The following is a 57,671-nucleotide window of genomic DNA, read 5'->3' as shown; positions in this document are numbered from 1 at the left end:
GTCGACCGGCAGACCATTGCCGGTGCCACGTCCACCGGAACACACGGAACCGGAGCTGGTTTCGGAGGCATCGCCACACAGATCCGCGGCGTGACACTGGTCGACGGCACCGGTACCGAGGTGCGCGTCACCGACGACGAGCCCGAACTGCTCGCCGCGGCCGCGCTGGGTCTCGGTGCGCTGGGAGTGCTCACCGAGATCACCCTGCAATGCGTTCCGACATTCCGTATCCGTGCCGACGAGGGCACCGGCCATGTCGACGAGGTCCTCGATTCATTCCTCGACAACGTTGCCGCACATGATCATTACGAGTTCTACTGGTTCCCGCACACCACCGCTACGATGACCAAGACCAACACCCGTCTGCCTGCCGATGCGCAGATCGAGGGACCGTCGCGGCTGCGGCGGTTTCTCGACGACGAGGTGCTGAGCAATCGCGTCCTCGGTGTGGTGTGCGCACTCGACGCCAGGATCCCTGCGCTCACGCCGACGATGAACACGGTGGTGGGCAATGCCCTGTCGCCACGGACGTTCGTCGCCGATTCACACGATGTGTTCATCTCGGCGCGCAGGGTGCACTTCCGGGAGATGGAGTACTCGATCCCGCTCGAGGAAGTACCGGACGCGGTGCGGGAGGTGCGGTCGATGATCGACCGCCGTGGTTATCGTGTCAGCTTCCCGATCGAGGTACGTGCCGCGGCCGCCGACTCGCTCATGCTCTCGACGGCGACCGGTCGCGCATCGGGGTATGTGGCAGTTCACCGGTACGTGGGCGACGCCCCCGATGGGTACTTCGACGATGTCGAGCACATCATGATGGGTCACGGTGGCCGCCCGCACTGGGGAAAGCTCCACACTCGTGGTTCGGACTATCTGCGCGCACAGTATCCGCGCTTCGACGAATTCGTCTCCATCCGAGACAAATTCGATCCGCAGCGGGTGTTCGCCAACCGCTATCTCGAACGCGTTCTCGGCGCCTGAGCACGCTGCGTCCCGCGCGCGGCACGCCCCGGCGAAACGACTCGCCGCAACGACCCTGCACAACGACCCTGCACAACGACCCGGTCGCCCGGAGATCACATCTCCGGGCGACCGAGTCACAGGTGATTCAGGCGGATCTCAGGTGGTCAGCACCTCGCGGGGAGCAGTGCTCGAACCGTCACCCCCGTCGATGTCACGCCCGTCGATCTCGCCCCCGCGATGGATCTCGTCCCCACCGGATGCCTCCGCACCGGGGCCCTTTCCACCGCCGTGGCTCTTGCCCCCGCCATGACCCTTGCCGTAATACGCCTCGGTCCGCAGTCGCTCGACCATATGCGGGTAGTGCAACTCGAAAGCCGGCCGTTCCGAACGAATCCTCGGCAGTTCGGTGAAGTTGTGCCGCGGCGGCGGGCAGCTGGTCGCCCACTCCAGCGAGTTGCCGAATCCCCACGGGTCGTCGACGGTCACCACCTCGCCATAGCGGTAGCTGGAGAAGATGTTCCAGAAGAACGGCAGCACCGAGATACCCAGGATGAGCGCGCCGAGACTGGAGATCTCGTTGAGTGTGGTGAAACCGTCCGACGGCAGATAGTCGGCGTAGCGGCGAGGCATACCCATCGTGCCGAGCCAATGCTGCACGAGGAAGGTCATGTTGAAGCCGACGAACGTCAGCCAGAAATGCCATCGGCCGAGCTTCTCGTTCATCATGCGCCCGGTCATCTTCGGGAACCAGTAGTACATGCCGCCGTATGCGGCGAACACGATCGCGCCGAACAGTGTGTAGTGGAAGTGTGCGACCACGAAGTAGGTGTCCGACAGCTGGAAGTCCAACGGTGGTGCGGCGAGCAGGATCCCGCTGAAACCGCCGAACAGGAAGGTCACGAGGAAGCCGGTGGCCCACAGCATCGGGGTCTCGAAGGTGATGTGTCCCTTCCACATCGTGCCGATCCAGTTGAAGAACTTCACCCCGGTGGGGACGGCGATCAGGAAGGTCATGAAGGAGAAGAACGGCAACAGCACCGCTCCGGTGGCATACATGTGGTGCGCCCACACGGCCACCGAGAGAGCGGCCAGGCCCAGGGTCGCGAACACCAGCCCCGAATAGCCGAACAGCGGCTTGCGGCTGAACACCGGGATGATCTCGGAGATGATCCCGAAGAACGGCAGTACCAGCACGTAGACCTCAGGATGCCCGAAGAACCAGAACATGTGCTGCCACAACAGCGCTCCGCCGTTGGCCGGGTCGAACAGGTGGGCACCGAACTGCCGGTCGACCTCGATACCCAGGACCGCCGCGGCAAGCAGCGGGAAGATCAGCAGCACGAGCAGCGACGTGACGAACATGTTCCAGGTGAAGATCGGCATCCGGAACATCGTCATACCCGGAGCCCGCAGACAGACCACCGTGGTGATGATGTTGACTGACGTGAGGATGGTGCCCACACCGCCGACAGCCACCCCGAGGAACCACAGATCGGCACCCACGCCGGGTGAGTGCACCGAGTCCGACAGCGGTGTGTAGGCGGTCCAGCCGAAGTCGGCCGCACCACCGGGGCTGAGGAAGCCGGCTGCCACCACGAGGCCGCCGAAGACGAACAACCAGTAGCCCAGCGCGTTCAGACGGGGAAAGGCCATGTCGGGAGCGCCGATCTGGATCGGCAGCATGTAGTTGGCGAAGCCGAAGGCCAGCGGCATCGCGTAGAGCAGCAGCATGATGCTGCCGTGGATGGTGAACAGCTGGTTGAACTGCTCGGTGGACAGGAACTGCATACCGGGATAGGCCAATTCGGCCCGCATCAGCAACGCCATGAGACCACCGATGGCGAAGAAGACGAAGGCCGCGACGATGTACATCACGCCGAGGTCTTTGTGGTCGGTGGTGGACAACGCGCGGTACAGCAACGTTCCGTGCACACCGCGCCGTCGCGGATACGGCCGGACCGGCGACGGAACACGTGCTCTCGGAACGGCTATCGGTTCGGCAACCATGGTTCACAAGCTTGTCTCCGATCAGCCCCCACCTCCCAGCGGCCTAGGTCCCCCGCGCGGGGGCGAAGGTCCCGAAATGTCGGATTCGCGCGTGAGCTGTCGGGCGGCGACTGACCGCCGGCCGGATCACTCCAGCTGCGTGAGGAAGGTGCCGGTGACCGACGCGGGGTCAGCGGCGACCTGCGCGGGAGTGCCCGTCGCGACGACCCGCCCGCCCTGTTCACCACCGCCGGGACCCATGTCGATCACATAGTCGGCGTTGGCGATCACGTCGAGATCGTGTTCGATGACGATGACCGTCGCACCACGATCGGTCAGCCGGGTGAGCACCCCGACCAGCGTCCGCACATCGAGCGGATGCAATCCGACGCTCGGCTCGTCGAGCACGAAGACGGCCCCGGTCTGGTTGCGGTGCAATTGGTTGACGAGTTTGAGGCGTTGGGCCTCACCCCCCGACAGTGCGGGTGTCGCCTCCCCGAGCGTGAGGTAGCCCAGGCCCACCTCGTCGAGTGCGCGCAGGCGTCTGCGGACTCGTGCGAGCCCCGACACCGCGCCGAGCGCATCGGTGACCGGCATCCGCAACAGTTCCGGCAGCGAATGCCCCTCATAGCGAAAGTCGTCGGCCCGCGGCGCATAGCGACTGCCCTCGCAATCGGGGCAGACGATGTCGACATCCGGGAGGAACTGCACATCCAGCGAGATCTGCCCGGTCCCCTCGCAGCGCGGGCAGGCCAGCGAGCCGGTGTTGTAGGAGAAATCCGAGGCGGTCAGCCCCGCCTCGCGAGCCGCCTCGGTGTCGGCGAAGGCCGTGCGAAGATCGTCCATCACCCCGGAATACGTTGCGACAGTGGAGCGAACGTTGACACCGATCGGAGTCGCATCCACGAAGTACACCCGCAGTTTGGCGGCCTCGACATCGGAGGGCAACTCGATCGAGCGCACATGGGCGGGCATGTAGGCGCCGCGGGCGCCGGCGGTGGCACGCAACGCGGGGACCAGTGATTCCAGTACGAGGGTTGTCTTTCCCGACCCCGACACCCCGGTCACCGCGACCAGTCGCCGGTTGGGGAAGTCGACCTCGAGCGGGGCGACTGTATGGATCGCCGATGTCACCAGTGCGAACGCGCCGAACTCGAAGACCTCCTCGGCCGGCGCCCGGTCGCGCACCACCACCGTCTCGGTGCCGTCGAGGAATCCTGCCAGCAGCGATGCCGGCTCATCATGCAGTGCAGCCGGGGTGCCGGCGGCGATCACCTTGCCGCCCTGACTCCCCGATCCGGGGCCGATCTCGACCAGCCAGTCGGCCTGTCGCAGGATCTGTACGTCGTGGTCGACGAAGACCACCGAATTTCCATCGGCCAGAAGATCGTTCATCACGCCGATCAGACCGTCGACGTTCACCGGATGCAGACCGATCGACGGCTCGTCGAGCACGTAGAGCACCCCGGTCGTGGCATTGCGCACGGCTCGTGCGAGCTGCACCCGCTGGCGCTCACCGGTCGACAGGGTCGCCCCGGCCCGGTCGAGGGCCAGATATCCCAGGCCCAGTTCGACCAGTCGACGCGCCATCTCGCCCAGGGTGGACACCAGGGCGGCCGCCATCGGCAGCATGTCGTCGGGCAGCGTCGACTCCACGCTCGGCGCCCAGACCAGCACCTCATCGAGGGTCATCGCGGTCACCTGCGCCAGGTTGAGCTCACCGATCGTGGGACGCCGGGCCGCAGCACTGAGACGGGTGCCGTCACACGTCGGACAGGTGCCCTCGATGAGGAATCGGCTCACCCGCGCGAGCCGCTTCTCGTTGTCGGCGCGTTTGAGTTCCTCGGTGACGGTCAGGCGCGCGTTGCGGAAGGTGAAGTCCAGATCGTGGACACCCTTCTTCGACGTGACCGTGATGTGCTTCTTCTCCTGGGGTCCGTCGAGCACGATCTGTCGTTCGTCGTCGGTGAGGTCACGCCACGGCACGTCGGTACGGACCCCGAACTCGGCGGCGATCGTCGGCTGGACGTTGAACCCGAACATGTTCCACGGTGCCACTGCACCCTCGTCGAGTGATTTGCCCGGATCGGGGACCAGCGCCGCGTCGTTCACCGTGCGCACCACCCCGGTACCCGAGCAGGTGGGACACGCGCCACGGGAGTTGAACGCGAGGTCCTCGGCCCCCGGCGCGTGGACCGCCGCACCGCACACCGGGCAGTCGAAGGGGACCTCGGCGGCGACGTCGATCGTCGGCGGCACATGGTGTCCGTTCGGGCACACATGCGAGGCCAGCCGAGAGAACATCAACCGCAGCACGTTGAGCAGTTCACTGGAGGTGCCGAACGTCGAACGCACCCCGGGCGGTCCGGGACGTTGCCGCAGCGCGAGTGCTGCGGGTACGTGTTCGACCGAGTCGACGGCCGCACGCGGCGCCTGCGACATGCGGCGGCGCGTGTAGGTCGAGAGCGCCTCGATGTAGCGACGCGACCCCTCTGCGTAGAGCACACCGAGTGCCAGTGACGACTTCCCCGAACCCGACACACCGGCGATTCCCACCATCTCGCGCAGTGGGATGTCCACGTCGATGTCGCGCAGGTTGTTCACGCGGGCCCCGCGCACACAGATCTCGTCGGGCTGCTCGTGGTGTGGTGCGGCTGATCGGCTCACCCCGTCGAGGGTATCGAGCGGCCGGGCCCGGCGGCCCCGCACGCACCGACACCTGTACCGCTATTCGCGCAGCACCACCTCGAAGGCCATGCGATCGCCGCGATAGAGCGAACGCACGCGTTCGATGGGCACGCCGTCGGAGTCGAGGGATCGCCGGTTCATCAGCAGCATCGGCATGGCAGTGGTGGTCTCGAGCAGCTTCGCCTCCCGCGGCGATCCGAGTGCGGTCTCGATACGCTCCTCAGCCGGCCCGAACTCGATACCCAGCGCCCGCATGGCGGTGTACAACGACGTCTCGGGGTTGAAGGTGCTGTGGAAGGAATCGAACCTGGGCAGTGGCAGGAAGGTCGACTCCAGGCCCAGCTTCTGACCGTCGGCCAGCAGCAGGCGATCGATGCGCAGAACCGTCGACCCCCGCGCGATCTCGAGGTCCTCACAGATGTCGTCGGAGCCGGTGACATCACCCATGGCCAATGCCACACGACCGGGCACCCGGCCCTGTCGTTGCGCGCCCTCGGTGTAGGACCCCCGGGACAGGGGCTGGATGAGTTTCGGAGACGACACCACCGTCCCGCGTCCCTGCCGAGCGATCCGCCCCTGCACCAGCAGTTCGTGCAGGGCTTGGCGGACCGTCTCCCGTGACACCGAGAAGCGTTCGGCGAGTTCGCGTTCGGCGGGAACCGAATCCCCCACAGCCAGCTCCGCCAGGATGGTCTCGAGCCCCCGACGGACGAGATAGGGTTTGGGCATCTCCGCCTCACCTCCACCCGAACTACTTCCACCCGAGCCAGCCCCGCCCGAGCCCGCCCTGCGCGAACCCGTCCTGCCGCGCACCGTGTTCGCACCCGCAGGTCTGTGACCCGATCCCGTGGCCGTCATGCCGCCACCACCCGCCCCGCCACGTCGAGAACCTCGGCGACCGTCATCGCCGCCGCGCCCGGGATCTTGGCAGCATCGTCGAATCTCCTCAGCCGCAACGCATCCGGCCACCATGGATTGGATGTCCACTGCGACCCGACCCGGGCCTGTCCCCCCTGTGCGGACAGTGTGTCGACCGACCGATCGGAAAGCGCATCGAGGTATCCCGACTCGGTCAGGGCGAGATGGCGTTTGGCGGCCACATGCGCACCCGCGAGCCATCCCACGCGCTCGCCGAACCGCGGGGTCAGCCACAGTCGCGCAACCCGGTCGTGGTCGGGACGGGGTGTGAGCAGCGGACTGTGCCCGAGATCGTGCAGCGCCGCGGCCAGGATGAGTTCGTCGTCGGCGCCGTCGGCCTGGGCGAGGTGAGCCGACTGCAGCGCATGGTCGAGGTCGTCCACGGCATCCTCATCCCACACACCCCTCAGCGACCACAGGATCGCCTCGGCCTCCTCGAGCACAACGGATTTCATACCGCTCATGGTATCGCAATTGGTCTATACCAATTATTAACCCAGAGTTCTCAAAACCGACTCCTGTTGGTCTAGACCAATGTGCATGCTGTATCCCGTGAAGCTGATCATCATCGGGGGCGGAATCCTCGGAACATCACACGCCTGGGCCGCGGTGACGCGCGGACACGACGTGGTGCACATTGAACGGGAAGTCCAGGCACGAGGCGCGACGGTGCGGAACTTCGGACTCGTCTGGGTGTCCGGACGGGCCCCGTTCGAACTCGAGGCCGCCCAACGGTCGCGTGACCTCTGGGAACAGATCGCCGCGAAGGTGCCTGCCGTGGGCTTTCGCCCGGCGGGATCGCTGACGATGCTTCGCACCGAAGCCGAACTCGCGGTCGCCGAGGAGGTTGCCGGGCGCGATGACGCCACCGCTCGCGGCTTCCGGCTGCTCGAACCCGAGGAGGTTCTGCAGGTCAACCCCGCACTGCGCGGAAAGTACCTCGCCGGCCTGCACTGCACCCGCGACGGCGCGGTCGAGTCCCGAATCGCCCTGCCGCACATCCGTGCCCATCTCAGTGAGGTCGGACGCTACGAGTACGTGGGCGGCCACGAAGTGCGCAACATCTCGTCGTCGGGCGGCGGGGTGACGGTCACCGACGACCACGGAGCCGTCTACCACGCCGACGTCGCCGTGTACTGCCCCGGCGCCGCACACGGTGGACTGACCCGCGAGATCGCCGGCGAACTGCCGGTGCGGCGCGTACGCCTGCAGATGATGCAGACCGCCTCGCTGGGCGAGGCGCTGACCACCGCGATCGCCGACGGCGACAGTCTCCGGTACTACCCCGCCTTCGCCGGCGAGAAGCTCGACGAGCTCACCGCCACACAGCCGCAGGCTCCGGTCGCCGCCGAACACCGTATGCAGTTGTTGTGTGTGCAGCGACTGCACGGCGGACTGACCATCGGCGACACCCACGAATACGCCGAGCCGTTCGACTTCGATGTCACCGAGGACCCCTACGACCACCTGCGCACTGTGCTGGAAGATCTTCTGGGACAACCCCTCCCCCACATCGTTCGCCGGTGGGCCGGTGTCTATTCACAGTGTGTGGACCCCGGCGAACTGGTGTGTCGCCGTGAGGTCGCCGACGGCGTGTGGGTGGTCACCGGTCCCGGTGGCCGCGGCATGACGCTGGGACCCGTGATCAGCGAACAGACCGCTGATCTGCTCTCCCTCTGATCGCCTGCTGATCTCCCCTGCCCGCTGATCTCCCCCTGCCCGCCGGCGCCCCGAACCTCCGACCCGCTGACCGAACACGGTTCCGTATCACCGACGCGCGACCTCTGACCTGTCCCCTGACTGCCAGAAAGGCCTCACCGCATGTCCGACCACATCATCCGCATGGCGGCCCTCGACATGGCGGGAACGACCGTCGCCGACGACGGACTCGTCCTGACCGCATTCGACGCCGCCGCCAAGGCCGCCGGACTCCCCGACTCCGGACCCGAGGCCGACGCAGCCCGGCAGTACGTGATCGACACGATGGGCCAGTCGAAGATCGTGGTGTTCCGCGCCCTGCTGAACGACGACGAAGACCGTGCACAGCAAGCGAATTCGGCGTTCGAGGCCGCCTACGAGCGCAACCTCGGCGAGGTACGTCCCATCGACGGTGCCGCCGACGCGATCGAGCGACTGCGTGCCGCCGACATCAAGGTCGTGCTGACCACCGGCTTCAGCGCCGGCACCCGTGACCGTCTGCTCGACGTCCTCGGATGGACGACCATCGCCGATCTCACGCTCGCACCGTCAGATGCCGGACGCGGCCGCCCCTACCCCGACATGATCCTCGCCGCCGCACTGCGACTGCAGATCGACGACGTCCGCGAGATCGCCGTACTCGGTGACACCGCCAACGACGTGACCGCCGGATTGCGATCGGGAGCCTCGATCGTGGCCGGAACCCTCACCGGCGCACACGATGCCGACACACTGGCGGCTGCCGGGGCGACCGACGTGGTCCCCGATGTGAGCGCATTCGCCGACCTACTGCTGTCCTGACCGCTCGACCCGATCTGTCCACTCCAGTCTGTTCGACCAGCTCCAGCCGCTCATGCTCGACAGCCCGTCACCACCACCTCTGAAGGAGACATCCGTGAAGTCATTGCGTTCGACCGTGATCAAGGGTGCCGCGCTTGCCGCCGCCACGATCGCGATCACCGGCACGGCCGCCTGCGGCGGCACCGGAAGTGCCAGCTCTGGCGGCGACAAGACACTCACCGTCTATAGCGCCGACGGGCTCGGCGACTGGTACAAGCAGGAATTCGCGAAGTTCAAGGACCAGACCGGCATCACGGTCAACGAGGTCGAGGCCGGTTCCGGCGAAGTCGTCTCGCGTGTCCAGAAGGAACAGTCCAACCCGCAGCCCGACATGGTGGTGACGCTGCCGCCGTTCATCCAGAAGGCCGAGGCCGACGGACTGCTCGTCGACTCGGGTGTGGACACCTCGAAGGTGGCCGACGGCAACAAGGATGCGCAGGGCAAGTACGTCGCCATCGTCGACAACGCCCTGTCGTTCATCGTCAACCCGGCTGCCAACCCGGCACCGAAGACCTTCGACGACCTGCTCTCCCCGCAGTTCAAGGGCAAGCTGCAGTACTCGACCCCCGGCCAGGCCGGTGACGGTACCGCGGTGATGCTGCTCGTCCAACATCTCATGGGCAAGGATCAGGGTCTGGAGTACCTGAAGAAGCTGCAGACCAACAATGTCGGCCCGTCGAGCTCCACCGGCAAGCTGCAGCCCAAGGTCAGCAACGGTGAGCTGCTGGTGGCCAACGGCGACGTCCAGATGAACCTCGCCTCCATCCGCGACGACGGCTCCAAGTTCAACCTGTTCTTCCCGGCCATGCCCGACGGCACCCGCACCACCGTCGCACTGCCCTACTTCGCCGGCATCACCAAGGGCGCGCCGCATGCCGACAACGCCAAGAAGCTGCTGAAGTTCTTCCTTTCCGAGGATGTGCAGAAGACCGTCGGCCCCGACGCTCTGGGCATGCCGGTCATCAGCGGGATCGACGCCGGCGCCGGCAGCGGGACCGGACAGACACCGGCCCAGGTGCTCTCGGGTGTCACCGTGTGGCGTCCGGACTGGAACCAGGTGATCTCGACCCTCGATGCCGACGTCGCCGCCTACCAGAAGGCAACGGGTAGCTGAGGATGACCGAGCCCACGACGTCGGCCGGACGAGCCGGCACCCACCGATCCGCAGCCGCGACCGCCACGCAATCCGCATCGGACGACCAACCCGCGATCACCTTCGATCGCGTGGGTGTGCGCTACGGCCGCGGCAAGAACACCACCGACGCACTCGTCGACTTCAGCCTGCGCGTCACACGCGGTGAGACGATTGCGTTGTTGGGGCCCAGCGGTTCCGGCAAGACGACGGCACTGAAGGTGCTGGCCGGATTCGTCCGGCCGACGTCTGGGCGTGTCCGGCTCTCCGGCCGCGACATCACCGATCTGCCACCGGCCAAACGCGGCATCGGCGTGGTGGTCCAGTCCTACGCACTGTTCCCGCACATGCGTGTGCGCGACAACGTGGCCTACGGGCTCAAGGCACGTCGGATGCGCAAGGGCGACATCGCCACCCGTGTCGCCGAGGCCTTGTCGATGGTGAGCATGTCCGACTACGCCGACCGGCTGCCGCGTGAGCTGTCCGGTGGTCAGCAGCAGCGTGTCGCGATCGCCCGCGCGCTGGCGATCCGCCCCGACGTGCTGCTCCTCGACGAGCCGCTGGCCGCACTCGACGCCCAACTGCGGCAGTCGATGATCACCGAACTGCAGGGACTCCGAGATGCGTTGCCCGACACCACGATGCTCTATGTGACTCACGACCAGGCCGAAGCCCTCGCGCTGGCCGACCGGGTCGCGGTCATGCGGGATGCGCGGCTGGTCGACATCGACACCGCGCCGGCGCTGTGGTCGAGGCCTCCCACCGGTTTCACCGCTGCCTTCCTCGGCGGCGCGAACCTCATCCCGGTGACCATCGGACGAGTCTCGGGGCGCACCGCGCTGGTGTCGGCCGGGGAGCGGATGCTGACCGTCCTCGCACCCGAGCCGCGCACCCGGTGGGCGCCGGGCGCAGCCGCCCTCGTCTGCGTGCGCCCGCACGATGTGGTGGTCACCGACCTCGGTGCCACCGGGTCCACCCGGGCGGTCGTGCGGTCGGCGGTCTGGCGCGGACCGGTCACCCGGCTGTCGCTGGCGATCGACGGACTGCCCGACCAGCTGCTCGAGGCCGACGTCCCCGGGCGCAGCGATCATCGAGTCGACGCGGTTGTCGGCGTGCGACTTCCGGAGAACGCCGGGGTCCTCGTGGACGCCGGTGACACATCCGGCGCCACCGGGAGCCCGACATGACCGTCGCCACCGCACCGCCGCAGACCCGCACGCGCACACCGCAATCCAATGCCACCCCGTCGCGTCTCCCGGCGATCCTGCTGGCCCTGCCGCCGGTCCTGATCGTCATCCTCATCGCGGTCTACCCGCTGATCCGCGTGCTCACCAGTTCGTCGGAGGGCACGGGTGCCAGCACCTGGGGTGCGGTGCTGAGCAGCGATCTGTTCCGCACCTCGCTGGTCACCACCGCACAGATCGCGATCGCCTCCACCATCGGCTGCCTCGTGCTGGGCACCTTCTTGTCGGTGGTGCTGGCACTCGTGCCGTTCCGCGGATCGACCGTCGTCGCTCGGCTGATCGACACAGTGCTGGCCCTGCCGTCCTTCCTGATCACGCTGGCATTCACCTTCCTCTACGGCAGCGCCGGGGCGGTCAACGCGGCGATCTCCGAACTCGGCGGCGGACGTCCGCTGAACTTCCTCACCACCCCGTGGGGTGTCATCGCCGCGGAGATCACGTTCTACACACCCTTCGTGGTGCGTCCGATGCTCGCCGCATTCGCCTCCATGTCACGCGACCAGCTCGACGTGGCGGCCAGTCTCGGCGCCTCACCGGCCCGCGTGCTGCGCACGGTCGTGCTGCCCGAGGCCGCCCCGGCGATGATGGCCGGCGGCAGTCTGGTGTTGCTGCTGACCCTCAACGAGTTCGGCATCGTGTTGTTCACCGGGGCCAAGGACGTGACCACGCTGCCGGTGCTCATCTACACACGCGGAGTGGTCACCTTCGATCTGCCCGGCGCCGCGGTGATCGCCACCGTGCAGGTGCTGCTGTCACTGGTGCTCTACGGCATCTATCGCGTCATCTTCACCGGTCTGGTCACCCGCTCACGTCGTACCCGTTCCGGTGCCTCCGGCACCGACTCCGATCAGCCCGAGGAGGCCGGCCATGCTGCTGTGGACGCGACGTAGCCGAATCATCGTGTGGACCCGTGTTCGCGGTGGTGGTCACGGTGGTCTTCGTGGCCCCCATCGCCACGGTGGTGGCGGCCGGCTTCGCCGGATCATGGACCGGCCCGCTGCCGAGCAACCTCGGCTTCGCCCACTTCAACCGTGCACTGTCGGGCGACAACGTCGCCAGCCTGTCGGTGAGCCTGCAGACCGCGCTGATCGCAGGCGCGATCGCACTCGTGCTGGGTACCTGGGCGGCGCTGACCGCGCGGGAGGCGCCCGGGCCCATGCGCCGACTGGTCGACGCCGTCTTCCACATCCCGATCGCGCTGCCCTCGGTGGCGATCGGACTCGGACTGCTGATCGCGTTCAACTCCCGTCCGCTGCTGCTCGGCGGAACGAAATGGATCGTCATCGTCGCCCACACCGTGCTGGTGATGGCCTTCGCGTTCAGCTCGGTCAGCGCCGCACTCGAACGACTCGACCCCGCCTATGAGCAGGCGGCCGAATCGCTCGGCGCGTCGCGGTTTCGCGTACTGCGCACCGTCACGTTGCCGTTGCTGCTGCCGGCACTCGGCGCGGCCGCGGGCCTGGCTGTCGCCCTGTCGATGGGCGAGCTCGGGGCCACGGTGATGGTCTACCCGGCCACCTGGAAGACCCTGCCGGTGACCATCTTCGGACTGTCCGACCGCGGCCAGGTGTTCTCGGCGGCGGCCTGCACCACTGCTCTGCTGGTGGTGACGCTGCTGGCGCTGCTGATCCTCGGCCGTATCCGTGGACGCGCCGCAGTGCGCTGAACCGGCACATCTGCTCACCTGTCCGGCCGCTACCCCGTCCCCCTGCTGCTCCGTCCCCCTGCGCATGCCACCCGCTCATCTGTTCCCCGAGCGCGATGCCGTAGTTTCCCGTATCGGATTTTCCGCAACATCCTCGACACCTGCTCGACCACTGGTGGAAACGAAAGCGGAAAACGATAAGCGGATCGCGTCGGCGACGGCCCGGCCGAGCAAGGAGCGGTGGAGATGGCATCGTTTGTCGAGCTGATGAAATACGGTCGTCGTGCCGAGAGACCGGTCGACGACATCCCGCCGGCGCATGTGCTGGTGCCGCTCGCGCTGCAGCACGTGCTGGCGATGTACGCCGGCGCGGTCGCGGTACCGCTGATCGTCGGCGGGGTGATGGTCAAGACCGGGCAGTTGCAGTCCGGCGACATCGTCCACCTCATCATGGTCGACCTGTTCGTCGCCGGTATCGCGACGATCATTCAGGCGGTCGGGTTCTGGCGATTCGGTGTGCGCCTACCGCTCATGCAGGGCGTCACCTTCGCCGCGGTCTCCCCGATGATCACCATCGGCACCACCCACGGCATCACCGCGATCTACGGCTCGGTGATCGCCTCGGGCATCTTCATGATGGTGCTCTCCCCGGTGTACGGACGATTGATCCGGTTCTTCCCGCCGCTGGTGACCGGCACGATCATCCTCATCATCGGTGTATCGCTGATGGGGGTGTCGGCAGGCTGGATGGGCAACGGCAGCTCCAGCAAGGACTTCGGTGAGCCCAAGTACGTCGGCATGGGCTTTCTGACCCTGCTCATCATCCTCCTCATCGAACGCTTCGCCCCGCCGGCGATCCGTCGAATCTCGATCCTGCTGGGTCTGGTGATCGGCACGCTGATCTCGATCCCGTTCGGCATGCCCGACTGGTCGAATGTCAAGCACTACGGCTGGATCGGGGTGCCGCACCCGTTCCAGTTCGGCACGCCGACCTTCCAGATCAGTTCGATCATCTCGCTGCTCATCGTGGCGATCGTGATCATGACCGAGACCACCGGTGACATCGTGGCTGTCGGTGAGATCGTCGACGAGAAGATCACCCCGCGCCGACTCGGCGACGGCCTGCGTGCCGACGGCCTGGGCACCGTCATCGGCGGCATCTTCAACACATTCCCCTACACCGCCTTCGCCCAGAACGTGGGTCTGGTCGCGATCACCGGGGTGCGCACCCGCCACGTCGCGACCGGTGCCGGCGTGATCCTCGTACTGCTGGGACTGTTGCCCAAACTCGCCGCCGTCGTCGAGGGCATCCCCCAGCCCGTACTCGGCGGCGCCGGTATCGCACTGTTCGGCATGGTTGCCGCCAGCGGTGTGCGAACCCTGTCGAAGGTGCGGTTCAACAACAGCAACATCCTGGTGGTCGCGGTCTCATTGGGTGTCGCGATGCTCAGCGAGGTGGCGCTGTCCAACGACGGCACCGCACTGGACATCTACGGCAAGTTCCCCGACTGGTTCCAGACGATCTTCCACTCCGGTATCTCCGCCGGGGCGATCTGCGCGATCGTGCTGAATCTGGTGTTCAACCAGCGTCGCTCCCCCGACGACGGTGCGCCGGTGCTGCCGGAGACCTCGGCCTCGGATGCACCGCGCGGCGCCTACATCGACCCCCGCGAGGCGCTGGAGGCGGCCGATCCCGGCACCAGCGCCGAGAAGCTGCGCGAACTCGCCGAGAAGTATCCCGATCTGCACACGATCATCGTCACCAACCCCGCCGCGGACCCGGAACTGTGCGATTGGATTCGCGCACAGGGCGATCCCAAGGTCGACGAGATCATGACCCGGTGGGACGACAAGACCAACGGCGAGTTCTCCCGACGCGGTCGAGCGGCAGACGAACAGGTCTGACGGCGCGCGGCCTCTACTCGACGAGTTCCGATCAGTCCCTTCCCGGTCGGTCCGGACTAGGGTGCAGAGATGGCGTCAGACCTGATCGACTCGCTGCGCGCGGTCGTCGGCGATGTCCACGTCGTCGACGACCCGCAGGTGCTGGCCGGACATCTCACCGACTGGATGGGCAAGTGGCACGGCCACGCCGATGCGATGGCGCGTCCTGCCGACACCGCCGAGGTCGCCGCGGTGATGCGGTTGTGCGCACAGGCCGGTGTCGCCGTCACCGCGCAGGGCGGCAACACCGGACTGGTCGGCGGATCGGTGCCGTTGGGCGGAATCCTGTTGTCCACCAGCCGATTGACCGATCTCGAACCGGTCGACACGGTGGGGGCCACCGTCGGCGTGGGCGCCGGGGTGACGATCGACGAACTCGACCGGCATGCCCGCGCGGCCGGGTTGTCGTTCGGGATCGACCTGGCCTCACGCGAATCGGCGACCGCGGGCGGGGTCGTGGCCACCAACGCCGGCGGCGTGCGCTTCATCCGGCACGGCGGCACCCGCGCCCAGGTGATGGGCATCGAGGCCGTACTGGCGAACGGCAGCGTCCTGAGACGCTGGTCGGCGCTGGCCAAAGACAATGTGGGATATGACCTGCCGGGCCTGCTCTGCGGCTCGGAGGGAACACTGGCGGTGATCACCCGGGTGCTGTTCCGACTCACCGGTCTGCCGGGGCCGACGGTGGTGACCGTCGCCGCGATCAACCGAGTGGGCGCGGCGGTGGATCTGGTCGCCGCGATACGCGACGCCGGTCTGACGGTCGAAGCCGCCGAGATGATGACCGCGGCCGGTGTCGACCTGGTGACCGGATACGGAATGCGTTCGCCGGTGGCGACACCGGCGGACTTCTACACCCTCATCGAGGTGTCCGGACCCGGAGACCTGGAGTCCGCGGTCACCGGTGTGCTCGAGCGCGCACCTGAGGTCGTCGACGCGGTGATGGAACCCGGCCCCGCCTCGGCGCTGTGGCAGATCCGCGAGTCGCACACCGAGTCGATCGCCCGCTCCACCACCACTGCAGTGGTGAAACTCGATGTCTCGGTGCCACTTTCGGAACTCGACGCGACCATCGCCGATCTGGTTGCACTGACCGGGCATGCGGGCGGGCGCTGCCGCCCGATCCTGTTCGGTCACGTCGGCGACGGCAACATCCACGTGAACCTTCTCGACGTCGATCCGGCCGACGCCGAGTCGCTCACCGACTCGGTGTTCGAGGTCATCCACACCCACCGGGGCAGCATCAGCGCCGAACACGGTATCGGCCGGGCGAAGGCGCGGTGGCTGCATCTGGGCCGCACCGAGGTCGACATCGAGACGATGCGCGCGATCAAGTCGGCGCTGGACCCGCAGTGGCGACTCAACCCCGGCGTGCTCTTCGGGGAGTGATCATGGGAGTCATCCCGGCGCCGGCCCCGACCAGCTGCGCTAGAGGCTGACCTCGGCGGGCGCCGACAACGTCAGAACGGCCTCTGTCACATGGTCGTTGCGTTCGAGCTGCGCCTCGATGCGACGCAGCCGCACGGCCACGTGGTCCTCGGTCTGGTTTCCCATGATGTCCACGGCCGCAACGATGTACAACTGACCCGGCCCCACGAACTCCGCATGCAGATAGGTCACCCGATCGATGTCGGGATGGCCCTTGAGGAGTTCGAGGATGTGGTGGCGCGCGGGTTTGTCCACACTCTCGCCCACCAGGAATCTCCGGTTGCGATCGATGAGGATGACCGCCACCACGCCCAGCAGGACGCCGACGAGGATGGAACCGATCGCGTCGAACACGGCCTTGCCGGTGAGCTGGTGCAGCAGGATGCCGAGGAAGGCGAACGCGATACCGATCAGCGCGGCGGCGTCCTCGGCGAAGACCGCACGGACTGTGGGATCGCTGCCGGTGAGTACCTGGTCGAAGACTCCGATCCGTCGTCGGTCGGCCTGCTTCTTCGACTGCTGATACGAGCGGATGAACGATGTTCCCTCGAGCACGAATGACAGCGCCAGCACGATGTAGGCCCAGAAATAGTCCTCGCCGGGATCGGTGGATCCCAGCTCGGAGATGCCGTGCTGGATCGACACCACCGCACCGACGGTGAACAAGCCGAAGGCCGCGAACATCGACCAGACATAGGCCTCGCGGCCATATCCCTGGGGATGGGTGTCGTCACGACCCTTGCGACCGCGTCGCTCGGCGATCAGCAACAACACCTCGTTGCCGGTGTCGGCCCACGAATGCGCTGCTTCGGCGACCATCGACGCCGATCCGGTGATCACCGCGACCAGCGTCTTGGCCACCGCGATGATGGCGTTGGCAGCGAGCGCAATCAGGACGGTGAGCAGACTCTCGCTCGGCGGCGCCGAACCCGACGTGCCCGCGTCCTGGTCACCACCCCGGTCTCCACCCGCGTTCTTGCCTGCACCCGAGTTCTTGCCTGCACTCGAATCCTGTTCGGCCGACGGCGACGGCGTCATGGATCACCTCCCACGCCCCAAGCCTATCGGCGAATGAGCCGCCGCCTGTCGGCTACGGTGTCCCCAGAGGAGGTCTGGATGATCGGAAGAGCCTGCGGAATAGGACTTTTCGGGCAATCCGATGTCCTCATGCCTGATCGAACCCGCGTACCGCACCGTCACACTTTCGGACTCGGCGTCGGGTGAGCCATCCGCACCGGCGCCGCCGCAACCGCGCTCGCCTCTCGTGCGCCGCAGCGGCGCTCACCGCCTCGACACTGCTGGTGACGGGATGCACCGGCGACCAAGGGCTGCCGAATGTGTTCCCCGAGAAGCTGACCACCCCCAGCGACGCGGGACTTGCGGCCGGCGTCGGTATGGTCGGCGACGATCTGGACGCACGCTTCACCGCGCTGCAGGGTTCGGTCGACGGTGACATCGCGATGGCCTACGCACCCGTCGGCGCGGTGACGGCCCGCACCCTCGGCAACATCGGGGCACAACTGGCCTGGTCGACCATCAAGGTGCCGCTGTCGATCGCCGCCTTGCGCGCTGACGGGTCCGCGGCGCAGCGCTCCGTGACCCCGGCGATCACCGAGTCCGACAACGACGCCGCACAGAGGCTCTGGTCGATGCTCGGCACACCCGAGCAAGCCGCAGACGCCGTACAGTCGGTGATCCGCGAAGGCGGCGACGCAATCACCGAGGTGCCGTGGGAAGGTGCCGACGGACCGTATGTGACCGGCGGTCAGACGCAGTGGGAATTGGGCCAGCAGGCGATCTTCGCCGACCACCTGCCGTGTATGGCCGACACCGGCAACGTCGTGGACCTGATGCGCCACATCGTGCCCGACGAGCGGTGGGGTCTCGCCGCCATCGACGGCTCGGCATCCAAGGGCGGCTGGGGCCCCGACGACGACGGCGACTATCTGGTTCGCCAACTGGCGATCCTGCCCAACGGCACCGGCCAGACCGCGATCACGATCGCTGCCGCACCCCATGACGGATCGTTCTCATCGGGCATCAGCGAGGTGAACACGATCGCCGAGTGGATCCGCCGCAACATCACCCTGTTCCCGGCCGGGAACTGCTGACCGGGCGCCGTCGCCGCAAGCACATTCTCTGCGGTCACCGACATTTCTCTCCGGTCACCACATCGCTCGCGCTCACTGGTTGACCTCCCGCTCACGGAATCCGGTGAGCAGGAGGTCAACCGGTGAGCGGGACCCGCACCGCGGTCACGGCCAGGTGATGGTCCCGCCCTGGAAGTCCTGCGCGAACGAGGTGCCGATGCGGTATTCGTCACTGGTGGGGAGCTGGTACCAGGAGTTGGCACCACCCGAGCGCTGCCACACCTTGTAGATCTCACCCCACACCGGATGGGCGTCGCTGTAGGGACCCCAGTAGACGTTGCCGCCCTGGAAGCTGTTCATCCTTCCGTCGTTGGCGGTCGCCTGCTCGTTGGAGGTGGGGTAACCCAGCGGACCGCGCTCCCAGTTCAATCCGGCCCACTTGGCGCGGATCGCGCCGCCCACCTGATGCGCGACGCCGTTGGCGACCCGGGGATGCCAGTAGAACGCGGTGTCCTTGGCGAAGTTCTGGAAGCGACCGCCGTTGGCGGCGGCCGACTCGTTGTTGGTGGGGTTGCCCCACATGTTGGGTCCGCCGGTGGCCAGATAGGCCTGCTCGATACGACCGAACACCCAACGACCGCCATATTTGCCGTCCGCCGACGCCGAGCCGGCCATCAGCGTGCTGAGGGCGATGACCGCCGCCAGCACCACGGACCCGACCAGCACGAACGGTCCACGCCGCAGCGCACTACCTGTGGGCACAAAAACCACGTCCTTCCACTGAATGTTTCGCTAGAAGACATCGCGATCGCCGACCGCCGTGTTAGCCCAGATGTTGTTACCGTCCCCACATGCCCAGGCTGGCCGATCACATTTCCACCGTACCGATGTCCGGTATCCGTCGACTCTTCGAGGTCGCGCTGCGGATGGACGACGTGACCGTCCTCGCCGTCGGCGAACCCGACGTCGCGGTGGCCCCGCACATCGCCGCGGCTGCATGTGCGGCGTGGGAACGCGACGACACCGACTACGCACCCAACGGCGGCATCGCCAAGCTGCGCAGCGCGATCACCGAGAAGCTCCAGCGCGACAACCACTTCCACGCCGACGTCGAGCAGGTCTGGGTCACCGTCGGCGCGACGCAAGCGCTGTATCAGGCGATGACGCTCCTGCTCGGCGTCGGCGAGGAGATCCTTGTCCCCGACCCGGGTTACACCACCTTCACCATGAACGCCCGGATGATCGGCGCGATCCCGGTGCCCTACCCCCTACGACCCGAGACCCACCACGGCACAGGCCCGCGAGGAGCCCACAACCTGTCGCACGCTGATCACCCGAACGATTCACCGCAGAGCTTTCTGCCCGACCTGACCCAGCTCGAACGACTCGTCACCGAGCGGACGCGGGCGATCATCCTCAATTCGCCGTCCAATCCGCTCGGCGTCGTCTACCCCCGGGCGATGATCGAGAGGCTGGTCGACTTCGCGGCCCGCCACGATCTGTGGATCATCAGCGACGAGGTGTACGAGTACTTCACCTACGGCCGCGACCATGTGAGTCCGGCAAGCATCGACACCGACGATCGCGTGTTCAGCGTGTACTCGTTGTCGAAGACCTACGCCATGACCGGCGTACGGGTGGGCTACCTGGTGACCCCGAAAGGCCTCGGCGCCACCATGTCGACGGTTCAGGAAGCGGCGATCAGCTGTGTCGCGGTGCCCGACCAGTACGCGGGGCTCGCGGCGATCACCGGCCCCCAGGACGCGGTCACGAGCGCGAGCGACAAATACCGAGCGAACCTCAACGCTGCGACCGCACTTCTCGATTCGCGTGGTATCGGCTACGCGCGCCCGCAGGGCGCGTTCTACCTGTGGGTCGACATCTCCTACGCCAGCGAAGGCGACGTGGCCGGGTGGGCCGAGAAGTTCCTCCTCGACACCCGCATCGCCGTCGCACCGGGTAGCGCATTCGGTCGTTCGGGTGAAGGGTGGATCCGGGTGTGCGTCGCCGTGGACCGAGACGACCTCATGCGTGGCCTCGCGGCGTTACCTGCTCCCTAGAGCGCTCGCCCCCTTCGAGCCCAGTGGTGCCCCGTCGGGCCGAATCCGCCGACCCCGGATGCGCAGCGAACACACCGCGCGAGGCCGCGCAGAGTCGCACGCTTGCACCGGATTTCCACTGAGTGAAACACCGAAGCGTGCGAACGCCCAGGAAGCTCCGTCAGACGAAGAAATAATCAGGAAACCTGTTCATTTCTCACCAGTGATCTGCTTAACTCTCTTCTCATGAGTGAGACAATCGCCACATCAGGCACCCCCGGGACGGCCGACCGGCACCCGGGACTCTCCACGGGGACGCTGCTCAGCGCAGCTTTCGCGGTCGGCGTCGCACAGTTCGGCATCTCGCTGCCCGCAGTCATCAACGGCTACATCAACCAGGACCTCAGCACCACCTCGACGCAGCTCACCTGGGTCACGGCAGCCTTCCTGGTGCCGGTGACCCTGTTCGAGCTGTCGTTCGGTGTGGTCGGTGACCTACTGGGACGCAAACGGCTCATGGTCATCGGCGCATTGCTCATGGCGGTCGGCGGAGTGATGGGCTACCTCACCCCCAGCGGCGGCATCACGATGCTGCTCGCCGCTCAGGTGGTGGCCGGCATCGGCGCCGCGGCACTGTTGCCATCGTCGGTCGCGGCACTGGCCGCGGGCACCCACACCTCTCGTGAGCGGGCACATGCCATCTCGATCTGGGCGGCGGCACTCACCGCCGGTGGATTCCTGTCTCCGGTGGTCGCCGGAGCTCTGGCGAAACTGCATCACTCCGGTTCGGAGTTCGCCAGCTGGCGCTACGCCTTCCTCGCCATGGCCGTCCTCGCCGTGCTCAGCGCCGTGGTCACTGCGACCACCGCCAGCGAATCAACCGCCAGGGCGGGCCGTTCGTTGGACTGGCCGGGTCAGATCACCATCGGAATCGGCTTGTTCGCACTGCTCTTCGCGGTCATCCAGGGGGCCGACGACGGGTGGGGCAGCCCGCTGGTGATCGGCGGATTCGTGATCGCGGTGGTGTTCCTCGCGCTGTTCGTCATCGTCGAACAGCGGGTCGACAAACCGCTGATCCAGCTGCGCTTGTTCAGCAATCGGATGTTCGCGGTGTCTGCGGTGGTCACCGTACTGGGCATGTTCGCCTACCTCGGCACGGCCTATGCGACGAGTATCCGGCTGTCGTCGATCCAGGGCTACTCGCCGCTGATGACCTCGATCGGCTTCGTCTGCCTCAACATCATGGGCGTCGTACTCTTCCCGATCAGCACCAAGGTGATCGAGCGCTTCAATCCCGGGTGGGTTCTGGCCACCGCGATGGCATTGATCGGAATCGGCGACCTCGCACTCGCCGCCATCCCGGCCACCTACGTGTCGATCGCCGCGGTGGCAGTACCGCTACTGGTCATCGGCGCAGGATTCAAGCTCGCCGTAACCTCGATCACGGTGGTGGCCGTCAACAGCGTGCCCACCGACAAGGCCGGAATGGCCAGCGGCGCAACGAGTATGCTCCGCGACTTCGGCCTGGCGCTCGGACCGGCCATCGTCGGGACGATCGCCCTGGGCAACGCCGCAGCGGCGATCAACTCCAAGGTCGCCGCCAATCCGACGCTCCAGAAATCGCTCGACTCCTTCTACGCCGCACCGCAACATGTACCGGCCGAACACCGAGAGTCCGTCGAGGCTGCGGTCGGCGCGGTGAAGTCCGGACCGCTCGGCGCCAACGGCGTACCGTCGCAGATCCCCGGACCCGACGGTCAGATGATGCCGTTCAATCCGTTGAAAGATGTTGCCTTCCATGCACTCTCACACGGGTATGCGATCGGCTACCTGGTGACCGCGGGTGCCGCGCTCCTCGCGGCTGTGATCGCGGCCGTCATGCTGCCCCGAGCCGAGATCCACGATCACACGACCTCCACGGTCTCAACGGCACCCGAGATCGAATCGGTCTGACGGCTCGAATCGTCTGACGCTCACCACGGTCTGAATCCGGCGAGCGGCACACGATCTGAACCGGCCTGGCCTGCGGAGTCCGCGGGTCAGGCCGGTTCTGATCGTGGGATCCGAGAATACGGCCCACTGGCGAATGTCAGCCCACGAGGATCTCGGACTCCTCGCTCTCACGGGCCGGCGACTCCTGCGACGCCACCAGCCGACGCACACATTCGACCGTCACCAGCACCACGAGATTCGGTGCCAGCGAGATCAGCCCGGAATCCCAACTGCCGATGGGGATATCGGCGAAAGTCAGCACGATGACCGATACGAGGCCGGCGAGCGCGCCCGACATGACGGCCACCGCGCTGACACGGACCCGACTGCCCAGCGCCAGCGCCACCGCCGGGATGAGCTGAGCCAGGCCGCCGTAGGTGACCAGCAGCAGTTCGGCGATGTCGGAGTTCTTCAGCCCGAAGATCAGCGCGCCGACGATCGCGATCACCACCACGAGGTGATTGACGCGCAGCGCGCGGCGCGGCGACCGGATGGCCAGCAGATTCCTCGTGACCAGCGTCGAGATGCCCACGACGATGGCCGCCGAGGGCACCATGGCCGCCGATGCGCCCGCGACCGCGACCACACCCACCAGCCAGTCCGGGAGCGTGTGGGTGGCTACCCCCAGCAATGCCGTGTTGGAGGCGGTGTCCGGGCTCAGCGCGAGCACCGCGGCGAACCCGATGAAGATCGGGAGGAACAGTGCCAGCTGATACAGCGCCAGCCACTTGTAGTTCGAGCGCAGGATCTCCGAGCTGCGCGCGGCGAACACCGGCGGCCACAGGTGCGGGAAGGTGTTGAATCCGGCAGCGAGCGTGGTCACGATGACCGAGGTCATGAAGAACGTGGTGTCGTACCCGGCTCCGTGCAGTGTCAGCATGGTCGGATCATGTTGGGCGACCGTCTGGAAAACGTGTGGGATTCCTCCGATGGAGATCAGCACGCCTCCCGCCACCACCACGAGCGCTACGATCATGAGCACATCTTTCAGATATGCCACGCGGGCGATCCCGGAGATACCTGCTCGGGTACGAACACGGCGATGAGCACACTGGCGATCACCATCGACAGTCCGCGGGCGGATTCCGAGCCGGTGGCCAGCTGGACGATGAGACCCAATCCGGTGATCTGAAGTTCCAGGTAGGGAATGAGGCTGAGCGCGCCGACCACCGCGACCACGCGACCCAATGCCCGTGAGCTGAACCGGTCTTGCAGGAAATCAGCTTGTGTGACATAGCCTTTCCCGATCGACAGTTGCCGGATCCGGGGTGCGACGAAGTACATGAGCACAGCGGACAGCGACAGATACGCCACCGCGAACACCGCACTCGAGCCGCCGGCGAATGCCACTCCGGCCAGCCCCAGGAAGCTGAACGTCGTCAGTGACTCACCGGCCTGCAGAAACCACGAGGTCCACCGTGGGATGGATCGGTCGGCGACCGCCCATGACTCCACGTCGCGGGAACGAGTACGGCCGGAGATTCCGAGCGCCGCGATCGCGACGATCCCCACCACACAGATTGCCAGAATCATCGCCGGTCACCGTCCCGTCCGGCCGAGGCGATCACGGGGTCACTGTGTGCAGCCGATTCCTCGGCGTCGACGGCGGATCCGCCCGCTCGCTGATAGGACCATTCGACGACGTTCATGGCGAGCACGGTCACCAACACACAGACGACCGACCATGCGATGACGGAGGGCACACCGAACCAGAACGAGTCGGTGTTGACGAAGGGCAGGAACGGGGTCAGCAGGAATGCGATCACCGGGACACCGGCGATGGCGATCCGTGCGGGACTGGCCAATTGAGGTGGCATGAGGTAACTTTCGTCGAGTTCAGGGTGTGATGAATCAGATGGACGACGCAGTGATGCGGGGCCGATGGGACGATCGGCCGTCGATGTGCGGGTGTGCGGCGCTTCAGGCCGTCATATTCGGTGCAACGCCCGCGGCGGGCGAGATCGCCTCGAGCGCACGGGCGATCGACAGCAGCCTCCTCTCGGTGTGCGCGGCGGTCAGGATCTGAATCCCGACGGGAAGACCGTCGTCGGTGAATCCCGCGGGGAGCGACATCGCCGGAATCCCCAGCGGGGTGAGCAGATAGCTCGCACGCATCCAGTCCAGATACGTCTCCTGCGGCACCCCGTCGACAGTGCGCGGATAGGTGAGATCGGCGTCGAACGGTACGACCTGACTGACCGGTGCCAGCAGTACGTCGTAGTCGGAGAAGAAGTCGGCGGCAATCCTGTGCAGCGTTGTCAGATCGCGCAATGCCGCGGTGACGTCGCGTGCCGACAGCTCGCGGCCGCAACGGATGTTCCACGCCAGGTCGGCTTTGAATGCCTCGGGGTGGTCGTCGAGAAGTGCCCCGAGTTCCAGGTCGAACTCGGCCGCACGCAGCGTGCGGAATGCGCCCTCGGCGAGATCGAGGTCGGGACAGTCGAACTCGATACCGACATGCCATCCCTCGAGCGCGCTGACGAAGGGGTCGAGGACCTTGATGACGTCGGGATCGACGGGAATGCGTCCGCCCAGCGTCGGCGCCCACGCCACGCGCAGACCGCCGAGTATCTCGACGGCCTGATCACTGTCGACCGAACGCCGGTCGACCGAGAGCGGATCGTGGCGGTGCCCGCCGGACATCACCGACAACAGCACTGCGACGTCATCGACCGAACGACCCATCGGACCACGCACACCGAGCGGGGAAAAGCCGAGTCCACCAACAGGATCGGGAACAACACCCGGCGTGGGCCGCAAACCCACGACATTGCAGAACGATGCCGGGTTTCGTAGCGAGCCACCCATATCGGAGCCGTCGGCCAACGGGATCATCCGCGCGGCGAGTGCGGCTGCGGCGCCGCCGGAACTCCCCCCGGCGGATTTGGTCTGCGCGAACGGGTTGTACGTCGTGCCGAACACGCTGTTGAACGTGTGTGAGCCGGCCGCCATCTCCGGGACGTTGGTCTTGCCCACTCGGATCGCCCCCGCCGCCCCGATCCGTCGAACGGTCTCGTCGTCATGGTCGGGGATCCGATCGGCGAACAGCAGCGAGCCCGATGTCGTACGCATCCCGGCCGTCGCGTGAGTGTCCTTGTAGGCGACGGGAACTCCATGCAGCGGCCCGATATCGGCACCGTCTGACAATGCGCGGTCGGCCGCATCGGCTGCGGCGAGTGCACCCTCGTGATCCATCGTCACGATCGCGTTCACCACAGGGTTGATCTGGTCTATTCGGTCGAGATGTGCGGCGACGACCTCACGCGAGGAGAGGGCACCCCCGCGGATCGCGGCAGCGATCTCGCATGCGCCCATCGAGGTGATTTCCGATTCCATCGTCGAGACTCCCCACATGACCGAATTCCTCCTGCAATCAGCATTGATTGCCGATTCGATTCACAGTATGCGCGATTGGTGACTATTTGAGTCAAGGCATCGGATATCCATGACGCATATTGTTACTTCGATGTCACGGGTGGTGACCTCCGCGAAACACGCGTCACCGGGGTGCGGGCACACACAGCGCCCGCAGCACGCGGTCTGATCCCGCGCCGTCGGCGTCAGATCCGGGTGCGACTGCGCTTGTACGCCGCCAGCACGAGTTCGGACTGCAGGCTGCTGACCCGCGCGACCCAGTCGGGACGGGTCAGCATCTTCTGCAGTTCGTCGAAGGAACGCAGGGTCACGTTGACCACCAGTTGCGCCGACCCCATGACCGACGCCACGTAGCGCACACCTGGCACAGCGGCCACCGCCTCACCGATGTCGGCGACGGCGGCGGGATTGGCGCCGATCCACAGCAACGCTTCCACCGGTAGTCCGAGACGGGCCGGCTCCACGACCACACGGGTGCGCAGGACACCGCTGGCGAACAACGCCTCCACCCGGCGACGTGCGGTGCTCTCGGAGAGCCCTGTCACCTCGGCGATCACGTTGATCGGCGAACGGCCGTCCTGCGCCAGGATCTTCACGATCTCCGCGTCGATGCCCGCCACGTCGACCGGACCGGCGGTCCATTCGTCGGGAAGGCGCGGGTCGAGGGCATCGACCTGCGCGTCGGTGAGAATCGGTGGTCGCCACCCCGCAGTGGTCAGAAAATACTTGAGAATGGGAGCCACCCGCACCGAGCGGACACCGCCGAGTGTCACCGATACCCGGTGGGTGAACTCGGCGAGATCGCCCTCGTCCATGGATATCTCGGCCACGACATTGGGCGAACCGCCGAGCTCGTAGACGAACACCGTGTTCGGATCCTCGGCGATGGCATCTGCGACCGCCCGCGTCTGGGCAGGCTCGGCATCGATGTAGAGGAGATGGGATGCGTGGCCGACCACCACGGTGACGACCCGGATCTCGCCGGAGTATAGGAGAGCATTCCCACGCCGGGTGACAGTGGAGAACGACTCATCGAGGGCGTCGGCGATACCGCGCCACGACGCGCGACCGTTGACCTGAAGCGCGGCGACGATCCGGCGATCGAGTTCGCTGAGTCGCGTATCCCCCACGCGCGACACTGTAGTCGCCAGAGCACATGAGGTTTCCGACCTCCGATATCCGCGTCGGCGAGCCGGAGAGTCTGCGCTCGGCACATCCGGTCAGGATGTGCGCACCATCCCGACTCACCACGCCATCGTCTGCAGTACCTCCACCAGCGCCGACTCCACCCGCGTCGGCGGGCGTGATCTGGTCATCAACACGAACTCGATGCGCCCGGGGTCGGGTAACCCGTGCACCTCACGCACGTCGGCGGGCAGCAGCGACCGCGCATGCACCATCACCCCGAGCCCGGCCTGCACAGCGGCGCGCAGCCCCTGCTGGTTGTCGGAGACGCAGGTGATCCGATGACCGAGGCCACCGCGGTCGAGCGCCGACAGCGCCGCACGCCGAGACAGACTCGGTTCGGGATAGGTGACCAGCGGCACCGGCTCACCGGGCACGATCACCTCTTCCGGGCCACCCGCCCACACCAAGTGGTCGGTGAACACCATGTGTCCGTGGCGCTGGCCCGGCGCGCGTTTGCCGAAAACGAGGTCCAGCGCGCCCGCTTGCAGGCTGGTGTGCAGGTTCTCGCTCAACCCGATCGTCAACTCCAGGTCCACGCGCGGATGATCCGCGCGGAACTGACGAAGGATCGACGGGATCTTCTGCGCCACAAGGTCTTCGGAGAGCCCGAGACGGATACGCCCGGTGAGTCCCTCGTCGGCGAAGTAGCGCAGCGCACGTTCATGCTCATCGAGGATCGACCTAGCGAACCCCGCCATCGCCGTTCCGTCGGCCGTGAGCTCCATACGGTGGGTGTCGCGCAGCAGCAGGGTGCGCCCGACCGCCGACTCCAGCCGCGCGACGTGGGCACTGACGGTGGATTGCCCCAGCCCCAGCGCGCGAGCAGCCGCGGAGAATCCACCGGTGTTCACCACCGCGAGGAAGCTGCGCAACGCCACCGGATCCAGCACATGATCGAGCCTAGTTATCACGTTTTCGGATCACAATTATCCTCTCGATCGGGTTTCCGAATATCGAGGGTGCGTATTGACTGGATTGCATGACCCTCCTGCGCAAACTCCCGATCGACGGTTTCGTGCTGGCGATACTCGCCACGGTCGCCTTTGCCAGCGTGCTGCCCGCGACCGGTGATGCGGCGCGCGACGTCGACTGGGTGGTCAAGATCGCCATCGCCGCCCTGTTCTTCCTCTACGGCGCCAAGCTGTCGGCGCGTGAGGCGCTAAACGGGGTGAAGCACTGGCGGTTGCACGCGACCGTACTGGCGATGACCTTCGTGGTGTTCCCGCTGATCGGCCTGTCACTGCGCTTTCTGAGTCCGCACATCATCTCGCCCGCGCTCTACACCGGGCTGCTGTTCGCCTGCCTGGTGCCCTCGACCGTCCAGTCGTCGATCGCATTCACCTCGACCGCCCGCGGCAATGTCGCCGGTGCGATCGTCAGCGCGTCACTGTCGAATCTGGTGGGTGTGTTGTTCACGCCGATCCTGGTGATCGTGCTGATGAACACCAGTGGGCAGGCGCATGTGACGTGGGGATCGATCACCTCGATTGTCCTGCAGCTGCTCGTGCCCTTCCTCCTCGGGCAGGCATTGCGTCCGTGGGTGCTGGGACCGATCACCGCACATCCCGCCGCGACGAAGCTGGTCGACCGGGGGTCGGTGCTGCTCGTGGTCTACAGCGCCTTCTCCGCAGGCATGGCCGCACACATCTGGAGTTCGGTGAGCGTGGGATCGATACTCGTCATCGCCGCGACCTGTGCGGTGGTGCTGGCCGTCGTGCTGTGCGTGTCGTGGTTCGGTGCACGCAGACTCGGCTTCTCCCGCGAGGACGCCATCGTCATCCAGTTCTGCGGGTCCAAGAAGAGTCTGGCCTCAGGATTGCCGATGGCCGCAGTGCTGTTCGCCGGTTCGCCGATCGGCCTGATCGTGCTCCCGCTGATGATGTTCCATCAGATCCAGCTGATCGTCTGCTCGATGATCGCCACCCACTACCGCCGCGTCGCGCAGGACCGCGATGACCTTGCCACCCACGCCGTGAAAGTCTGAATCGCTGCAGGTCCGGGCACTCTTCCGTCGACGCCGGCCAGTTTGTCGGTACCTCACGCTAGGTTCCCGCATCACCTGCGGCGACGGCCCGACGAACCGGCAATCGCCCTTGACCTCAACGGAGGTTGACGATGGACGATCGCAACATGAAACCGATGCCACGTGGCGTGTGCACCGCAGCCGCGAACAGCCGACACCCTGCCCTGCCTGGCGAACGACCCCGACCTCTGGTTCGCCGAACATCCGCGTCTCTTCCAGCAGGCGCAGGCGCTCTGCCGCTAATGTCCGATCATCGAGGCCTGCCTGGCCGGTCCTCTCGCGAGGAGAGAGCCGCACGGTGTGTGGGGCAGCGAGGTCTTCGTCGACGGAAGACTCGTCAGCCGTAAACGTGGCCGCGGGCGACCACGCAAGAGCTGAACATGTTTTCGCGATCGGCCGGCCCGCACAGCCCTTGTCCGACACGTGTGTTGACATTTCGGATTTCGCGGCACTAGGCTGCGCGAGGTACTTCGATAGGTGAGGTTCCTACACGAACACAGGCCACTGACCCGACGACGTCGACAGACGCCCAGGGTCAGGACAGGTATTCCCGGACTAAGGGTCTACCCCAAGTGGCTTTCGGCAGCAGTCGGATACGTCGTGTAGTGCCAAAGCTCTGACGAGGAAGTACGTCACGATCCGCTTTCCGGATCGGTCGTGTTCTCCGTCTCTGGCTGCGCGCATAGATGGGTTCTCGCATCCGCCGTCACCATTCGAATTGCCACCGAGTTCTCAAATGCAGACATACCCGTGCCCCCGCGCACCCTGGCCCCGAGGAGGTGGAGAACAGCACATGCCGTCTGGTGAAAGTCCCAGTCCCACAACATGTGTACGCAGCATTGCCGTCCACCCCCGCACAGATGGGCCCTCACGTCGTCGCAACTGACGCGATCGACGGTCGTCGAGTTCTGCCCATCTGAGGGTGACTGCTGCGCGCTGCACCGCGACCACAGTCATCGCCATGCGAATCAAAGAGCTTGGCGGTCACCTCTTTTGGAGGAACCCATGAAGACATCAGATTTCTCCCGCGAAACAACGGCACCGAACAACCGCGCGTGGGCTCGACTGCCGTCACGGCGCCGCGCGACCGACTCACTGGTCCGCGACGCCTCGATTCCCAGCGACGCCCGCGACCGGCTGCTCGATGCGGCGCGGCTGCCGATCGGCTCGACGTTCGCCACCCTGTCGACCACCACCAACGGGCTGAGCCCACACGAGGTGTCCGTCCGTCGAGATCGGCACGGCGACAACACTGTCGATCACGACAAGCAGGTTCCGGCCCCCATCCAGTTCCTGCGCACCTTCGCCAACCCGTTCATCGCAATCCTCATCTTCCTCGCCGTCATCATGTTCTTCACCGACGTCGTGTTCGCCGACCCCACCGAGGGGCCCGATTACACCGGCGTCACGACGGTCTCGATCATGGTGCTGGTCAGTGCAACCCTGCGGTTCTGGCAGGAATACCGGTCATTTCGGGCAGCCGACCATCTGCGCGCGATGGTACGCACCACCGTCGCGGTCACCCGTGAACTCAACGGCAAGCCGGTGACCGCGGAGATCCCGATCGAGCAGATCGTGCCCGGTGACATCGTCGAACTCGCGGCCGGCGACATGATCCCCGCCGATGTCCGGCTGGTGCGGGTCACGTCGTTGCAGATCAACCAGGCGTCGCTGACCGGCGAAGCGGAGCCGATGGAAAAGTCTGTCGTCGCGGACCCGGACATCAGTGCCGCGACACTGCTCGATGCGCCGAACCTCGGGTTCATGGGAACCTCGGTGTCGTCGGGTTCAGGCACGGCCACGGTGATCAACACCGGGCGTTCGACGTACTTCGGGAGCATGTCCTCGGCCCTGACCGGCGAACGTCCCGAAACAGCCTTCGACAAGGGCATCCGCGGCGTCTCGTTCACGCTGATCCGCTTCATGATGGTGATGGTGCCGGTCGTGTTCGTGATCAACGGCATCACCAAGGACTGGGCGTCTGCGTTCCTCTTCGGTGTCACGACCGCAGTGGGCCTGACCCCGGAGATGCTCCCGTTGATCGTCACGGCCAACCTGGCCAGGGGCGCGCAGTACATGGCGCAGCGGAAGGTCATAGTCAAGCGACTCAACTCTATTCAGAATCTGGGAGCAATCGACGTCCTGGCCACCGACAAGACCGGGACGTTGACCGAGGATCACATCGTGCTCGCCGGGCACCTGGGATGCGGCGGTGAGACCAGTGAGCTCACCCTGGGGTACGCGACGGTCAACGCCGTCTTCCAGACCGGCTTGCGCAACCTCATCGACGACGCGATCATCACCGCGGCCGGGCCGGGTGAGGACGATGCCATCCTGCGCAACTACACCCTCATCGACGAGATTCCGTTCGACTTCGAACGTCGGCGACTGTCCGTGGTGGTCGACGGCGGCGACGGTGACCTGCTCATCACCAAGGGTGCAGTCGAAGAGGTGCTGTCCGTCTGCGATTCGGAGATCGACTCCGATCACGGCGACACCGCACCCCTTACCGCGAGCCGCCTCGCCGAGATCGATCAGACTGTGGCGGAGCTGAACTCGCAGGGACTTCGGGTTCTCGCGGTCGCCGTGCGCCAGATCCACCCCGACGAGCAGGGGCGCTACCCCGAATACGACCGGGCGAGTGAAACGGAGATGACACTGGTCGGCTTCCTCACGTTCCTAGACCCGCCGAAGGAGTCCGCGGCAGCCGCCATCACGAGTCTGGCCGACCACGGGATCGCCGTGAAGGTCATCACCGGGGATAACGCTCTCGTCGCCGCCTCGGTGTGTTCACAGGTCGGACTGGACGTGGGGACGATTGTTCTCGGGCCGGAGACCGACGAGCTCACACTCGAGGACCTCGGCGAGATCGCCGAGACCACAACGGTGTTCGCCAAGACCAGTCCGGCCCAGAAGGCGCGCATCATCGAGGCGATGCGATCGACCTCGCATACGGTGGCCTACTTGGGTGACGGGATCAACGACGCAGCTGCGCTGCGCGCATCCGATGTCGGCATCTCGGTGGACACCGCGACCGACATCGCCAAGGAGTCGGCTGACATCATCCTGCTCGACAAGGACCTCACGGTCCTCGAGGGCGGCGTGGTGGAGGGACGTCGCACCTATGTCAACGCCATGAAATACATCAAGATGACCGCGTCGTCGAACTTCGGGAACATGTTCTCGGTCCTGGTCGCGAGCGCATTGCTTCCGTTCCTGCCGATGATCCCCGTCGTCGTGCTGGTCCAGAACCTCGCCTACGACCTGTCGATGCTCACGCTCCCCTGGGACAAGGTCGATTACAAGGACATCGCCGCACCGCGCACCTGGGAGTCGACGAGCCTGTCGCGGTTCATGATCCGCATCGGACCGATCTCGTCGATCTTCGACCTGACCACCTTCGCACTGATGTGGTTCGTGTTCGCGGCGAACTCACCGGCGCACGAGGCGCTGTTCCAGTCCGGCTGGTTCATCGAATCGATTGTCTCTCAGACACTCATCGTCCACATGCTGCGTACGTCGCGGATCCCGTTCGTCACGTCGCGGGCGAGTCTGCCGGTGTTGCTGGCAACGGGGGCGGTGTGCGTGTTCGGCGTCCTGCTGCCGTTCACCGGATGGGGAGCCACGCTGGGGCTGGTGCCACTGCCCTGGACGTACTTCCCGTGGCTGGCGCTCACGCTCGGCGTCTACTGCGTGCTCACCCAGGTGATGAAGCGCCGCTTCATCTCTCGCTACTCCACCTGGATTTGACCAATATCTGACCACCTGATCACAGTGTCGCTGTGCGGGCCGGGATCGTCGGATTCCAGCCCGCCTCGGCGTGCGCATCCGTCACCTCGAGGAGAATTCCGATGTCACACACCACCGAGTTCATGATTCGCATTCTCGTAGCGCTCGCATGCGGCGCCGCGATCGGCTTCGAACGTCAATGGCGAGCCCGAACCGCGGGTCTGCGCACCAACGCGCTCGTGAGTCTGGGAGCAGCACTGTTCGTGGTGATGGGCGCCTTCAGTTTCCACGGGCCCGATGCCGATCCCACACGTGTTGCAGCCCAGGTCGTCTCGGGTATCGGCTTCCTCGGCGCCGGAGTGATCATGAAGCAGGGCGCCACCATCTCCGGCCTCAACACCGCCGCGACGCTGTGGGCGTCGGCGGCGGTGGGCAGTCTCGCCGGCGGCGGGATGATCGGTGTCGCGCTCGTGGGCACCGCAACAGTCATGGCTGCCAACACGATGCTGCGGCCACTGGCACGCCTACTCGATCGCCACCACAGTGTCGCCGGCCGCGAACAGCCCGAGGTCGACTATCAATTCCTTGTGACGTGCAAGCCCGCCGACGAGGTGTCGGTGCGCGCCTTGGTCTTCGATGCCATCCACCAGCCGCAGTTCACCGTACGATCCATCGCTGCCATCGACGAGCCCGACGGCACTGTGACCATCTCGGCTCAGGTCCACAGCGAGGAACGGACCGATTCAGCGATCGAGACCGCATTGGCCGCAGTCGTGCGCGCTGACCATGTGACCTCGGTGCGGTGGTCGGCCACCGAACAGGCGGTCACCGACTGATCCCGGTCAGCGGCCTGGTCAGAGGCGCCTCGTCAGAGGTCGAACCCACCGAAGTCGCCGAAATCGTCGAAGCCGCCACCGCCGTCGTTGCCGCCGTCCCAGCCGCCACCGTTGTCGTAACCGCCGTTGTCGTAACCGCCGTTGTCGTAACCACCGTTGTCGTAACCACCGTCGTAGCCGGCGGGTTCGGTGCCGGAGTAGTCGCCACCGCCTGCGTCGAGTCCGTCTTGATAGCCGTCGCCGTATCCGTTCTCGAAGGCATTCGCGTCATACCCCACGCCGTGCATGCCGGAGAACAGTGCGTTGAACAGCAGGACCGACCCCACACCCCAGGCCCCGGCGACCAGTGCGGGTTTCCACCACGGCTCCGAGTACCAGCCGGCGGGCACTGGTCGTCCGGCCACACGTCCACCCGGGTAGTAGTTCGGAGTGCGATCCGACGGACTCGGCGAGGCCTCGATGGAACGCCCCTCCATGTCGACCTTGCGATCCTCGGTCACCTCACCGGCGGATTTCTGCCCGTCGAGGGTGGGCACCTCCGGTCCGGGATCCATGTTCATCGCGGCGCGGGCAGCCCGCACGTAGTACAGACCCTCGAGTGCGGTCTGCTTGGCCAGTCGCGCCTGCTTCGGAGACGACGCCTGCTCGATCTGAGCGCCGGCGGCATTGAACCGTTCACCGGCATCGGCCAGCGCCTGCTTGGCGGCGTCGTTGGTCCCGGTGAGGTTGTAGACCTGACCACCGAGCCGGTCGATGGCCTGACGTGCATCGGCCTTCGCGTCGGCGAGAGTGACCTGGTTGCTCTGATGAGCCGCCGTCGCAGCACGGTTCCGGCTGACCATCACGACGGCACCGACGATCACGATCACCAGGATGATCAGTAGCAGCATTCCCACAGCGTCCCCAAAAGTCATCGAAAGGTAAAGACAAGTGTCGGACTCCAGCGTACCGGCGACGTCGGGCACGTCCGGCGGTCACCGGATCGCCGCAGCTCAGCGCGCCTGAGGGGGCGATTCCACCCGGTCATCGCGCCGTCGACGCCACGGCCGCGGTGTGGCAGGGGGTTTACCGGTGCCCTGCCGGTGGATGCGCACGACGACGAACAGCGCGCCGACCACCACCATCCACACGCACAACACCACGAACGGTTCGGCGTGCAGATTGTCGGGGAAGTAAGTGAGGTCGCGAAGCGCGCGCACCGTCGCGCCGGTCGGCAGCCAGCGCCCCATGAACTCGTAGGGACCCGGAAGGAGTTCGGGTGCCACCGCCCCACCCGACGACGGATTGCTGATCACCACCAGCAACAGCCAGGTGGGCAGCAGCGCCCACTTGGGGCCGACCACCAGACGGAACAATCCCAGCGTCAACCCGGTGACCATCATCGTCAGCGCGAGCACCGCGACTCCCTGCCACACCGGCAGCGGCAGCAACGACAGGATCACCGAGATGGCCAGCACGATGGACAGCCCGCCGAGCAGACTGCGTACCAGATCCCAGCCCAGCTCTGCGCGCAGGCTCAGTCCTCCCGCGTTGACGCGGGCCTGCACCGCACCCACGAAACCGGCGATCACCGCGGCCAGCGCCACGTAGAACAGCGTGATCCCCGACGGGTCGTACTTGCCGAGCGGATGGCGGTCGACGATAGTGACCGACCAGCCGCCCGAGCCGGAGAACCGTGGCGCGTCTTGTTCGAGCAGCCGCGCGACCGATGACCCCGACGCGCTCGACAGGTACAGCGTCACCTCGTGCTCGCCGGTCTGCGCGACCACCGCGTAAATCGTCTGCTCGTCGAGTGCGGTGAGCGCGGAGGTGGTGGTGTCGAACTCACGGACGACGAAACCGCCGTCGGTGCGCTGGTTGAGCGCATCGACGACGGCTTCGGGGTCCGAGAGTGCGGGTCCGCCGGTCACCACAGCGATCGGGACGTGGTGTGGCTTGGGGTCACCGAGTGCGAGGCTGTACGACGCTGCGAACAGCCCGGCCATCACCGCGACGACGAGTGCGATGACCAGAGCCGGCTTGTGCGGACTGGCGTCGAATCTGCGATAGGCCTCACGTAGTCGCGACCAGATGACCCGCGCATCCGACCCGCCTCCGCTGTTCACTCCTCGACGCTAGCCCTGTCGGCCCTGTCGGCCCGGTCAGCCCTGTCGGTTCGTCGACGCCTTCTGCTCGGCGTCGTCGCGCACGAGGTCGTCGAGTTCGGCGGCAGCGTCATCGGTCCGGGCGGGCTCCTCGTCGACCAGCGGCGAGGGCACGCCGACGGCGTCGCCGGCGACCGCGTCGAGTTCGGCGCCGACGGTCTCACCCGATCCTGACGCGACCTCGGTAGCACCCTTCTTCTTGCCGGTGAACAGCGAGGCGATGGCACCGAGGATGCAGCAGATCATCGCGAAGGTGAACGCCGCGGCCAGTCCGTCGGAGAACGGATCGGAGATCAGGTGCGGGAAGAAGTCCAGACCCGTCAGATGGTCGTAGGCCTGCTGCGACACACCCTGCGGGTGCCCGCCGAGCAGTTCCTTGATCGGGTTGTAGCCCAGGAACGCCGCGAACAGGATGCCGACGGTCGGCAGATTCGCCAACTCGCTGGACTGCTGGGACGACAAGCCGTTCTGGGTGAGTCCGCTGTACATCGCATCAGGCAGATGCGTGCTCAGTCCGGCGATCATCAGCGAGAAGAACAAGCCGATCGACAGCACCATCGCGGCGTTCTGGAAGGTGGTCATCATGCCCGCGCCGGATCCACGCGAGTTGATCGGCAGGCTGTTCATCACGTCGGCGCGGTTCGGCGAGGCGAACAGACCCATCGAGATGCCGTTGACCAGCAGGATGACCGCGAACACCCAGTAGTTGAAGTCGACCGGGATGGCGATGAGCGCACCGAAGGTGACCGCGGTGAGCGCGAGTCCGATGGTGGTGAACCACTTGCTGCCGATCTTGTCCGACAGCGCACCCGAGATCGGCGCCGAGATGAGGAATCCGATCGTCATCGGGACCATATAGATGCCCGCCCACAGCGGCGTGCGCGAGTAGTCGTAGCCGTGCTGCGGGAGCCAGATGCCCTGCAGCCAGATGATGAGGATGAACTGCAGGCCACCGCGACCGATGGAGGCCATCAGGTTGGCGATGTTGCCGAAGGTGAACGACCGGTTGCGGAACAGCGACAGCTCGAACAGCGGTGTCTCCACACGCATCTCGATGACCACGAAGATCGCCAGCACCACGAGTCCACCGATGAGGGCGGCGAGCACCCACGGGTTGGTCCAGCCCATATTCGACGAGCCGTAGGGCTGGATGCCGTAGGTGATGGCCACCAGGATCGCGACCAGACCGATCGCGAAGGTGATGTTGCCCCACCAGTCCATCTTGGCGTGCTTGCGCACACCGGTGTCGCGCAGTTTGAGGTAGGCCCAGATCGTGCCGATCACGCCGAAGGGCACCGAGACCAGGAAGATGTAGTGCCACTGGATCGGAGCGAGGATGCCACCCACCAGCAGGCCGAGGAACGAGCCGGCGATCGCCGCGACACCGTTGATACCCATGGCCAGGCCGCGCTGGTTCGGCGGGAAAGCGTCGGTGAGGATCGCCGACGAGTTGGCCATCAGGAAAGCGCCGCCGATGCCCTGGATGACGCGCCAGAAGATCAGCCAGATGGCTGCCTCACTGCCGTCGAACCAGGTGATCGCCAGGAAGATCGACGAGATCGTGAAGACCGCGAAGCCCATGTTGTACATCCGGGCACGGCCGAACATGTCGCCGAGACGTCCGAAACTCACCACCAGGACGGCGGTGACCACGAGGAAGCCCATCATCATCCACAACAGATAGCTGGTGTTGTCGGCCTCGAGCGGGTTGAGGTTGATCCCCTTGAAGATGTCGGGGAGTGCGATCAGCACGATCGAGCTGTTGATCGTGGCGATCAGCATGCCCAGAGTGGTGTTCGACAGCGCGATCCACTTGTAGTTGGGGCCGAGTTCCTGCTCGGCCGACGGGCGGGAGAATCGGCCACGCCGAGAGCCGCGCGTCGGTGACTCCTGCGTCGACGACACCGGGGATGTCGCTTGCGCCATGCGTCTACTTCTTTCTGCACAGGTGACAACACCAATGGTGACAGGTGTGTCGGGGCATCGTTGCTGTTTCTCGCCCCAGCGCCGGCACTCGATGCCGGTGGGTCGGGAACGTCCGGGTCACAACGGTCGGGATCGATCCGCGACCGCGTGGGGAAAATGTCAGGCCGACACCGTTGTCAGAGCCTTGGCCAGATGATCGAGACACCGCATCGTCGCGGCACGCTCATCCGGGTCGAGTTCGTCGAGCGCCGAATTGATCAGCTGGGCACGCCGGGAGGTGGTCCCGGTGATGAGTTCGACGGCCTCGGGGGTCGCCTCCAGCAGGCAGGCGCGTCCGTCGTCGGGATCGGGAGAACGACTGACGTAGTTCTGCTTCTCCAGACTCGCCACGATCCGCGACATCGTCGGGATCGCCACGATCTCGCGTTCGGCGAGATCCGACAGACGCATGGGCTTGTTCTGCACCAGCGTCCACAACGCCGAGGTCGCCCCCGACGCCAGCGACCCCTGCAGGCCCACGGACCGCAACGTCCGCATGATCCGCATCAGATCGTGGAAAACCTGCACGGCATCGGTGGGAACCGGCGTCTGCGATGCCTCATCCGCGGGTGCGGTGGGCTTCGCCGGCATCTCGTCGACGTGTTGGTGCACGATCATCCTGTCGCTTGCATATGACTTGTCCTGCGTATGACTTGCCTGATCGACCTCGACAGTGAGGTCCTCGCCCGGCCACGGCCCTGATGCGGACCCTGTTCCGGCGACGGTGACCGCCGGCCTTACCTGTTCGGACGGCACGACGGGACGGAGCAACGACTGCGTTGTCGTGAACTCCACCGACGATAATAGTTGATTGTGTCAAGTAAATGAATTCGACCCCTCCGTGCACCCGGCCGGGATCGGTTCCACAATGGTGGCGTGCACGAACCGGGTCAGTCACCGCAACCTGAACAGGGCGAGTTGAGTCAGGGCAAGCCGGGTCAGGGCGAGCCGGGTCAGGCGCAGCGATCCGACCCGGCCGCAGACCTGCTCGACGCCGTGGTCACCGAAGCCGCGCGCGGACCGGTCGCACTGGCCCGTGTGGTCACCACTTCCGGGTCGAGTCCCCGGGCAGCGGGTGCGGCCATGCTCGTCACCGCTGACGGACGGGTGTTCGGCTCACTGTCGGGCGGTTGCGTGGAGTCCGCGGTCGTCGAGGCCGCGCGGACCGTGCTCGACAACGGCACCGCGAGTACGGAGTACTTCGCCGACACCGGCGACGACCTGTTCGCCATCGGACTGACATGTGGCGGCGAGATCGAGGTGTTCATCGAGTCGATCGGCCCCGACGACGTCGCACTGTTCGCCGAGTTGCGCGCGCTGCGTGCCGCCGACATCGGGGTGGCGCTGGCCACCACCATGACGAGCCGGCCGCATCGCCGGCTGTTCACCCGCGACGACGCCACCCGGTGGCTGTCGCTGGATCGGGACGTTCAGGCGTTGCTCTCCTCGGGTGTGACGGGGGTCGTCGGGGCCGACGACTGTGAACCCGATGCACTCGGTGCCGGTGGCCCGGGCTCGCGCCCACGCACTTTCGTTCAGTCGTTCACCTCGGCGCCGCGCATGATCCTCGCCGGCGCCAACGACTTCGTCCGCGCACTCGCCCAGATGGGTACCGCCGTCGGCTACCGGGTGACGGTGGTCGACGCACGCGAGGTGTTCGCGACGGCCACGCGGTTCCCCGGCGTGCAGGTGGTGGTCGACTGGCCGCACCGCTATCTCCAGGCCCAGCAGGAGGCCGGCCGGCTCGACGAGCGCACCGTGGTGGTGGTGATGACTCACGATGCCAAGTTCGACGTCCCGATGATCGCCGCGGCGCTGGCCGTGGACGAGCTGGCATTCGTCGGCGCGATGGGATCGCGACGTACGCAAGCAGATCGACGGGCCCGACTTGTCGACCACGGCGTCGATCCGGCCGCACTCGGGCGGCTGCATGCGCCGGTGGGACTGGACCTGCAGGCCCACTCCCCCGCCGAGACCGCCGTGTCGATCCTCGCAGAGATCATCGCCACCGTGCGCGGCGGCAGCACCGCTGCACTCGGTGAACTCACCGGGCCGTTGCACACCGGCCTGGGGCCACGCAACGTTCTGGGGCCGCGCACCGAGCAGTAGCGTTGAGCCATGCGCATTGCCACCTGGAATGTGAACTCGGCCAAGCAGCGTGTCGAACGGATCCTGCCGTGGCTCGACGAGCGCGCACCCGATGTGGTGTGCCTGCAGGAGACCAAACTCTCCGACGCAGCCTTTGACGAGATCTTCGCCGCCGAACTGCACTCGCGCGATTACGAATACGCGCATGTGGGCCAGGGCCAGTGGAACGGTGTCGCACTGCTGTCACGCGTCGGTCTGCACGACGTGACCTCCGGCATCCCCGATGCACCGGGTTTTCCCGACATCGAGGCCCGTGCGGTGGCAGCCACCTGCAACGGGATTCGCGTGCACTCGCTGTATGTGCCCAACGGTCGTGAACCCGACTCCGACCACTACCGCTACAAGCTGGCGTGGCTGGCCGCGCTGCGCGATCAGGTGGCACAGGAGGGGCTCGACGTCGCGGTGTGCGGCGACATGAACATCGCCCCCACCGATGACGATGTGTTCGACCCGAACGCATTTGCCGGGCACACCCACGTCACCGCGCCCGAACGCGGGGCGCTGCGCGAACTCACCGACCTCGGGCTGCGCGATGTGGTGCGCGACCGCTGGCCCGACGATCAGGTGTACTCCTACTGGGACTACCGGGCGGGGATGTTCCACAAGAACCTCGGCATGCGCATCGATCTCATCTTGCTGGGCGACACGGTGGCCGACCGCGTCGCGGCGGCCTGGGTCGATCGCAAGGCGCGCAAGGGCACCCGACCCAGCGACCATGCCCCGGTGATCGTCGACCTCGACACCGCACCCGACGGCAACGTGGGCCCGATGGTGCCCCCGCCCTCGAATCCCTCACGCGGCGGCAAGGTGCGACTGCCCCAGGCTGACGCGGCACAGGCCACGAATCCGAAGGGTTCCTGAAACGTGTCGCGGCGCATCGTGCTCATCCGCGCCGTGAACGTGGGCGGCGCGACACTCCCGATGGCGCGGCTCCGTTCGATCGCCAGTCACCTCGGTGCCACCGAGGTGACCACCTACATCGCCTCAGGCAATCTGATCTGCACGCCGCCGGGCGCCCCCGCCGATTTCGATCGCGCACTCGAGAGCGCCATCACCGACGAGTTCGGCTATGAACGCGAAGTGATCAGCAGGTCGGTCGCCCAGGTGCGCGCCGCATTCGACGCGTACCCGTTCGAGGTGATCGAACCGAAGTTCTCCTACATCCACTTCCTGTGCGCCACACCGGATGCCGAGAAGGTTGCCGCCTTCTGTAGCGATCTGACCGACGCCCATCAGGCCGGCGGCGACCTGGTGCGGGTGATCGGTGACGAGGTGCACATCCGCTACGCCGACGGTATCGCGAACAGCACGCTCACCACCGCCGCCCTTCAACGCGGCCTTGGAGTGGCGGGCACCGCACGCAACCTCACGACGGTCGCGACGTTGATCGAGCTGGCCTCCTGAGGCCCGCTCGATCAACCCACCAACCCGGCTACTTCTGTTCGGGCAGAACGTGTTCGCCGGACTTGTCGCAAGACAGCGCAAGTGAGGAGATGTACTGCTTCTCACCGTTGGGTCCCGGGACGTTGGAGGCGAGCATGTCGGGACGTTCGAACTCGACGCCCGACACCACACACATCAACTTCTCGTCGGACGGGTTGCCGTACTCGTCGTACATCGGCAGATCGATGCCGTCGTCGGTGCGGCGCAGATAGTACTTGCCCTTGGTGGCGATGGCGATGATCGGCGGCAGCACGAAGGCCAGCACCAGCGCCACGATCGGCGAATACGGTTGGATGGCATCGCCGAAGACGTGGAAGAACACCAGGATCGACGCGCCGGCGGCCACGATCACCGAGATGACACCCACCGGGTTGAAGCTGTAGAGCATGCCACGCCGGAATTCGGCCTGCCTTGGCGAGATACCGAGGACGTACTTGTTGATCACGATGTCAGAGGCCACCGCGACGATCCAGGCGATACCGCAGTTGGCGTAGAAGTTCAGCAGGTTGTTGAGGAAGCTGAACATGTCGGCCTCCATCAGCACGATGGCGATGGCGACGTTGAAGATCAGGAACACGATGCGACCGGGGTAGGTCTTGGTGAGCCGGGTGAACGAGTTGGTCCACGCCAACGACCCCGAGTAGGCGTTGGTCACGTTGATCTTGATCTGGCTGATCACCACCAGGATCACCGCGAGGGTCAGCGCCAGCCAGTGCGGCAGGAAGTCCTGGTAGATCTCGAGGAACTGATGGACCGGCTGGTTGGCGATGCCCACGTTGTCGGCGGACACGCCGATCAGATAGACCGCGAGGAACAGGCCGATGATCTGTTTGATCGCGCCGAAGACGACCCATCCCGGCCCGGCCATGATCGTCGCCGCCCACCACTTGCGTGAGTTCTCCGGCGTTTTCGGCGGCATGAACCGCAGATAGTCGATCTGCTCGGCGATCTGGGCGATGAGTGACAGACAGACGCCGGCGGCGAGCATCGTGCCGGCGAAGCTCACGCCCTTGTGCAGGGGTTGCCCGTTGGAATCCGCACCGCTGAAGGCGAAGAAGTGACTGATGGCATCCGGGTGGCGGAACAGCAGGTAGAGGAACGGCAACACCATCATGATCAGCCACAGCGGGGTGGTCCACACCTGCAGCTTGGCAAGAGTGTTCATGCCGTAGATCACCAGCGGGATGACCAGCACCGAGGAGAGCAGATAGCCGATCCACAGCGGGATGTGCAGGCCGAGTTTGAGACCCTGCGCCATGATCGAGCCCTCGAGCGCGAAGAAGATGAAGGTGAAGCTGGCGAAGATGACGTTGGTGATGACCGAGCCGTAGTAACCGAAGCCGCTGCCGCGCGTGATCAGGTCCAGGTCGATGTTGTAGCGAGCGCCGTAGTACGCGAGCGGAAAGCCGGTCAGTGCGATGACGACGGCGAAGAAGCCGATGCCCCACAACGCGTTTCCGGTGCCGTTGGCGATACCGATGTTGGCGCCGATGGCGAAGTCGGCGAGGTAGGCGATACCGCCCAGTGCCGAGATCGCGACGACCCCGGGCCCCCATTTGCGGTAGCTGCGTGGCGCGAACCGCAGGGTGTAGTCCTCCATCGACTCACGCGTGACCGCGGCAGCGGGGCCGGTGATCGAGGTGTCCTCCGGATCGGCGGTCACCACCTCCGGCTCATGCAGATGAGGGTGGTGGTGGTCCGGATGCGACGATTCAGTCTCATTCGACATGCATCGGGACGCTATGGACACCATGTATCGTCTGAACTATCAACGTGTTTCACGCACGTTAACATGACGTCGGTCACTCTGCCGGACAGACGCCCGACTATACCGCGGACCTCCTGTGCTGTCAGACCCCTTTGAAGACGGGAGTCCGCTTCTCGGCTCGCGCCGTCCTGGCTTCCTGAAGATCCTGACTCCTCCAGGCGGCGTACATCGCGTCGAGGTGCGCCTGCGGCGCCGGAGATTGCGCCCCATCGTCTTTGAGCACCAGCTTGTCGTGGGCGAGCGTCAGCGGCGCGAAGGTGGCGATCTGCTCGGCCCACGCCTGCGCCTCGGCGAGATCGCCGATCCGGTTGGCGAAGCCGTGGCGCAGGGCGGTGTCGGCGTCCAGCGGTTGCGCACCGATCAGCACCCCGGCAGCAACACCTGAATTGGTGAGTGACACCAATCTCTTGATGGTCCAGTCATCGACTGCGACACCGATTTTCGCGGCCGGAACGCCGCACAGGGCGTCGGGTGCGAGGACCCTCAGGTCCGCGGCCATCGCCAGCTGCAATCCGGCACCGAGCGCAAAGCCGTTGACCGCAGCGATGATCGGGATGGGTGCTGACTCGATCTGGCGTATCAGGTCGCGGAGCTTGTCGAGGAAGGACTGGTCGTAGGTGGCGCCCGAGAGATCCGCACCCGCCGAGAACGCCGCGCCCTCGCCGGTGATCACCACGACACGCGCGCCGCCGTCGACCGCGCCCGTCATTGCGCCCGACAATGCATCGACGACATCGTGGTTGAGTGCGTTGCGTTTGGCCGCACGCCGGATCACCAGTGTGGTCACCTGTGTCGGTGAACTCGTCGCCGTGACCAGCCCTGCACCATCGGAGTTCATCTGAGCACCGTATCGCAGACGTTAGGCTGCGATACGGGCCGGACACGCACTCCGAGTCTGCGGATGCCGGTCGGTCTGCTCCGTCCGCATCCGCATCGCCGCCCGACGGAAGGACCCTTCATCATCGAGCGCACCGACATCCTCGTGATCGGCGCCGGACAAGCCGGTCTGTCCGCGGCGTACTTCTTGAGCCGGTTCGGGTTCCACGACCGGTTCGTGATCGTCGACCACTATCCCGGCCCCGGCGGGGCCTGGCAGTTCCGGTGGCCCACCCTGACGCTGGCGACCACCAATCACGTCCACGACCTCCCCGGCTACGGGCTCGCGGAGTCTCTGGCCGCGGCCGATATCGGACAGACCGCAGGAATCGAGCAGGGCGCCAGTATCGAGCAGGGCGCCAGGGGCGGGCACGAGCTCACGGGCCAGCAGAGCGTCAGCGGCGATCAGGGCATGGTGCCCGCCGCGACGGCCGTACCCCTGTACTACGCCGATTTCGAGCAGCGGTTCGATCTGCAGGTGCGACGTCCAGTGGATGTGCGTCGGGTGGTCCGCGGGCCCTACCCCGATGCCGGCGGTGACATCGCTTGGGCCGGTGATCGTGGCGATCAGGGTGCTGGGGACGACCTTGTGGACGATCGGTATCTGGTGGCCGAGACCGCCGACGGCTCGGTGATCGCCGCTCGCGCACTCATCAACGCGACCGGTACCTGGGATCAGCCCTTCATCCCGTACGTCGAGGGGATCGGCACATTCGGTGGCACGCAGCTGCACACTCACGACTACCGCGGTCCCCGCGATTTCGACGGCAAACGTGTTCTCGTGATCGGTGCCGGGATCTCGGCCGTCCAACTGCTCATCGAGATCTCCCGGCAGGCCCACGGCGTCACTGTGTTCTGGACCAGTCGCCGCAAACCACATTTCACCGACAACGATTTCACCGCCGAGTACGGGCGAGCAGCGGTGGCGAAGGTGGACGAACGCGTCCGCGCTGGACTCCCGCCGGCCTCGGTCGTCTCTGTGACCGGCCTGGCCCGCACTCCGACCATCGCGGCCGCGCAGGCAGACGGGCTCTTCCACTGGCATCCGATGTTCCACGAGATCACACCGACCGGGGTGCGATGGGATGACGGTGACACGCTCGACGTCGATGTCTTGTTCTGGTGCACGGGTTTTCGTGCCTCACTGGATCATCTGGCACCGCTGCACCTGCGCGAACCCGGTGGTGGGATCGTGATGACCGGACAGTTGGCCACCACCGTGGCCAAGGACCCTCGTGTGCAACTGGTCGGCTACGGACCGTCGGCATCGACCATCGGCGCCAATCGGGCCGGGCGCGCCGCGGCGCGGGCAGCGATCCAGACCGTCGAAGCGACCTGACACCTATCCGACGCTCGGGTGATTCGAGACGTTCGCGTGATTCAGCATTTCCGGGCGACTCGGGGATCTCGGGTGACTCGGAATTTCGGGCGACCGGGGGTATTACATCCCACTCAGGTCTCGAGAAGTCCTGGGACCCTGGTGAAATCGCACGTCCCGTCGCAGTAGGGCGCGTTCCCGGTCTTCGTGCATGCGCACAGGCTGGCCCGCCGCTCGTCGACATCACCTGCGGGGGTGTGGATCCGAAGATCGCCGTCGAGGACGAGCGGCCCATCGGCGAGTGGAATCACGTCGGTCGGGACATGCGGCTGCTCCTCGGCCTCGGGTCCGTCGACATGGCGGTGATACCGCAGCGCTCCCGACGGACAACGTCTGATCACCTCGGCGACATCGTCGGGTGCGGCGTTGGCCGGCTGGATCCACGGCCGCTTGCCGGTGTCGAACACCGATCCCAGACCCCGGATGCACTCGGCGAAATGCAGACACCGGGACCCGTCGAACGAGACATCAATACCCTCGGAGGTGTAGTTCTTTCGCGTCATGACTCAGCCCTTCGTTCTATGACTCGCTGCTCTCGCCCCCGCTGACCATTGTGGTCCCTCTCGCGTAATCCCGGAGGCCGCTCGGTGGCTGTAAGCATCCGAAGCCGCCGCCGAGCCGATCGGCACCCGGCTGACAGAGCGCGTCCAGATTCGCCTCATACCTTCGCTGTTGTCGGCGAGAACGCCGAAGCTGCATCGAGGCAGCACAGATCGAAAGGACACAGTCATGAATCACTCCTCCCCCGCCCAGCGCCCCACCTCGCACGCGGCCGGACCCGTCGCTCGTCGCCGCGTGCGGGTGTGGGATCGCCGTACCCGCCAGTGGATCTGGAAGTGGCAGTACTGAGCACGACGGTGGATCGGACGCGATCTCGCCTGATCTGACCACGACACCTCCTGCGCCGGGACCGAGGACGGTCCCGGCGCCGACGTGCGTGCGACTGGTCGGCGATGCCAGTCGACACGCCGGCCCACAGCACTCTCCCAGGTTGACAGCTCGGTGACAGCATCCCCCCAGCGCGCACACATCCACACGACAGCTCCCGACCAGATTCACCACCTACCTTACGAAAGCCGGTGAAGGACACCGGCTTTCCAACGAAGGGAACTCACCATGAACCACACTCCGAACACTCCTGCCCGCCCCACCGGCCAGCCGCAGCGTGCGCCCTTCCGCCCTCGCCGCCGCGTGCGCATCTGGGACCGTCGCCTGCATCGCTGGGTGTGGGTTTGGCAGTGAGCATTCCCGGCTTGCGCCGATGACAACTGATCTCGCCTGGGTGTCGGGGCCCGGCGAGATCCTTGTTCTCACATCCTCGGCTGACGGTGCCTCCACATCGGCAGCCTTCTGACAAGCCCACGCCCGCAACGTCTTGGTGCCGAACCACGAACCACGAACCACGAACCACGAACCACGAACCACGAAGGGAAGCGTCCGCGATGTACGACTCCACCGTCGACACCCCACCGATGAGTGCCGTGGCGGCGTTTCGCCGCTTCGTGGTCCTACTCAAGGGTGAGGGCGGGCGCTTCGCGGCTGCCGGAACACTGCTGGTCGGGGCGGCCGTCACCGAGATCATTGCCGTCTTCGTACTGTCCGACGTGATCGATTCCGCGTTGTCGGGTGGCTCCTCGGCGCTCCTGCGTTCGGCGGCCATCTGGATGGCGCTCACACTCGCCGGCGCGATCGCAGACTATTGGGGACAGATCCTGTCGATCGGAATGTCCGAGCGCGTGGTGCTGCGTCTGCGATCCCAACTCTTCGCGCATGTGCAAAAGCTCAGCCCGCGAACACACCGCACATTCGGTCTGGGTGATCTCGTCGCCCGACACACCAGCGATCTCGAGGCCGTCGAGCACCTCACCGGTTCAGGCCTCATGCAGCTCGTGGTGTCGGGACTCTCCGCGATCGGGCTGGCGGTCGCCGCATTCGTGATGAGCTGGCAGGTCGCGTTGACCGCGGTGGTCGCCGTTCCACTGATGTGGGGAATCTCCGCGCTGTTCGGCCGCGCCCAGACGCGCGCCACCCGCGACGAACGCGGCGCCAACGGCGATATCTCGGTGGCCGTGACCCAGGCACTGGCAGGCCACGAGACCACGGTTGCCTACAACCAGCAGCACCGCGAGGCTCAGGCACTGGCCGACCACGGCCGATCCTGGATGTCCGCACGCATCGCGCAGACCAAGGTCGAGGCCGGATTCGGCGCGGTGATGGCGGTGGTCCAGGTGATCCTCACGCTGGCGATGGCCGTCGTCGGCGTCTGGCAGGTCCGCAACGGATCGTTGTCGGTGGGGCAACTGCTCGCACTCACGGGCTATCTCGGCTATCTCTACCCGCGCATCCAGAACCTCGCCGACCTCGTCCTCGACGTGAGCGCGGCGGTGGTCAGCGCCGATCGTGTCGCAACACTGCTCGATCTGCCGGCCGCCGACGTCGACGAGGCCGGCGCACAGGACTTCTCGTCGTCGAGCCGGTCGGTGTCGGTGCACGTCCGAGGTGTCACCTTCGGTTACGACGACCATCCGGTCCTGCGCGACCTCGACCTCGACATCGAGGCAGGGGCGATCACCGCACTCGTCGGCCCCAGCGGCACCGGCAAGAGCACCCTCGCCGGACTGATCACACGATTCGAAACCCCACAACGTGGCAGTATCCTTCTCGGCGACACAGACATTCGCACTCTGACCGCCTCGTCGGTGCGCGATCACGTGACTCTGCTGCCCCAGCACACGGTGATCAAGGCGGCTTCGATCGCCGACAACATCGCCTACGGGACCCACACCTCTACGCGCGCCGAGATCGTGGCCGCCGCCATCGCCGCCGATGCCCACTCGTTCATCACAGAACTCCCCGACGGCTACGACACCCGCCTCGACGAGGAGGGGTTGACACTCTCCGGTGGCCAGCGCCAGCGCATCGCCATCGCGCGTGCCATGTTGCGCGATACCGAGGTGTTGATCCTCGACGAACCGACCACCGGACTCGACGACGCCACCGTCGACCGGATCGCCGAACCCTTGCGCCGCCTGGCAACTGGTCGCGCGACACTGCTGATCACCCACGACACCCGTCTGGCCGCCATGGCAGATCGCGTGGTGGAGTTGCGCCCCGGAACGCGCGAGACCGCCACCGTCTGAGCGCCTCGTCCGGCACTCGCGTAGCCACAGTTGCTGCTGTGCCTACCAGATGCTGCCGTGCCTACCAGTTGCGGTTGTGCCTACGAGATGCTGTTGTGCCTACCAGAAGCACCGGTGCCTACGCATTCGGTAGGCACCGGTGCTTCTCGTAGGCACCCGCAACGTGATCGGCGCAGCAACCTGCCACCCCGCAGGCATCCCGTCCGCTATACGTTGCCTGCACTTGACAACTTGTTGTGTTTTCCCAACACTAGGGTTCATGAGTCCGGTGCGGCGGGGCGAGAAGCTCCCCATCTTCAACCGCATCGCCGTGCTCAGGGCCGAGCACCACATGTCGCGAGCACAACTCGCGCAGCTCGTCGGCATCAACGTCCAGTCGGTGGGCGCCCTCGAGCGCGGGGACAACTACCCCAGCCTCGATCTCGCATTCCGCATCTGCGACGTCTTCGGACTCCCCGTGGAGGCAGTGTTCAGTCGCCACGAATTCGACTCCATGTCGCGACAGTTGTATTCCCGACAGGACGGGGCCACGCAATGACCTTCGACCCCTACGACCCACTCAGTACCCGCGGCCCGGAAGTTTGGGCCCGCTACGATAACTGGCGCGCACGGCGCCACGAGAAGATCATGGCGCGCAACGCCCATCGCTTCACCGGCCTGCGCAACCACCGCGGCATCCGTCTCGTGTTGACCATCCAGTGGGGCGTTCTCGCGCTCCTGCTCGCCGCCTCGGTCACCGCCTTCTTCACTCCGCTGTTCTGGATCGCCTACGCACCACTACTGGTGATCACCATCGCGCTAATGCTGCTAGTCCGCGCCATCACCGGTTCGGTAGGTGATGCGCCGGTCTCGGCTCTGGACGAATTACAGTTGGCACAACGTAATTCAGCACGCAGCATCGGCTACATCAGCGTGTTCTCACTGATGTTCATCCCCTACTTCGTTCTCATCGCGCTGACATTTCGACACTCCGTTCCGTCGCAATGGGTCTACGGCGTGGCGATCCTGCAGATCACCCTGCTCGCCATCGCCGGGTGTATCCCGAACACGCTGACCGCACTGTGGATGGGAGCCGCCGAACCACTCAACGAGACAGAAGGTCTCGGCGATACAGCAGAACTCGACCACACCAGCGAGGGTTTCCATGCCACCGACATCGAACGCTGACCGCACGTCGGCACGCCCCATTGCCACCGAACCCGGCCACACAGGTCTCGCCGACTCACCGCGAACCGCCGGGTCACTGACCGTGGAGCATCTGACCAAACGCTACGGCAGCCTCCTCGCACTCGACGACCTGACCTTCCACGTGGCACCCGGCGAACTCTTCGGATTCGTCGGTAGCAACGGGGCCGGAAAATCCACCACGATGCGGATAATTCTCGGCGTTCTCGCTGCCGACTCCGGACGTGTGCTCCTCGGCGACGAACCTCTCGACTTCTCGGCCCGTCGTCGGATCGGCTATATGCCCGAGGAACGCGGTCTCTACCCGAAGATGAAAGTCGGTGCGCAACTACAGTTTCTCGCAGCGCTGCACGGTATGACGCCGGCTGCAGCGAGAGCGTCGGCGCGTGCCTGGACCGAACGCCTCGGTATTGACGAGCGGTTCGACGACAACGTGGCAGATCTCAGCCTCGGCAATCAGCAGCGCGTGCAACTCGCCGCAGCACTGGTCCACGATCCCGCGGTGCTCGTCCTCGACGAACCATTCTCCGGACTCGACCCGGTTGCCGTCGATGTGATGAGCGACGTACTCACAGAGAAAGCGGCGCAGGGCGTTCCGACCATCTTCTCCAGCCATCAGCTCGACCTCGTCCAGCGGATCTGTCATCGGGTCGGCATCATCGCATCAGGGAGGATGCGCGCACTGGGGACCGTCGACGAATTGCGCTCGCGAAATGGCAGCACCCTCACGGTCCGCGGCGACCAATCGCCCGGTTGGGCGCAGGGTCTCCCCCATGTGAGCGAGACCTCCTATGAGCCCGGCTGCACCCGGCTGCGACTGGCTGATGGCGCCGACGACCAGTTGATCCTCACCACGGCACTGGCGCAGGGTGCGGTGCACGAATTCGCCCGGACCACACCCGATCTCACCGAACTCTTCCGCGAGGTGGTGTCCGCATGAGCACACGATCGAACAACCCGGTCCTGCTGATCGCCCGCCGCGAGATCAGCACCCGCGCACGCACCCGCTCATATCTGGTCACCACGGTGCTGCTGCTGGTGGTGATCGTGGTCGGCATCATCGTGTGGTCGGCGTTCGCGGGCGGCTCGGACAAACCCGCGACGATCGGAACGGTCAACGCATCAACAGGCCTGTCGGAGCAGATCACGCAGACCGCACAGGCCACCGGCACATCGGTCCGGCTACGAGCGGTCGACTCCGCCGACGCAGCACGCTCTGATGTGGCCGCCGGCAGACTCGACATCGCGTTGGTGTCGAGTACCGATAACGGGAAGCAGACCTACACCGCGATCAGCAAGTCCACTCCCGACGCGTCACTGGAAGGCGTTCTCCGTTCAGCTACAGCACAATACGGCCTGTCCACCGCACTCGCCGCCCGCGGTGTCGACCTCGACGAGGTCACCACCGCGTCGACGTTCACCACGGTGGCGACCACCCCCGACAGGCCCGACGAGGGGCAGCGGATCGCTATCGCACTGGTGGGCATGTCGTTGCTGATGTTCACCGTGCTCACCAGCGGGATGATGGTGGCCGGGGGCGTGGTCGAGGAGAAGACGTCGCGAGTCGTGGAGATCCTGCTGTCCACCACACGGCCGCTGCAACTGATGTGGGGCAAGATCCTGGGCATCGGCGCGATCGCCTTCGCCCAGGTGGTGGTGCTGGGTGCGGCGGCCCTCATCACCGCGACAGCCACCGGGCTCGTCTCCATCCCCACCACGGCGCTGTGGACATATCTGGCCACGCTGGCGTGGTTCATCCTCGGATTCGGTTTCTTCGCTTCGTTGTACGCAGCCACCGGCGCGATGGTGTCGCGGCAGGAGGACCTCGGTTCCACGGCGACACCGTTGACATTTCTCGTCATGGCGGTGATGTACGTCGGTTATTTCGGTGTCGCGTCGCTGGATTCGACCTTCATGAGGGTGATCAGCTGGATCCCACCGTTCTCCGCCTCGACCATGCCCATCCGGATCGCCACCGGACACACAACCGCAGTCCAGGTGATCGTGACCTTCGTGTCGATGGCGTTGCTGTGTGCGGTCGCGGTGTGGATCGCCGCACGCATCTATCAGCGGTCGATTCTACGAACCGGCTCGAAGGTGAAGTGGTCGGAGGCACTGGGAATGGTGCGCGCCGGTGCTGCGGACTGACCAGCGACGCCCGGTTACGATTCTCGGGCGCCAGAACAGGGAGAAAGCGGAGGGTTCATGTCAGCGTGGAGTCTGTCGACCATGCAGTTCCGCGTGCTGTGGCAGCACATGATGGGTGACGACCTTCCGCTGAACTTCACCTACGGAACCGGCGAGATCACAACGGTGGACCAGGCCGAGGGCATGGAGTTACGCGCCCGCGACGAACTGCTCGCCTCACTCAGCGCCGACCAGGAGGCGATGTTCGCGGCACTATTTCGGTCCACCTACACCATCGAAGTTCTGGGCTTCGATGTCCGAGATCTCGACGATCCGAGAGGCCGCATCCGCATCTTCTCCGGTGGGCATCCGGCGGGTTTCGCCACGATCGCCATTCAACGTCCGGGGCCCACCCCGGAGGTCGGCGGGCGCATTCAGATCGCGCAGGTTCCCTGGTCGCGGTGGACGACACAGATTGTCCGGATGCTTCCACCCTCGCCCGGGCCGGGCAGGTTGCCGGCGATCGAAGGACTGGACAACAACGGCGACGATCAGCATGCCGGTGCTGATCGTCCGACGTTTCTCGTCCACGAGATCCCGGACCCGGCACACGACGCCGCACGCTCGTTCTATCTCAGCCCGACTCGCCACACCACCGGCAGTATCGTCGTGCGCGCGGGGAGTCTTCGCGACGCGATTCCCGCCCAGGAGATCTCCCTCGAGTATCGCGATGAACCCGACGACGGCCGCTACGTATACACCCACTTCGGCAGAATGAGCGCCGAACCCGTTGGCCCCGAACAACTTGCGGCGCTGATCCTCCGGTGTCTGCGTACGGTCAAGCAACGTCGCGACGATCTGATGGAGGCTTACACGGCCTGAGGCGCCGACTGGGACTCCGTCGCCCTGTGTGCTCCGTAGGGCTCTGTAGGGTAAGCGCTCGTGGTGGGGGCGACGAAGTGGACATACATAGCAGCGAGCATCGTGACGGTTGCCTGCCTGTTCACCGGGTGTTCCAGCTCGTCTGGGGGCACCTCATCCCCCGCCTCGTCGACCACCGCAGCGGCGCAGGAACTGTCCGAGGACGACCCCAACAACATCACCTCCACCAAAGACATGTCGACGGTCACCGCCAGCGCACCCCCGCCAGGAAAAGGGTCGCCTTATGTGGACCGGATGATCAACATCTGTCCACGCATACCCGACAGCGCCGTCATTGCCGCGGGACTCGACCCCAGCCTTGGGAGCACTCCGGACAGTTCAAAGACCAAAGGATTGTTGAACGGCTGCACATTCAACGCGGCCGATCCAACCGGTAAGTACCCGTCAGCGTGGGCAGCATCCGCCGGCATCACTTCAGTAGCCATCGATCGACTCATCCACCAACCCGAAGCACGGATTCTGCAATCCAACGTTCCCATTGGTCCCCACACCGGCTACGTTTATCGACTAACGTCGCAGAATGAAAAGACCTGCACTGTCGCCTATGGGACATTCTTCGGCTCAGCAATGTTCGTAGGCACCGAAGCCGATTATCCGATCGACACGTGCGCCACTGCGATCAGGGTCGCCCGCGCTCTCCACCCATACATCCCCACGCGCCCCTCAGAGATGAGCGGCTGAACGGCACGATCGAAACAGAGCCCGTGAGGCGTTCCGACGCCGTGGTTGTCGTTCAGACGACTGAACCTCTGTGGCGATTCCCCGTGTGCTGTGTAGGGTGTCAGATCGTGATGGGGGCGAAGAAGTGGACATGGATCGCAGCGAGCATCGTGACTGTTGCCGGCCTGGTCACGGGGTGTTCCAGCACGTCGGGAGGCACCGCGATCTCCGCCTCGTCGACCACCGTAGGTGCGCAGGAACCTTCGGAGGACGACCCCAACAACACGACCTCCACCAAAGACATGTCGACGGTCACCGCCAGCCCTCCCGCGCCAGGCAAGACGTCGCCGTACCTGGACCGGATGATCAACATCTGCCCACGATTCCCCGACAGTGCCGTTAGCGCCGCCGGACTCGACCCCAGCCTCGGCCGCTTCCCTCTGGATGCACACACTTCGGAACTTTTGAACACCTGTTCATTCAACGCCGCAGACCCCACCGGCCAATACCCGTCCTCATGGTCGGCAACCGTCTCAATCACTTCGCAAAGCATCGATGAACTCATCCACCAACCCACTGCGCGGATCCTACAATCCAACATCCCGATCGGCCCTCAGACCGCCTATACTTTTCGAAGCGGCTTTGCGGACGAAACGTCATGCACCCTCGCCTACGGCACCTTCTTCGGTTCAGCCATGTACATCAGCAAACAAGCCGATTACCCCGTCGATACATGCGCCAAAGTCACCCAAGTCGCACGCGCGCTTTACCCGTACATCCCCACCCGACCGTCAGAGCTGAGCACCAAATGACCGACGGCACAACGTACTTCCAATCGCTTGCGAATGGCGCCGCCAACGGCGCCGTCACGTTTGACCCGGAGGCGGCCGCACGAGTCATCACGAGCTGCGGCCGCGCATATTTGGCTTTCGCTGGTTTAAACGAAGTATCGCTGGCGATCGAGGACGTCAAGGGATGCGGCACGTTCCCTTCCGGTAACGCGATGGCCACGAATCTCAGCGCCATGGGAAGGGCGTTTGTCCAGAACGTGAACGACATGCGAACTACGCTCAACGAAATCACCAACGCAGTACGAGCCGCAGGCAAGGCAACCCAGCAGACCGAACACGACAACGCCGTGAACCTCGATCATGTAAAGCCCACCGGTGGAGCGTATTCCACCGATCCTACCGTCTGTACTGCCCCGGACTTCAGCAAGAACGCCAAAGACTTCTCGGGTGGATTTCTGCCCACCACCGCGCATCCGGAATCGCCGTACAGCTACGGTCTCGCCGACATCAAGGCGCACAGTCTCGACATCAAGCCGGAGCTCCTCAGTGCAGTTGGCCGCGCTTGGTTCAAGCTGTCGGCGGGCTTGGCCCGCGTCTTCGAGCAACTCTCCCATGACATCTCCACAGACCTCGGTAACGACGGCAGCTGGAGTGGTGTCGCCGCCGACTCCATGCGCAGCGGCATCAGCCAGTACATCGCCTCGGGGACCGCGATGAGCACCGAAGCGAACCAAGCCGGCAATACTGTGATGCGTCTGTGCGAGCAACTGGGCACCTTCAAGGCCCGCGTTCCCAACGAGCCCACGATGGACTCACTGTCGCCGACGATGACCCTGCCTGCGCAACTCACCCGCTACACCCAGCAGCAGGCACGCCTCACGCAGATGGCGCGAGATGCCATGAGCGCGTTGTACGTTCCCGGTATCACCGATGCCGGCGGCGCGATGCCCAAGCCCACCGACCCCTACAATCCGGTGATCGCTCTGCCCACCCCGGCGAGCAGTTCTTCAGGCTCGGGAGGAGGGGTCGGAGGCTTCGCCTCGCTCAGCGGTGGTGGCGGTTCCGGTGGCGGCGGGTCTGCGGTGATGGCGTTGCGTGAGGACTCCCGCGCCAGCGCCGCAGCGAAGGCCGCCGCCGACGCCAACACTCTCGGTCCGTCGTCCACATCTCCCGGCATTCCCGAATCACCCTCTGGCGCAGCGTCATCCAACGGGCTGGCCGATGCCGTCGAAGGTGGGCCCGGATCCGGACTCACTCGGGGAGGCGTGGGTGGTGCCGACAGCAACACCGACCTCGCCCCGTCCGAACTGGCTGCCCTGCACGCCTCTCCGACTGCATCCGCGATGGGCGGTGGGACCGGCGGCGCGGCAGGCGCCGGCGGGAAACTCGGCTCACTGGGATCACTCGGCGGCGTGGCAGGCGCAGGTGGCGTGGGTGGCGGTGCCGGCGCACTCGGCGCGGCGAACGAGGCGAAACTCGCCCAACGCGCGGCCGCAGCGGAATCCTTGGCCGCGCGGGAGGCGGCCGCCGCGAGGGCATCGGCATCGGCGGGCTCCTCGGCGCAGTCAGGTGCACCCGTCGCATCGCGTGCGGCAGGCGCTGCCGGTGGCGGCGACAAGGACAAGGGACACAAGCCCTCCAAGCTGCTGCAATCGGTGAAGAACGGCGAGGAGATCCTGGGTGAGTCATCCGGGACGGCACCCGCAGTGATCGACGGCCCGCTCAACCTCAGCTATGACACCGACACACCACAGCGGTAATCGCTGACTGCCACTGGGCGGCAACCCACCGTACCGCCGTGTCACAACAACCGCTGTGGCTACGACATATCGCTGTGCCTACGTCATGTCGCCGTGCCTACGCCGTCGGTAGGCACGAGAGCATCTCGTAGGCACGATCGGGTCTGACCAACACACCTGATTCGCGCGCAGCCGACTGCACATCCGCCGCCACGCCGTGCCGACACCGCAATTCCCGTGTACCACTTGACCGATGAGTATCGAGTCTGCGGCACCTGCGATCACCCCCGAACTGGCCCGCGCCCTACCCAAGGCGGAGGTCCACCTGCACCTGGAAGGGTGCTTCGACCTCGCCGACCTCATGCTGTTGGCCCGCCGAAACGGTGCGACACTGCCCGGGCCGGCAGCCTCCCTGTTCGACCTGTCCACCCACACCGTCGAACTCGATCCGACCAGTGCCGCGGTGACCGGCATGGGGGTCGGGCGATTCCTCGCCTTCCTCGACTGGGAGGGATCACTGGTCGAGGACTACGAGACGCTGCGGACACTGGCCTACCGGGCCTGCGCGCGGGAGAGCGCATCAGGGGTGCGCTACGCCGACATCATCGTCAACCCCACCCACTGGTCGCCGTGGGGGCATCGACTGGAGGAGTTCCTGCGCGCGATCTGCGAGGGTTTCGACACCGCCGCCGGTGATGGTCTCTGTCAAGCGCAACTGTGCGTCTCGCTCCTGCGCCAACAGGACACCGACTCGGCGCTCGAGGTGGTGGACACGATGGTTCGCTCACGACTCCCCCGGGTCGTGGCACTGTCGGTCGACGGGGACGAGTCGCAGGCCGGTGACTCCAACTCCCGCCTCGCCCCTGCCTTCGACCGTGCACGCGCGGAGGGATTGCGCCGCACCGTCCACACCGGCGAGTCCAGCGGCCCCGACAGTGTCTGGGCTGCGATCGACCTGCTGCACGCCGATCGCATCGACCACGGGGTCCGCGCGATCGAGGATCCGCGTCTGGTCGACACGCTCGTGGCCCGCGGGATCGGTCTGGGGATCTGCCCGCGGTCCAACGTCGCCGGCACCCACCTGTACGGGAGCCTCGCCGAGCATCCGATCGACCGGCTCCGCCGCGCGGGGGTCACCGTGTCGATCAACACCGACGACCCTGGCCCGATGGGGGTGCGTATCGAGGACGAGTACGCCGACTGCGCGCAGACCTTCGGCTGGGACCTCGCGACGGTCGCCGAGGTGGCGACCGCTTCGGTGCGCGCGAGCTTCGCACCCGCCGACCTCGCCGCCGGCATCCTCGCCGACATCGCGACCTTCGCCGACGCGCTGGATCCTGACTCGCATCCGGTGTCCGCCCAGTACTGAACTGCACTGAATTTACTGGACTGACGTGCACGAATTGCTCGCACGCGGACCGACGGAGCCACCGAATACGGCCCATCGAAAACCGGTTTTCCACCGATATATTCTCCGACGTCCGTCACGTAACGGAACAGCCCTGAGAGCCGTCAACCCGTGCAAGCAACGTTGTCTCGTAGGAGGGCTTCGAACTTTTCGCGTGGGGTGTAGAAGCCGAGTGTCTGTCGGGGGCGTTCGTTGAGTT

At 65.7% G+C, this 57,671-nt stretch carries 47 protein-coding genes, 1 pseudogene and 1 riboswitch (1 of these 49 running past the window's edge); of the genes and pseudogenes, 29 read left to right on the top strand and 19 right to left on the bottom strand.

Translation table 11 applies throughout. The features are described from left to right. Positions 1-981 carry the 3' portion of a D-arabinono-1,4-lactone oxidase gene (locus tag IEW22_RS08460; protein ID WP_188586178.1) on the top strand. The gene continues 345 nt to the left of window position 1, outside the view, so only the last 981 of its 1,326 coding nucleotides appear in the window; the start codon falls outside the window, past its left edge; the stop codon is at positions 979-981. Between the two features lie 138 nt (positions 982-1,119). Here the strand turns inward: IEW22_RS08460 and ctaD are convergent, their stop codons facing one another. The 4 genes from ctaD to IEW22_RS08440 all read right to left on the bottom strand — a co-directional run bounded on the left by ctaD (position 1,120) and on the right by IEW22_RS08440 (position 7,010). Next, positions 1,120-2,970 carry an aa3-type cytochrome oxidase subunit I gene (gene ctaD, locus IEW22_RS08455; RefSeq protein ID WP_188586177.1) on the bottom strand — a complete coding sequence of 617 codons (1,851 nt, stop codon included), beginning with the start codon at positions 2,968-2,970 and terminating at the stop codon, positions 1,120-1,122. A 126-nt stretch (positions 2,971-3,096) separates the two neighbouring features. Continuing rightward, on the bottom strand, positions 3,097-5,616 hold the full coding sequence (locus IEW22_RS08450) for an excinuclease ABC subunit UvrA (RefSeq protein WP_229742311.1): 2,520 nt from the start codon (positions 5,614-5,616) through the stop codon (positions 3,097-3,099). A 60-nt stretch (positions 5,617-5,676) separates the two neighbouring features. Beyond that, positions 5,677-6,366 (bottom strand): GntR family transcriptional regulator, encoded by a 690-nt coding sequence (locus IEW22_RS08445; protein ID WP_188586176.1) that lies wholly within the window; start codon positions 6,364-6,366, stop codon positions 5,677-5,679. A gap of 125 nt (positions 6,367-6,491) precedes the next feature. Next, positions 6,492-7,010, bottom strand: coding sequence for an HD family phosphohydrolase (locus tag IEW22_RS08440; RefSeq protein WP_229742310.1), 519 nt, complete (start codon positions 7,008-7,010; stop codon positions 6,492-6,494). Between the two features lie 85 nt (positions 7,011-7,095). Here IEW22_RS08440 and IEW22_RS08435 point away from each other — a divergent pair, with 85 nt between their 5' ends. From IEW22_RS08435 to IEW22_RS08400, 8 genes and pseudogenes are all read left to right on the top strand, one after another. Further along, the gene (locus IEW22_RS08435) at positions 7,096-8,235 is read left to right on the top strand and encodes a TIGR03364 family FAD-dependent oxidoreductase (RefSeq protein ID WP_373284154.1); all 1,140 of its coding nucleotides are present in this window, start codon (positions 7,096-7,098) and stop codon (positions 8,233-8,235) included. Between the two features lie 141 nt (positions 8,236-8,376). After that, entirely contained in the window at positions 8,377-9,054 is a 678-nt protein-coding gene (locus IEW22_RS08430; RefSeq protein ID WP_188586173.1) for an HAD family hydrolase, read from the top strand. A 94-nt stretch (positions 9,055-9,148) separates the two neighbouring features. Then, positions 9,149-10,207 carry a 2-aminoethylphosphonate ABC transporter substrate-binding protein gene (locus IEW22_RS08425; protein WP_373284153.1) on the top strand — a complete coding sequence of 353 codons (1,059 nt, stop codon included), beginning with the start codon at positions 9,149-9,151 and terminating at the stop codon, positions 10,205-10,207. Between the two features lie 2 nt (positions 10,208-10,209). Continuing rightward, positions 10,210-11,412 carry an ABC transporter ATP-binding protein gene (locus IEW22_RS08420; protein WP_188586171.1) on the top strand — a complete coding sequence of 401 codons (1,203 nt, stop codon included), beginning with the start codon at positions 10,210-10,212 and terminating at the stop codon, positions 11,410-11,412. Continuing rightward, a complete protein-coding gene (locus IEW22_RS08415; RefSeq protein ID WP_188586170.1) occupies positions 11,409-12,359 on the top strand; it encodes a 2-aminoethylphosphonate ABC transporter permease subunit in 951 nt (316 codons plus the stop codon). The genes IEW22_RS08420 and IEW22_RS08415 overlap by 4 nt, the downstream gene beginning before the upstream one ends. After that, positions 12,337-13,135, top strand: a pseudogene (locus IEW22_RS08410) (ABC transporter permease). Before IEW22_RS08415 ends, IEW22_RS08410 begins: the two are co-directional and overlap by 23 nt. Positions 13,136-13,360: 225 nt before the next feature. Then, the gene (locus tag IEW22_RS08405; protein WP_188586168.1) at positions 13,361-15,019 is read left to right on the top strand and encodes a nucleobase:cation symporter-2 family protein; all 1,659 of its coding nucleotides are present in this window, start codon (positions 13,361-13,363) and stop codon (positions 15,017-15,019) included. A gap of 69 nt (positions 15,020-15,088) precedes the next feature. Next, positions 15,089-16,447 (top strand): FAD-binding oxidoreductase, encoded by a 1,359-nt coding sequence (locus IEW22_RS08400; protein WP_188586167.1) that lies wholly within the window; start codon positions 15,089-15,091, stop codon positions 16,445-16,447. Between the two features lie 39 nt (positions 16,448-16,486). On the opposite strand, the gene IEW22_RS08395 is transcribed toward IEW22_RS08400, so the two are convergent. Beyond that, entirely contained in the window at positions 16,487-17,524 is a 1,038-nt protein-coding gene (locus IEW22_RS08395; protein WP_188586166.1) for a cation diffusion facilitator family transporter, read from the bottom strand. A gap of 182 nt (positions 17,525-17,706) precedes the next feature. Here IEW22_RS08395 and IEW22_RS08390 point away from each other — a divergent pair, with 182 nt between their 5' ends. Then, positions 17,707-18,597: a serine hydrolase gene (locus tag IEW22_RS08390; protein WP_188586165.1), complete on the top strand. Its 891-nt coding sequence runs from the start codon at positions 17,707-17,709 to the stop codon at positions 18,595-18,597. A gap of 144 nt (positions 18,598-18,741) precedes the next feature. Here the strand turns inward: IEW22_RS08390 and IEW22_RS08385 are convergent, their stop codons facing one another. Beyond that, positions 18,742-19,338 carry an LGFP repeat-containing protein gene (locus tag IEW22_RS08385; protein ID WP_229742309.1) on the bottom strand — a complete coding sequence of 199 codons (597 nt, stop codon included), beginning with the start codon at positions 19,336-19,338 and terminating at the stop codon, positions 18,742-18,744. 89 nt (positions 19,339-19,427) lie between these two features. Between IEW22_RS08385 and IEW22_RS08380 the strand changes: the two genes are divergently transcribed. Further along, complete coding sequence (locus tag IEW22_RS08380) at positions 19,428-20,636, top strand: pyridoxal phosphate-dependent aminotransferase (RefSeq protein ID WP_188586164.1); 1,209 nt, start codon at positions 19,428-19,430, stop codon at positions 20,634-20,636. A 225-nt stretch (positions 20,637-20,861) separates the two neighbouring features. After that, the gene (locus IEW22_RS08375; protein WP_188586163.1) at positions 20,862-22,568 is read left to right on the top strand and encodes an MFS transporter; all 1,707 of its coding nucleotides are present in this window, start codon (positions 20,862-20,864) and stop codon (positions 22,566-22,568) included. A 136-nt stretch (positions 22,569-22,704) separates the two neighbouring features. Here IEW22_RS08375 and IEW22_RS20375 read toward each other — a convergent pair whose 3' ends face one another. The 6 genes from IEW22_RS20375 to IEW22_RS08345 all read right to left on the bottom strand — a co-directional run bounded on the left by IEW22_RS20375 (position 22,705) and on the right by IEW22_RS08345 (position 28,060). After that, positions 22,705-23,583 carry an SLC5/6 family protein gene (locus IEW22_RS20375; RefSeq protein WP_188586162.1) on the bottom strand — a complete coding sequence of 293 codons (879 nt, stop codon included), beginning with the start codon at positions 23,581-23,583 and terminating at the stop codon, positions 22,705-22,707. A gap of 11 nt (positions 23,584-23,594) precedes the next feature. Beyond that, the gene (locus tag IEW22_RS20370) at positions 23,595-24,140 is read right to left on the bottom strand and encodes a sodium:solute symporter family transporter (RefSeq protein ID WP_188586161.1); all 546 of its coding nucleotides are present in this window, start codon (positions 24,138-24,140) and stop codon (positions 23,595-23,597) included. After that, entirely contained in the window at positions 24,137-24,424 is a 288-nt protein-coding gene (locus IEW22_RS08360; RefSeq protein WP_188586160.1) for a hypothetical protein, read from the bottom strand. The genes IEW22_RS20370 and IEW22_RS08360 overlap by 4 nt, the downstream gene beginning before the upstream one ends. A 103-nt stretch (positions 24,425-24,527) precedes the next feature. Continuing rightward, positions 24,528-25,943, bottom strand: a complete 1,416-nt coding sequence (locus tag IEW22_RS08355) for an amidase (protein WP_188586159.1) — start codon at positions 25,941-25,943, stop codon at positions 24,528-24,530. A 224-nt stretch (positions 25,944-26,167) separates the two neighbouring features. Next, positions 26,168-27,112, bottom strand: a complete 945-nt coding sequence (locus tag IEW22_RS08350) for an Lrp/AsnC family transcriptional regulator (protein ID WP_188586158.1) — start codon at positions 27,110-27,112, stop codon at positions 26,168-26,170. Between the two features lie 114 nt (positions 27,113-27,226). Then, the gene (locus IEW22_RS08345; RefSeq protein WP_188586157.1) at positions 27,227-28,060 is read right to left on the bottom strand and encodes a LysR family transcriptional regulator; all 834 of its coding nucleotides are present in this window, start codon (positions 28,058-28,060) and stop codon (positions 27,227-27,229) included. 89 nt (positions 28,061-28,149) lie between these two features. Between IEW22_RS08345 and IEW22_RS08340 the strand changes: the two genes are divergently transcribed. From IEW22_RS08340 to IEW22_RS08330, 3 genes are all read left to right on the top strand, one after another. Continuing rightward, positions 28,150-29,154 (top strand): bile acid:sodium symporter family protein, encoded by a 1,005-nt coding sequence (locus IEW22_RS08340; RefSeq protein ID WP_188586156.1) that lies wholly within the window; start codon positions 28,150-28,152, stop codon positions 29,152-29,154. A gap of 501 nt (positions 29,155-29,655) precedes the next feature. Then, positions 29,656-29,827, top strand: a riboswitch (M-box (ykoK) riboswitch). 371 nt (positions 29,828-30,198) lie between these two features. Further along, a complete protein-coding gene (mgtA, locus tag IEW22_RS08335; protein ID WP_188586155.1) occupies positions 30,199-32,943 on the top strand; it encodes a magnesium-translocating P-type ATPase in 2,745 nt (914 codons plus the stop codon). Between the two features lie 101 nt (positions 32,944-33,044). After that, positions 33,045-33,758 (top strand): MgtC/SapB family protein, encoded by a 714-nt coding sequence (locus IEW22_RS08330; RefSeq protein ID WP_188586154.1) that lies wholly within the window; start codon positions 33,045-33,047, stop codon positions 33,756-33,758. Positions 33,759-33,790: 32 nt separating this feature from the next. Here IEW22_RS08330 and IEW22_RS08325 read toward each other — a convergent pair whose 3' ends face one another. The 4 genes from IEW22_RS08325 to IEW22_RS08310 form a co-directional block, all read right to left on the bottom strand. Continuing rightward, entirely contained in the window at positions 33,791-34,648 is an 858-nt protein-coding gene (locus tag IEW22_RS08325) for a DUF1542 domain-containing protein (protein WP_188586153.1), read from the bottom strand. Positions 34,649-34,750: 102 nt separating this feature from the next. Next, positions 34,751-35,863 (bottom strand): DUF3533 domain-containing protein, encoded by a 1,113-nt coding sequence (locus tag IEW22_RS08320; RefSeq protein WP_188586152.1) that lies wholly within the window; start codon positions 35,861-35,863, stop codon positions 34,751-34,753. Between the two features lie 36 nt (positions 35,864-35,899). Further along, entirely contained in the window at positions 35,900-37,684 is a 1,785-nt protein-coding gene (locus tag IEW22_RS08315; protein WP_229742325.1) for an MFS transporter, read from the bottom strand. Positions 37,685-37,987: 303 nt separating this feature from the next. After that, positions 37,988-38,485 carry a MarR family winged helix-turn-helix transcriptional regulator gene (locus IEW22_RS08310; RefSeq protein WP_229742308.1) on the bottom strand — a complete coding sequence of 166 codons (498 nt, stop codon included), beginning with the start codon at positions 38,483-38,485 and terminating at the stop codon, positions 37,988-37,990. Between the two features lie 366 nt (positions 38,486-38,851). Here IEW22_RS08310 and IEW22_RS08305 point away from each other — a divergent pair, with 366 nt between their 5' ends. From IEW22_RS08305 to IEW22_RS08295, 3 genes are read left to right on the top strand one after another with little or no spacing between them, the layout of a single operon-like run. Next, positions 38,852-39,976, top strand: a complete 1,125-nt coding sequence (locus IEW22_RS08305; protein WP_188586247.1) for an XdhC family protein — start codon at positions 38,852-38,854, stop codon at positions 39,974-39,976. Positions 39,977-39,985: 9 nt separating this feature from the next. Further along, positions 39,986-40,876 (top strand): exodeoxyribonuclease III, encoded by an 891-nt coding sequence (locus tag IEW22_RS08300; protein ID WP_188586150.1) that lies wholly within the window; start codon positions 39,986-39,988, stop codon positions 40,874-40,876. A 3-nt stretch (positions 40,877-40,879) separates the two neighbouring features. Further along, entirely contained in the window at positions 40,880-41,419 is a 540-nt protein-coding gene (locus IEW22_RS08295; protein ID WP_188586149.1) for a DUF1697 domain-containing protein, read from the top strand. Between the two features lie 28 nt (positions 41,420-41,447). On the opposite strand, the gene IEW22_RS08290 is transcribed toward IEW22_RS08295, so the two are convergent. Together IEW22_RS08290 and IEW22_RS08285 are read right to left on the bottom strand one after the other, a co-directional pair. Next, positions 41,448-43,058, bottom strand: coding sequence for a purine-cytosine permease family protein (locus tag IEW22_RS08290; RefSeq protein WP_373284156.1), 1,611 nt, complete (start codon positions 43,056-43,058; stop codon positions 41,448-41,450). Between the two features lie 250 nt (positions 43,059-43,308). Continuing rightward, a complete protein-coding gene (locus IEW22_RS08285) occupies positions 43,309-44,064 on the bottom strand; it encodes an enoyl-CoA hydratase (protein WP_188586148.1) in 756 nt (251 codons plus the stop codon). Positions 44,065-44,127: 63 nt separating this feature from the next. Here IEW22_RS08285 and IEW22_RS08280 point away from each other — a divergent pair, with 63 nt between their 5' ends. Further along, a complete protein-coding gene (locus IEW22_RS08280) occupies positions 44,128-45,441 on the top strand; it encodes an NAD(P)-binding domain-containing protein (RefSeq protein WP_188586147.1) in 1,314 nt (437 codons plus the stop codon). Between the two features lie 113 nt (positions 45,442-45,554). Here IEW22_RS08280 and IEW22_RS08275 read toward each other — a convergent pair whose 3' ends face one another. Then, positions 45,555-45,983: a (4Fe-4S)-binding protein gene (locus IEW22_RS08275; RefSeq protein ID WP_188586146.1), complete on the bottom strand. Its 429-nt coding sequence runs from the start codon at positions 45,981-45,983 to the stop codon at positions 45,555-45,557. A 939-nt stretch (positions 45,984-46,922) separates the two neighbouring features. Here IEW22_RS08275 and IEW22_RS08270 point away from each other — a divergent pair. The 10 genes from IEW22_RS08270 (at position 46,923) to add (ending at position 57,433) form a co-directional block, all read left to right on the top strand. Beyond that, positions 46,923-48,620 (top strand): ABC transporter ATP-binding protein, encoded by a 1,698-nt coding sequence (locus IEW22_RS08270; RefSeq protein WP_229742306.1) that lies wholly within the window; start codon positions 46,923-46,925, stop codon positions 48,618-48,620. 259 nt (positions 48,621-48,879) lie between these two features. Next, positions 48,880-49,158 (top strand): helix-turn-helix transcriptional regulator, encoded by a 279-nt coding sequence (locus IEW22_RS08265; RefSeq protein WP_188586145.1) that lies wholly within the window; start codon positions 48,880-48,882, stop codon positions 49,156-49,158. Beyond that, the gene (locus IEW22_RS08260) at positions 49,155-49,787 is read left to right on the top strand and encodes a hypothetical protein (protein WP_188586144.1); all 633 of its coding nucleotides are present in this window, start codon (positions 49,155-49,157) and stop codon (positions 49,785-49,787) included. The genes IEW22_RS08265 and IEW22_RS08260 overlap by 4 nt, the downstream gene beginning before the upstream one ends. Continuing rightward, positions 49,765-50,745 carry an ABC transporter ATP-binding protein gene (locus IEW22_RS08255; RefSeq protein ID WP_188586143.1) on the top strand — a complete coding sequence of 327 codons (981 nt, stop codon included), beginning with the start codon at positions 49,765-49,767 and terminating at the stop codon, positions 50,743-50,745. The genes IEW22_RS08260 and IEW22_RS08255 overlap by 23 nt, the downstream gene beginning before the upstream one ends. Then, entirely contained in the window at positions 50,742-51,953 is a 1,212-nt protein-coding gene (locus tag IEW22_RS08250; RefSeq protein WP_188586142.1) for an ABC transporter permease, read from the top strand. The genes IEW22_RS08255 and IEW22_RS08250 overlap by 4 nt, the downstream gene beginning before the upstream one ends. 57 nt (positions 51,954-52,010) lie before the next feature. Further along, a complete protein-coding gene (locus tag IEW22_RS08245; protein ID WP_188586141.1) occupies positions 52,011-52,814 on the top strand; it encodes an ESX secretion-associated protein EspG in 804 nt (267 codons plus the stop codon). Between the two features lie 60 nt (positions 52,815-52,874). Further along, a complete protein-coding gene (locus tag IEW22_RS08240; protein WP_188586140.1) occupies positions 52,875-53,555 on the top strand; it encodes a DUF3558 family protein in 681 nt (226 codons plus the stop codon). Between the two features lie 110 nt (positions 53,556-53,665). Further along, complete coding sequence (locus tag IEW22_RS08235) at positions 53,666-54,346, top strand: DUF3558 family protein (protein WP_229742324.1); 681 nt, start codon at positions 53,666-53,668, stop codon at positions 54,344-54,346. A 245-nt stretch (positions 54,347-54,591) separates the two neighbouring features. Beyond that, positions 54,592-56,085 carry a hypothetical protein gene (locus tag IEW22_RS08230; RefSeq protein WP_188586138.1) on the top strand — a complete coding sequence of 498 codons (1,494 nt, stop codon included), beginning with the start codon at positions 54,592-54,594 and terminating at the stop codon, positions 56,083-56,085. A gap of 232 nt (positions 56,086-56,317) precedes the next feature. Next, positions 56,318-57,433 carry an adenosine deaminase gene (gene add, locus IEW22_RS08225; protein ID WP_188586137.1) on the top strand — a complete coding sequence of 372 codons (1,116 nt, stop codon included), beginning with the start codon at positions 56,318-56,320 and terminating at the stop codon, positions 57,431-57,433. The last annotated feature ends 238 nt before the right edge of the window (positions 57,434-57,671 follow it).

It is taken from the genome of Gordonia jinhuaensis, from assembly GCF_014639795.1.
Taxonomy (GTDB): Bacteria; Actinomycetota; Actinomycetes; order Mycobacteriales; family Mycobacteriaceae; genus Gordonia_B; species Gordonia_B jinhuaensis.
The sequence above is the reverse complement of the archived record's forward strand: the minus strand, read 5'-3'. Positions and strand labels throughout refer to the sequence as shown.

Coding starts and splice junctions, on each gene's coding strand:
- ctaD (WP_188586177.1), bottom strand. CDS start 2,970: ATGGTTGCCGAACCGATAGCCGTTCCGAGAGCACGTGTTCCGTCGCCG.
- IEW22_RS08445 (WP_188586176.1), bottom strand. CDS start 6,366: ATGCCCAAACCCTATCTCGTCCGTCGGGGGCTCGAGACCATCCTGGCG.
- IEW22_RS08440 (WP_229742310.1), bottom strand. CDS start 7,010: ATGAAATCCGTTGTGCTCGAGGAGGCCGAGGCGATCCTGTGGTCGCTG.
- IEW22_RS08435 (WP_373284154.1), top strand. CDS start 7,096: ATGCTGTATCCCGTGAAGCTGATCATCATCGGGGGCGGAATCCTCGGA.
- IEW22_RS08430 (WP_188586173.1), top strand. CDS start 8,377: ATGTCCGACCACATCATCCGCATGGCGGCCCTCGACATGGCGGGAACG.
- IEW22_RS08420 (WP_188586171.1), top strand. CDS start 10,210: ATGACCGAGCCCACGACGTCGGCCGGACGAGCCGGCACCCACCGATCC.
- IEW22_RS08415 (WP_188586170.1), top strand. CDS start 11,409: ATGACCGTCGCCACCGCACCGCCGCAGACCCGCACGCGCACACCGCAA.
- IEW22_RS08405 (WP_188586168.1), top strand. CDS start 13,361: ATGGCATCGTTTGTCGAGCTGATGAAATACGGTCGTCGTGCCGAGAGA.
- IEW22_RS08400 (WP_188586167.1), top strand. CDS start 15,089: ATGGCGTCAGACCTGATCGACTCGCTGCGCGCGGTCGTCGGCGATGTC.
- IEW22_RS08395 (WP_188586166.1), bottom strand. CDS start 17,524: ATGACGCCGTCGCCGTCGGCCGAACAGGATTCGAGTGCAGGCAAGAAC.
- IEW22_RS08380 (WP_188586164.1), top strand. CDS start 19,428: ATGCCCAGGCTGGCCGATCACATTTCCACCGTACCGATGTCCGGTATC.
- IEW22_RS08375 (WP_188586163.1), top strand. CDS start 20,862: ATGAGTGAGACAATCGCCACATCAGGCACCCCCGGGACGGCCGACCGG.
- IEW22_RS20375 (WP_188586162.1), bottom strand. CDS start 23,583: ATGATCGTAGCGCTCGTGGTGGTGGCGGGAGGCGTGCTGATCTCCATC.
- IEW22_RS20370 (WP_188586161.1), bottom strand. CDS start 24,140: ATGATTCTGGCAATCTGTGTGGTGGGGATCGTCGCGATCGCGGCGCTC.
- IEW22_RS08360 (WP_188586160.1), bottom strand. CDS start 24,424: ATGCCACCTCAATTGGCCAGTCCCGCACGGATCGCCATCGCCGGTGTC.
- IEW22_RS08355 (WP_188586159.1), bottom strand. CDS start 25,943: ATGGAATCGGAAATCACCTCGATGGGCGCATGCGAGATCGCTGCCGCG.
- IEW22_RS08340 (WP_188586156.1), top strand. CDS start 28,150: ATGACCCTCCTGCGCAAACTCCCGATCGACGGTTTCGTGCTGGCGATA.
- mgtA (WP_188586155.1), top strand. CDS start 30,199: ATGAAGACATCAGATTTCTCCCGCGAAACAACGGCACCGAACAACCGC.
- IEW22_RS08330 (WP_188586154.1), top strand. CDS start 33,045: ATGTCACACACCACCGAGTTCATGATTCGCATTCTCGTAGCGCTCGCA.
- IEW22_RS08325 (WP_188586153.1), bottom strand. CDS start 34,648: ATGCTGCTACTGATCATCCTGGTGATCGTGATCGTCGGTGCCGTCGTG.
- IEW22_RS08315 (WP_229742325.1), bottom strand. CDS start 37,684: ATGCTGATCGCCACGATCAACAGCTCGATCGTGCTGATCGCACTCCCC.
- IEW22_RS08310 (WP_229742308.1), bottom strand. CDS start 38,485: ATGATCGTGCACCAACACGTCGACGAGATGCCGGCGAAGCCCACCGCA.
- IEW22_RS08300 (WP_188586150.1), top strand. CDS start 39,986: ATGCGCATTGCCACCTGGAATGTGAACTCGGCCAAGCAGCGTGTCGAA.
- IEW22_RS08290 (WP_373284156.1), bottom strand. CDS start 43,058: ATGGAGGACTACACCCTGCGGTTCGCGCCACGCAGCTACCGCAAATGG.
- IEW22_RS08285 (WP_188586148.1), bottom strand. CDS start 44,064: ATGAACTCCGATGGTGCAGGGCTGGTCACGGCGACGAGTTCACCGACA.
- IEW22_RS08280 (WP_188586147.1), top strand. CDS start 44,128: ATGCCGGTCGGTCTGCTCCGTCCGCATCCGCATCGCCGCCCGACGGAA.
- IEW22_RS08275 (WP_188586146.1), bottom strand. CDS start 45,983: ATGACGCGAAAGAACTACACCTCCGAGGGTATTGATGTCTCGTTCGAC.
- IEW22_RS08270 (WP_229742306.1), top strand. CDS start 46,923: ATGTACGACTCCACCGTCGACACCCCACCGATGAGTGCCGTGGCGGCG.
- IEW22_RS08265 (WP_188586145.1), top strand. CDS start 48,880: ATGAGTCCGGTGCGGCGGGGCGAGAAGCTCCCCATCTTCAACCGCATC.
- IEW22_RS08260 (WP_188586144.1), top strand. CDS start 49,155: ATGACCTTCGACCCCTACGACCCACTCAGTACCCGCGGCCCGGAAGTT.
- IEW22_RS08255 (WP_188586143.1), top strand. CDS start 49,765: ATGCCACCGACATCGAACGCTGACCGCACGTCGGCACGCCCCATTGCC.
- IEW22_RS08250 (WP_188586142.1), top strand. CDS start 50,742: ATGAGCACACGATCGAACAACCCGGTCCTGCTGATCGCCCGCCGCGAG.
- IEW22_RS08245 (WP_188586141.1), top strand. CDS start 52,011: ATGTCAGCGTGGAGTCTGTCGACCATGCAGTTCCGCGTGCTGTGGCAG.
- IEW22_RS08235 (WP_229742324.1), top strand. CDS start 53,666: ATGGGGGCGAAGAAGTGGACATGGATCGCAGCGAGCATCGTGACTGTT.
- IEW22_RS08230 (WP_188586138.1), top strand. CDS start 54,592: ATGCGAACTACGCTCAACGAAATCACCAACGCAGTACGAGCCGCAGGC.
- add (WP_188586137.1), top strand. CDS start 56,318: ATGAGTATCGAGTCTGCGGCACCTGCGATCACCCCCGAACTGGCCCGC.